The 56452-nt window shown below is 41.8% G+C and carries 67 protein-coding genes and 1 riboswitch (2 of these 68 only partly in view); of the genes, 3 read left to right on the top strand and 64 right to left on the bottom strand.

What is annotated here, in order from left to right:
- The 30 genes from ypjB to prsW form a co-directional block, all read right to left on the bottom strand.
- Positions 1 to 282 carry the beginning of a sporulation protein YpjB gene (gene ypjB / locus ACFSCZ_RS10415; protein WP_380773858.1) on the bottom strand. 504 nt of this gene lie to the left of the window's left edge, so 282 of the gene's 786 nt are visible here — the first part of the coding sequence; its start codon is at positions 280 to 282; its stop codon lies beyond the left edge, outside the window.
- Between the two features lie 70 nt (positions 283 to 352).
- Positions 353 to 937 (bottom strand): lipoprotein heptaprenylglyceryl N-acetyltransferase LhaT, encoded by a 585-nt coding sequence (lhaT, locus tag ACFSCZ_RS10410; RefSeq protein ID WP_380773857.1) that lies wholly within the window; start codon positions 935 to 937, stop codon positions 353 to 355.
- 110 nt (positions 938 to 1047) lie between these two features.
- Entirely contained in the window at positions 1048 to 1824 is a 777-nt protein-coding gene (locus ACFSCZ_RS10405) for a menaquinol-cytochrome c reductase cytochrome b/c subunit (protein ID WP_380773856.1), read from the bottom strand.
- Positions 1825 to 1872: 48 nt separating this feature from the next.
- Complete coding sequence (qcrB, locus tag ACFSCZ_RS10400; protein WP_380773855.1) at positions 1873 to 2547, bottom strand: menaquinol-cytochrome c reductase cytochrome b subunit; 675 nt, start codon at positions 2545 to 2547, stop codon at positions 1873 to 1875.
- A 14-nt stretch (positions 2548 to 2561) separates the two neighbouring features.
- Positions 2562 to 3074 (bottom strand): QcrA and Rieske domain-containing protein, encoded by a 513-nt coding sequence (locus tag ACFSCZ_RS10395; protein WP_380773854.1) that lies wholly within the window; start codon positions 3072 to 3074, stop codon positions 2562 to 2564.
- A gap of 156 nt (positions 3075 to 3230) precedes the next feature.
- The gene (locus ACFSCZ_RS10390) at positions 3231 to 3680 is read right to left on the bottom strand and encodes a YpiF family protein (RefSeq protein ID WP_380773853.1); all 450 of its coding nucleotides are present in this window, start codon (positions 3678 to 3680) and stop codon (positions 3231 to 3233) included.
- 199 nt (positions 3681 to 3879) lie between these two features.
- A complete protein-coding gene (locus ACFSCZ_RS10385; protein ID WP_380773852.1) occupies positions 3880 to 4428 on the bottom strand; it encodes a ReoY family proteolytic degradation factor in 549 nt (182 codons plus the stop codon).
- Positions 4429 to 4462: 34 nt separating this feature from the next.
- Complete coding sequence (locus ACFSCZ_RS10380) at positions 4463 to 5716, bottom strand: tetratricopeptide repeat protein (protein ID WP_380773851.1); 1254 nt, start codon at positions 5714 to 5716, stop codon at positions 4463 to 4465.
- A 91-nt stretch (positions 5717 to 5807) separates the two neighbouring features.
- Entirely contained in the window at positions 5808 to 6896 is a 1089-nt protein-coding gene (gene aroB / locus ACFSCZ_RS10375; RefSeq protein ID WP_380773850.1) for a 3-dehydroquinate synthase, read from the bottom strand.
- Between the two features lie 184 nt (positions 6897 to 7080).
- Entirely contained in the window at positions 7081 to 7527 is a 447-nt protein-coding gene (gene ndk, locus ACFSCZ_RS10370; protein WP_380773849.1) for a nucleoside-diphosphate kinase, read from the bottom strand.
- Positions 7528 to 7625: 98 nt separating this feature from the next.
- Complete coding sequence (gene hepT / locus ACFSCZ_RS10365; RefSeq protein ID WP_380773848.1) at positions 7626 to 8588, bottom strand: heptaprenyl diphosphate synthase component II; 963 nt, start codon at positions 8586 to 8588, stop codon at positions 7626 to 7628.
- A 15-nt stretch (positions 8589 to 8603) separates the two neighbouring features.
- Positions 8604 to 9341 carry a demethylmenaquinone methyltransferase gene (locus ACFSCZ_RS10360; RefSeq protein ID WP_380773891.1) on the bottom strand — a complete coding sequence of 246 codons (738 nt, stop codon included), beginning with the start codon at positions 9339 to 9341 and terminating at the stop codon, positions 8604 to 8606.
- Positions 9338 to 10144 (bottom strand): heptaprenyl diphosphate synthase component 1, encoded by an 807-nt coding sequence (locus ACFSCZ_RS10355; protein ID WP_380773847.1) that lies wholly within the window; start codon positions 10142 to 10144, stop codon positions 9338 to 9340. Before ACFSCZ_RS10355 ends, ACFSCZ_RS10360 begins: the two co-directional genes overlap by 4 nt.
- A 108-nt stretch (positions 10145 to 10252) precedes the next feature.
- Positions 10253 to 10486: a trp RNA-binding attenuation protein MtrB gene (gene mtrB, locus ACFSCZ_RS10350; protein ID WP_380773846.1), complete on the bottom strand. Its 234-nt coding sequence runs from the start codon at positions 10484 to 10486 to the stop codon at positions 10253 to 10255.
- 12 nt (positions 10487 to 10498) lie between these two features.
- Entirely contained in the window at positions 10499 to 11065 is a 567-nt protein-coding gene (folE, locus tag ACFSCZ_RS10345; protein ID WP_380773845.1) for a GTP cyclohydrolase I FolE, read from the bottom strand.
- A gap of 268 nt (positions 11066 to 11333) precedes the next feature.
- Positions 11334 to 11606, bottom strand: coding sequence for an HU family DNA-binding protein (locus ACFSCZ_RS10340; protein WP_120068060.1), 273 nt, complete (start codon positions 11604 to 11606; stop codon positions 11334 to 11336).
- A 297-nt stretch (positions 11607 to 11903) separates the two neighbouring features.
- Positions 11904 to 13382: a stage IV sporulation protein A gene (spoIVA, locus tag ACFSCZ_RS10335; protein ID WP_380773844.1), complete on the bottom strand. Its 1479-nt coding sequence runs from the start codon at positions 13380 to 13382 to the stop codon at positions 11904 to 11906.
- 154 nt (positions 13383 to 13536) lie between these two features.
- On the bottom strand, positions 13537 to 14244 hold the full coding sequence (locus ACFSCZ_RS10330) for a hypothetical protein (protein ID WP_380773843.1): 708 nt from the start codon (positions 14242 to 14244) through the stop codon (positions 13537 to 13539).
- Positions 14245 to 14279: 35 nt separating this feature from the next.
- Complete coding sequence (locus ACFSCZ_RS10325; protein ID WP_380773842.1) at positions 14280 to 14480, bottom strand: DUF2768 domain-containing protein; 201 nt, start codon at positions 14478 to 14480, stop codon at positions 14280 to 14282.
- Between the two features lie 190 nt (positions 14481 to 14670).
- Entirely contained in the window at positions 14671 to 15726 is a 1056-nt protein-coding gene (locus tag ACFSCZ_RS10320) for an NAD(P)H-dependent glycerol-3-phosphate dehydrogenase (protein WP_380773841.1), read from the bottom strand.
- Between the two features lie 21 nt (positions 15727 to 15747).
- On the bottom strand, positions 15748 to 17058 hold the full coding sequence (gene der / locus ACFSCZ_RS10315) for a ribosome biogenesis GTPase Der (RefSeq protein ID WP_380773890.1): 1311 nt from the start codon (positions 17056 to 17058) through the stop codon (positions 15748 to 15750).
- A gap of 128 nt (positions 17059 to 17186) precedes the next feature.
- Positions 17187 to 17804: a YphA family membrane protein gene (locus tag ACFSCZ_RS10310; protein ID WP_380773840.1), complete on the bottom strand. Its 618-nt coding sequence runs from the start codon at positions 17802 to 17804 to the stop codon at positions 17187 to 17189.
- Positions 17805 to 17966: 162 nt separating this feature from the next.
- Positions 17967 to 19106: a 30S ribosomal protein S1 gene (gene rpsA, locus ACFSCZ_RS10305; protein ID WP_380773839.1), complete on the bottom strand. Its 1140-nt coding sequence runs from the start codon at positions 19104 to 19106 to the stop codon at positions 17967 to 17969.
- Between the two features lie 143 nt (positions 19107 to 19249).
- Positions 19250 to 19834: a lysophospholipid acyltransferase family protein gene (locus ACFSCZ_RS10300; RefSeq protein WP_380773838.1), complete on the bottom strand. Its 585-nt coding sequence runs from the start codon at positions 19832 to 19834 to the stop codon at positions 19250 to 19252.
- Positions 19831 to 20511, bottom strand: a complete 681-nt coding sequence (gene cmk, locus ACFSCZ_RS10295; protein WP_380773837.1) for a (d)CMP kinase — start codon at positions 20509 to 20511, stop codon at positions 19831 to 19833. Before cmk ends, ACFSCZ_RS10300 begins: the two co-directional genes overlap by 4 nt.
- Before the next feature lie 111 nt (positions 20512 to 20622).
- Positions 20623 to 20796 carry a DUF5359 family protein gene (locus ACFSCZ_RS10290; RefSeq protein WP_380773836.1) on the bottom strand — a complete coding sequence of 58 codons (174 nt, stop codon included), beginning with the start codon at positions 20794 to 20796 and terminating at the stop codon, positions 20623 to 20625.
- A gap of 59 nt (positions 20797 to 20855) precedes the next feature.
- Positions 20856 to 21509, bottom strand: coding sequence for a flagellar brake protein (locus tag ACFSCZ_RS10285; protein ID WP_380773835.1), 654 nt, complete (start codon positions 21507 to 21509; stop codon positions 20856 to 20858).
- A 91-nt stretch (positions 21510 to 21600) separates the two neighbouring features.
- Entirely contained in the window at positions 21601 to 22953 is a 1353-nt protein-coding gene (ypeB, locus tag ACFSCZ_RS10280) for a germination protein YpeB (protein WP_380773834.1), read from the bottom strand.
- A 15-nt stretch (positions 22954 to 22968) separates the two neighbouring features.
- Positions 22969 to 23772, bottom strand: coding sequence for a spore cortex-lytic enzyme (gene sleB, locus ACFSCZ_RS10275; protein ID WP_380773833.1), 804 nt, complete (start codon positions 23770 to 23772; stop codon positions 22969 to 22971).
- 103 nt (positions 23773 to 23875) lie between these two features.
- Positions 23876 to 24565, bottom strand: coding sequence for a glutamic-type intramembrane protease PrsW (gene prsW / locus ACFSCZ_RS10270; RefSeq protein WP_380773832.1), 690 nt, complete (start codon positions 24563 to 24565; stop codon positions 23876 to 23878).
- A gap of 95 nt (positions 24566 to 24660) precedes the next feature.
- Between prsW and ACFSCZ_RS10265 the strand changes: the two genes are divergently transcribed.
- Positions 24661 to 25629, top strand: coding sequence for an asparaginase (locus tag ACFSCZ_RS10265; RefSeq protein WP_380773831.1), 969 nt, complete (start codon positions 24661 to 24663; stop codon positions 25627 to 25629).
- Between the two features lie 61 nt (positions 25630 to 25690).
- Here the strand turns inward: ACFSCZ_RS10265 and ACFSCZ_RS10260 are convergent, their stop codons facing one another.
- The 6 genes from ACFSCZ_RS10260 to ACFSCZ_RS10235 form a co-directional block, all read right to left on the bottom strand.
- Positions 25691 to 26677: a YpdA family putative bacillithiol disulfide reductase gene (locus ACFSCZ_RS10260; protein ID WP_380773830.1), complete on the bottom strand. Its 987-nt coding sequence runs from the start codon at positions 26675 to 26677 to the stop codon at positions 25691 to 25693.
- 82 nt (positions 26678 to 26759) lie between these two features.
- A complete protein-coding gene (locus tag ACFSCZ_RS10255; RefSeq protein ID WP_380773829.1) occupies positions 26760 to 27329 on the bottom strand; it encodes an adaptor protein MecA in 570 nt (189 codons plus the stop codon).
- Positions 27330 to 27516: 187 nt separating this feature from the next.
- A complete protein-coding gene (locus ACFSCZ_RS10250) occupies positions 27517 to 28299 on the bottom strand; it encodes a metallophosphoesterase (protein ID WP_380773828.1) in 783 nt (260 codons plus the stop codon).
- Between the two features lie 365 nt (positions 28300 to 28664).
- Complete coding sequence (locus tag ACFSCZ_RS10245) at positions 28665 to 29111, bottom strand: DUF2663 family protein (RefSeq protein ID WP_380773889.1); 447 nt, start codon at positions 29109 to 29111, stop codon at positions 28665 to 28667.
- 79 nt (positions 29112 to 29190) lie between these two features.
- Complete coding sequence (locus ACFSCZ_RS10240; protein ID WP_380773827.1) at positions 29191 to 29811, bottom strand: LysM peptidoglycan-binding domain-containing protein; 621 nt, start codon at positions 29809 to 29811, stop codon at positions 29191 to 29193.
- Positions 29812 to 29842: 31 nt separating this feature from the next.
- Positions 29843 to 30418: a CPBP family intramembrane glutamic endopeptidase gene (locus ACFSCZ_RS10235; RefSeq protein ID WP_380773826.1), complete on the bottom strand. Its 576-nt coding sequence runs from the start codon at positions 30416 to 30418 to the stop codon at positions 29843 to 29845.
- A gap of 340 nt (positions 30419 to 30758) precedes the next feature.
- Between ACFSCZ_RS10235 and ACFSCZ_RS10230 the strand changes: the two genes are divergently transcribed.
- Positions 30759 to 31007, top strand: a complete 249-nt coding sequence (locus ACFSCZ_RS10230) for a ferredoxin (protein WP_380773825.1) — start codon at positions 30759 to 30761, stop codon at positions 31005 to 31007.
- Positions 31008 to 31252: 245 nt separating this feature from the next.
- Here the strand turns inward: ACFSCZ_RS10230 and ACFSCZ_RS10225 are convergent, their stop codons facing one another.
- The 13 genes from ACFSCZ_RS10225 to ACFSCZ_RS10165 form a co-directional block, all read right to left on the bottom strand.
- Complete coding sequence (locus ACFSCZ_RS10225; RefSeq protein ID WP_380773824.1) at positions 31253 to 31828, bottom strand: ECF transporter S component; 576 nt, start codon at positions 31826 to 31828, stop codon at positions 31253 to 31255.
- A gap of 159 nt (positions 31829 to 31987) precedes the next feature.
- Positions 31988 to 32121: riboswitch (FMN riboswitch) on the bottom strand.
- Positions 32122 to 32180: 59 nt separating this feature from the next.
- Positions 32181 to 32891, bottom strand: a complete 711-nt coding sequence (locus ACFSCZ_RS10220) for a peptidoglycan DD-metalloendopeptidase family protein (protein ID WP_380773823.1) — start codon at positions 32889 to 32891, stop codon at positions 32181 to 32183.
- 141 nt (positions 32892 to 33032) lie between these two features.
- The gene (locus tag ACFSCZ_RS10215; RefSeq protein WP_380773822.1) at positions 33033 to 34832 is read right to left on the bottom strand and encodes an ATP-binding protein; all 1800 of its coding nucleotides are present in this window, start codon (positions 34830 to 34832) and stop codon (positions 33033 to 33035) included.
- Positions 34829 to 35545 (bottom strand): response regulator transcription factor, encoded by a 717-nt coding sequence (locus ACFSCZ_RS10210; RefSeq protein WP_380773821.1) that lies wholly within the window; start codon positions 35543 to 35545, stop codon positions 34829 to 34831. The genes ACFSCZ_RS10215 and ACFSCZ_RS10210 overlap by 4 nt, the downstream gene beginning before the upstream one ends.
- A 104-nt stretch (positions 35546 to 35649) precedes the next feature.
- Positions 35650 to 36840 carry a c-type cytochrome biogenesis protein CcsB gene (ccsB, locus tag ACFSCZ_RS10205; RefSeq protein WP_380773820.1) on the bottom strand — a complete coding sequence of 397 codons (1191 nt, stop codon included), beginning with the start codon at positions 36838 to 36840 and terminating at the stop codon, positions 35650 to 35652.
- Entirely contained in the window at positions 36812 to 38482 is a 1671-nt protein-coding gene (gene resB, locus ACFSCZ_RS10200; RefSeq protein ID WP_380773819.1) for a cytochrome c biogenesis protein ResB, read from the bottom strand. The genes ccsB and resB overlap by 29 nt, the downstream gene beginning before the upstream one ends.
- Before the next feature lie 6 nt (positions 38483 to 38488).
- Positions 38489 to 39049 carry a thiol-disulfide oxidoreductase ResA gene (gene resA, locus ACFSCZ_RS10195; RefSeq protein WP_380773818.1) on the bottom strand — a complete coding sequence of 187 codons (561 nt, stop codon included), beginning with the start codon at positions 39047 to 39049 and terminating at the stop codon, positions 38489 to 38491.
- A gap of 111 nt (positions 39050 to 39160) precedes the next feature.
- A complete protein-coding gene (locus tag ACFSCZ_RS10190) occupies positions 39161 to 39886 on the bottom strand; it encodes a pseudouridine synthase (RefSeq protein WP_380773817.1) in 726 nt (241 codons plus the stop codon).
- A gap of 377 nt (positions 39887 to 40263) precedes the next feature.
- On the bottom strand, positions 40264 to 40797 hold the full coding sequence (locus ACFSCZ_RS10185; RefSeq protein WP_380773816.1) for a spore maturation protein: 534 nt from the start codon (positions 40795 to 40797) through the stop codon (positions 40264 to 40266).
- A gap of 3 nt (positions 40798 to 40800) precedes the next feature.
- Positions 40801 to 41394 carry a nucleoside recognition domain-containing protein gene (locus tag ACFSCZ_RS10180; protein WP_380773815.1) on the bottom strand — a complete coding sequence of 198 codons (594 nt, stop codon included), beginning with the start codon at positions 41392 to 41394 and terminating at the stop codon, positions 40801 to 40803.
- Positions 41391 to 42524, bottom strand: coding sequence for a D-alanyl-D-alanine carboxypeptidase family protein (locus ACFSCZ_RS10175; protein ID WP_380773814.1), 1134 nt, complete (start codon positions 42522 to 42524; stop codon positions 41391 to 41393). Before ACFSCZ_RS10175 ends, ACFSCZ_RS10180 begins: the two co-directional genes overlap by 4 nt.
- Positions 42525 to 42702: 178 nt before the next feature.
- Positions 42703 to 43272 (bottom strand): SMC-Scp complex subunit ScpB, encoded by a 570-nt coding sequence (gene scpB, locus ACFSCZ_RS10170; protein WP_380773813.1) that lies wholly within the window; start codon positions 43270 to 43272, stop codon positions 42703 to 42705.
- Positions 43259 to 44017, bottom strand: a complete 759-nt coding sequence (locus tag ACFSCZ_RS10165) for a segregation/condensation protein A (RefSeq protein ID WP_380773812.1) — start codon at positions 44015 to 44017, stop codon at positions 43259 to 43261. The genes scpB and ACFSCZ_RS10165 overlap by 14 nt, the downstream gene beginning before the upstream one ends.
- A gap of 150 nt (positions 44018 to 44167) precedes the next feature.
- On the opposite strand from ACFSCZ_RS10165, the gene ACFSCZ_RS10160 reads away from it, so the two are divergent.
- The gene (locus tag ACFSCZ_RS10160) at positions 44168 to 44674 is read left to right on the top strand and encodes a DUF309 domain-containing protein (protein ID WP_380773811.1); all 507 of its coding nucleotides are present in this window, start codon (positions 44168 to 44170) and stop codon (positions 44672 to 44674) included.
- A gap of 2 nt (positions 44675 to 44676) precedes the next feature.
- Here ACFSCZ_RS10160 and ACFSCZ_RS10155 read toward each other — a convergent pair whose 3' ends face one another.
- The 15 genes from ACFSCZ_RS10155 to ACFSCZ_RS10085 form a co-directional block, all read right to left on the bottom strand.
- Positions 44677 to 45048 carry a GNAT family N-acetyltransferase gene (locus tag ACFSCZ_RS10155; RefSeq protein WP_380773810.1) on the bottom strand — a complete coding sequence of 124 codons (372 nt, stop codon included), beginning with the start codon at positions 45046 to 45048 and terminating at the stop codon, positions 44677 to 44679.
- 241 nt (positions 45049 to 45289) lie between these two features.
- The gene (gene lysA, locus ACFSCZ_RS10150) at positions 45290 to 46609 is read right to left on the bottom strand and encodes a diaminopimelate decarboxylase (protein WP_380773809.1); all 1320 of its coding nucleotides are present in this window, start codon (positions 46607 to 46609) and stop codon (positions 45290 to 45292) included.
- A gap of 126 nt (positions 46610 to 46735) precedes the next feature.
- Positions 46736 to 48223, bottom strand: coding sequence for a spore germination protein (locus tag ACFSCZ_RS10145; RefSeq protein ID WP_380773808.1), 1488 nt, complete (start codon positions 48221 to 48223; stop codon positions 46736 to 46738).
- 26 nt (positions 48224 to 48249) lie between these two features.
- The gene (locus ACFSCZ_RS10140; RefSeq protein WP_380773807.1) at positions 48250 to 48675 is read right to left on the bottom strand and encodes a stage V sporulation protein AB; all 426 of its coding nucleotides are present in this window, start codon (positions 48673 to 48675) and stop codon (positions 48250 to 48252) included.
- A complete protein-coding gene (locus ACFSCZ_RS10135; RefSeq protein ID WP_380773806.1) occupies positions 48662 to 49285 on the bottom strand; it encodes a stage V sporulation protein AA in 624 nt (207 codons plus the stop codon). Before ACFSCZ_RS10135 ends, ACFSCZ_RS10140 begins: the two co-directional genes overlap by 14 nt.
- 93 nt (positions 49286 to 49378) lie before the next feature.
- Positions 49379 to 50140 (bottom strand): RNA polymerase sporulation sigma factor SigF, encoded by a 762-nt coding sequence (gene sigF / locus ACFSCZ_RS10130; protein WP_380773805.1) that lies wholly within the window; start codon positions 50138 to 50140, stop codon positions 49379 to 49381.
- Between the two features lie 12 nt (positions 50141 to 50152).
- Entirely contained in the window at positions 50153 to 50593 is a 441-nt protein-coding gene (gene spoIIAB / locus ACFSCZ_RS10125) for an anti-sigma F factor (RefSeq protein ID WP_380773804.1), read from the bottom strand.
- Between the two features lies 1 nt (position 50594).
- The gene (gene spoIIAA / locus ACFSCZ_RS10120; protein WP_380773803.1) at positions 50595 to 50945 is read right to left on the bottom strand and encodes an anti-sigma F factor antagonist; all 351 of its coding nucleotides are present in this window, start codon (positions 50943 to 50945) and stop codon (positions 50595 to 50597) included.
- A 108-nt stretch (positions 50946 to 51053) separates the two neighbouring features.
- On the bottom strand, positions 51054 to 52217 hold the full coding sequence (locus ACFSCZ_RS10115; RefSeq protein WP_380773802.1) for a D-alanyl-D-alanine carboxypeptidase family protein: 1164 nt from the start codon (positions 52215 to 52217) through the stop codon (positions 51054 to 51056).
- Between the two features lie 148 nt (positions 52218 to 52365).
- Entirely contained in the window at positions 52366 to 53559 is a 1194-nt protein-coding gene (gene deoB / locus ACFSCZ_RS10110) for a phosphopentomutase (protein ID WP_380773801.1), read from the bottom strand.
- 86 nt (positions 53560 to 53645) lie between these two features.
- Positions 53646 to 54539: a site-specific tyrosine recombinase XerD gene (gene xerD / locus ACFSCZ_RS10105; protein ID WP_380773800.1), complete on the bottom strand. Its 894-nt coding sequence runs from the start codon at positions 54537 to 54539 to the stop codon at positions 53646 to 53648.
- A 6-nt stretch (positions 54540 to 54545) separates the two neighbouring features.
- Positions 54546 to 54764 (bottom strand): YqzK family protein, encoded by a 219-nt coding sequence (locus ACFSCZ_RS10100; protein WP_380773888.1) that lies wholly within the window; start codon positions 54762 to 54764, stop codon positions 54546 to 54548.
- 319 nt (positions 54765 to 55083) lie between these two features.
- Positions 55084 to 55563 (bottom strand): ferric iron uptake transcriptional regulator, encoded by a 480-nt coding sequence (fur, locus tag ACFSCZ_RS10095; RefSeq protein ID WP_380773799.1) that lies wholly within the window; start codon positions 55561 to 55563, stop codon positions 55084 to 55086.
- A 104-nt stretch (positions 55564 to 55667) separates the two neighbouring features.
- Positions 55668 to 56315, bottom strand: a complete 648-nt coding sequence (gene spoIIM / locus ACFSCZ_RS10090) for a stage II sporulation protein M (protein ID WP_380773798.1) — start codon at positions 56313 to 56315, stop codon at positions 55668 to 55670.
- A gap of 107 nt (positions 56316 to 56422) precedes the next feature.
- Positions 56423 to 56452, bottom strand: the 3' end of a protein-coding gene (locus tag ACFSCZ_RS10085) for an endonuclease Q family protein (RefSeq protein ID WP_380773797.1). It continues 1140 nt past the right edge of the window; the window shows 30 of its 1170 coding nt (coding positions 1141-1170); its start codon lies beyond the right edge, outside the window — the gene reads right to left on this strand; it ends in the stop codon at positions 56423 to 56425.

Here is a 56452-nt window from a genome sequence, read left to right as displayed (position 1 = left end):
ATGGATATTTGTCAATGCCCTTAATGCTTCATGATGGGAAGCGGTAAGCACCCGTAACTCATCCATAGTCAATCGGCCATCCTTGACCCCTTCTTCAGAAAATTGCATGGCAAACTTTTCCAATAAAGACTTGGCTTCTTCGTACCGCGAAAATTTGGTGAGCTGCAAAGCTTCATCGGCCATTCGATCCAATTCTTTAAGTGGCGAGCCGGCCGAAGCAAAAACGGTTAACCCTTGAAAGATCAGGCAAACGCTTAGAAAGGTTGCGGCAAATATTCTCATAAAGGTCACCCTCTCCTCATACTCCTGTTATTTAAAGTATGAGAAAGTGGACAAGAATAGACCTGTCCCCTTATGTTTGCAGGCTGGACCTTCTTTTATAAACAAAAAGGGCTATACCAATCGAACATATACTGAGCCAAAAGGTAAAGTAGCCAATTTCTTTTACGAACATCTCCAAGCCCGGATATTTGGGGTACTGCAAAAACACATAGTCAATGACATCATTATGAAGCGTCCAGATTGCAGCAGCCAACACATGCCACAATTTCATTTGATACCTTTTGGCATATAGCACCCCCTGCAGAGCCATGGCTCCATGCGATGCGATTAACATATATCCCTGCCAGGATAAGTAGCCGGTTACTTGAAGTGTGAGAATGTTCATGACCACCGCCCAAATCCCGTATTTCACCAAAGTAATCAATGCAAGCGCTTCAATTAGCGGGTAATGTGTATTACGCAAAAATGCTACTAATACAATGACAAAAAACAGACTGGCAGTTGGACTATCGGGTACGAACAGCAGAAAATGGGGAGGGGTTACTTCCAGCTGGGGGATATACCAATAGTAGCCGTAAACCGTTCCAACCACATTCACTGCAAGTAATAACCACAAAAAGCGGCGGTCCATGAGAACCATGGTTAAAAAATTCATATTCGGCCTCCCGAACAATGATAAAAGCCGGCATCAAGCCGGCTTTTATCCATCATTATTTTCTGGACATCGTCCAGCATATCAAACATCACCAAAAACCCTTGTCTTTTTTATTCTTCACTTTGTAGAGAAGCAATAAATTCAGCCAGCTTGTCTAAATCTTCTTCTGAACCATTATATTGATCCGCTGGCATGGCCCCTATACCATTTACGGAGATATCCTTAATTTCTTCAGGTGTGTATTCCAGGTTTGTAAGTGGAGGTGCTGCAGGTCCGCCTTCGAGGTTTTCCCCGTGGCAGTTAATACAGCTTTGCCCTGCATATACCTGATAACCTTCAGATTCTTGGTCAATCTCAACATCAGATTCTTCTGCGATCTTACCTTGTTGCTCAGCTGCTGCCCAGTCGTGATTTACAACGGATTCCCATGTCAGGTAGAATGTAGCTGCAATCCCCAGCAGCATAAAACCTGTTGCAAATGGCCGTTTGGAAGCACGGCGTTCCGGACCTCGGTCCAAAAATGGTGCAAGCAGTAAAGCGCCGAAGGCAAGACCAGGAATAACCAAAACTCCAATAATATTATATGGCCCTGAGGCGTAAGTGTATTTCAATAATTGATAAAGAAACAGAAAATACCAGTCAGGCAGTGGAATATATCCAGTATCCGTCGGGTCAGCAATCCGTTCAAGCGGCGCCGGATGGGCAGCTGTCAAACAGAGAAAGCCGATCAGGAATACAGCTCCAACCAACCATTCCTTTAACAGGAAGTCTGGCCAAAACGCTTCTGTTTTCCCTGGATATTCAGAATAATCCTTAGGAATATTCGGCTTACGCACCGCAGAAATCCGGGAGTCGCCGACAAACTTCATCCCTTTTCCTCGTTTCACATTGTCCCCTCCTTAATCTGTCAGTCATAGTCATTAATAGGCTCCATTTTATAGAGGACCGGAAATTCCTTGTCTTCTGATCAATACAAAGTGAATGCCCATTAAAGCAAGTAGTGCAGCAGGAAGGAAGAAAACATGAATCGCAAAGAAACGAGTCAATGTTTGAGCACCAACAATTGTTGGATCTCCTGCTATTAGTGTTTTTAAGGTCAATCCTATGAAAGGTATTGATTCAACAATATCCAAAGTAACCTTTGTTGCGAATAAGGCTTTCATATCCCAAGGCAGCAAATAGCCGGTTAATCCCAAAGCCAGCATAACAAAGAAAATTAAAACTCCAACAATCCAGTTTAGCTCACGGGGCTTTTTATAGGCACCTTGGAAGAACACGCGCAGCGTATGTAGAAACATCATAACGATCACCACACTGGCACCCCAGTGGTGCATACCGCGAACGATTTGGCCGAACGCCACTTCGTTTTGAAGATAGTATACGGATTCCCAAGCGTTTTTAATATCTGGAACGTAATACATCGTTAAAAACATTCCGGATAAGATTTGGATAACTGTTACAAAAAATGTTAAGCCGCCAAAACAGTAAACAAAAGCAGAAAAGTGATGTGCCGGGTTCACGTGCTCAGGCACTTCATGGTCTGCAATGTCTCTCCATATCGGCGTAATATCCAATCGCTCGTCAATCCAGTCGTACATTCTGTTCAGCAATGATTACGCCTCCTTTACTTCTTGTTTACAAATGGATTCTCTTCAGGGTTACCCAGCATAAGAAATCCATCTTTTTCTCTTACTGGATAAGCATCCAACGGTCCTCGCGGCGGAGTTCCCGGAACGTTGTTGCCATCCTTTGTGTAAAGACCGTTATGGCACGGGCAAAAGAATTGGTCAGGGTGATTTTCGTTCCCCCAGTTAACAGTACAGCCCAAATGCTTACAAATCGGAGAAAGTGCAACAATCTCTCCTTTTTCATTTTTATAAACCCAAGCTGTCTGTGTAACGTCGGAAGTGTACCATCCATCCTTTTGCTCATATTGGAAGTCTACTCGGACAGGTTCTTCCGTAATGTCGGCAACTTTCATATCCGTCATTTTGAAATCACCTGAAGCTTCCGCTTTTAATGCAGGATCCACTGCAAATCTCACCATTGGCATCAACATGCCGGCAGCCATAAATCCGCCTACTCCAGTAAGTGTATAGCTAAGAAATTGGCGTCTTGTTACAGGATTTTTGCTCATCCTTTTCCCCCCTCTGTCAGTAAGGTTGAGTCCTTCGGACATACATATGCACATTTTTACAAACTGGGACATAATCATGATATATCAATAAATCAGGAAGGTCAATAATATACCTTGCGAATCCGTGTCAACTCTGTGGCATTTCGGTGTACGGATCTACTGCCATCCTTTGACAATCTCTTTCATCAGCTGTTTTACCTGGTCTTCCATAATAGATTGCTTATATTGGTTATCCATATGTTCAAGCGGGACCGATGGGACAAAAAGCAGTGTTTTGGGATCTATTTCCTTTACCTCTCTCCATGCCGGATCAGAAGTAAGGAAGAAGACATATGTAAATCCGCTATCTCTTAATTTCCTTTCCCATTCCTGGAGCCTTAATGATGCTTCCTCATCCCCCATAAGGTAGGTAAAGTTCGGGATGAAAAGCATTCTGCCTTTGAATTGTCTTTCGAGCTGTAAAGACAATAAATGGGCAAATTCCCCTTTTTCAACCGTCTGTTTTATATCCGGGCCGAAGGCAAGCGGAATCAGCGGGATAACAACTGTGTCAATGTATTCTTTCTCCTGCAAATAAACTTCAATATCTTCTGCCTTCCATTGCATGTTCTCCACTCCTAGTATGCACGTTACTACTGCCTAACATTCTAACAGAAATGAAACTCCGAAACAAAGAAAAGTACTGTCTATCAACTGTTTGGCTGCCCGTGTGGATGTCATCAGATGAAAACACTATTCCGAGCGTACTCCTTCCAAAAAGCCTCTCCATGAAACGCAATAAACCCTCCAGACATGTCTGGAGGGTTTATTGTTGTTCCCTTAATTCTTTTAATTTTAATGAAAGTTCCTCAAACTTTTTTCGGTCATAATGATCAAGTGCTTGATCAATGGCCTGAAGCAGTTTATTTTCCTGGTACTTAATTAAACTTTCTTTTAAGAATTGTTCAGCGATGTTTTTGTCTTTCTCACTGATCAAAACCGTTTTCTTTACAAATGGATTTTCTTCCAATACAGCGGCATATTGATGGCAGGCATTGGATGCCCGAAAGTTAATTTGTATATAGATATCTTCATCCCGATTCAGGCGGATATCATGGAACGATTTTTCCGCATCCGTTGTCATAATGTTATCTTTATAAAATCGAAACGGTACTTCCTTCGTGCAGTGAGTTGACATGATTAATCCCCGCGGACAAAATTGGGCCTCTTCCACAAAATGTACTTTCTCCATCAGCTGATCATGGCTCATCAAATAATTCAGGATCCAAACTGACTCTCTTCTTTTCAATTGGTACCTATTTAAAAACCAGCGAATAAAATCCTTTTTCTCATTGACAGATACAGGGGTAGTCATCATAATCCCTCCTCTGCGATATTTTATTCCATGGCTACTCCTCAAGCCGGGCGATCATCTCAATCCATTCTTCATTCAAAGGATCCAATACTCTCAGTCGTTTGAAAACGGCAGCTCCTTCATCGTTCCTACCTTCTTCAAGCAGGAAATACCCATAATCTTTTAAAAAATCGGGGTTGTTATTAAACTCATTATATGCAAGCTTGTACTCGTTTAATGCCTCTGAATATTGTTCCGTTTGCTGGTAACTGAATGCAGCATCCCAATGCAGGTGAGGATCTTCTGTATCTTTCATGTTTTTGAAAATTTCCAATACATCTTCATATCTTTCCTGCTGCAATAATATTTTGTTTAACAGGCTTGCAGCTTCAACTGATTCCGGGTCTAGGGCCAGTGCCTGGCGAAGATTTTCTTCAGCTTCATCAGGACGCCCTGCTTTCATTAAAAGCCCCGCAGTATAAACATATAATTCCATTTGATATTCATCAAGCGAGAGTCCTTCTTTTGCTGTTTCAATAGCTTTATTTAGATCATTCAGATGGTCGTAACATTTGGCCAAATATAAATAGAGTGAATGGTACTCATGATCCATTGATTTTAATTCTTCAAAAGCTTTCGCTGCCTTTTCATATAGACTTGCTTGAAAAGCGGTTAACCCGTATCCAAACAAGACATCTATATCTTTATATTTATCCAGTGTCTTTTCGTAATGGGGAATCGATTCCTCAAATGCGCCGCCTGCGCTTAGAGCTTCTGCCAGCCTTGCGTGAAGATCCTGGCCGGCAATGGAGTCCACTCCCTCCTTAAGCAATGATTGATAGGAAGCCGTTGCCTCCAAAAAACGGCCAAGAGACATATTTAATTCAGCTAGCGCAAAGTCAACAACCGGCTCCTCTTTATACATTTCTTTTGCTTCAAGCAGTTTTTGTTCACTTACTTCATATAACCCTTGCATCTGGTACAAATCTGCTTCAAGCAGCAGGGCAGATGCATAATTCGGATCTGAGGTGTCCACAGACTCCAAATAGGATACTGCTTTATCCTCCTGGCCCAATTCAATCAAAATTTCCGCCAGCATGATGGTCAGTTCGCTTTCACCGGGAAATTGATTCAGTAATGTTTCAATCAGTTCCTTCGCTTCTTCCATAAATCCATACTGGGACATTTGCTCGGCTAGTGTATATATTTCTTCAGGAGAGCCCGATTGTTTGACTTTGTTAAAGGCTTCCTTTGCTTTTTGCAAGTTTTGATTTTCAATATGGTGGATCACCAAATCGGTTTCATTCATCTACCTAATCCTTTCAGTAAATCAATGTTTAATAATATTTCTACAGCGAGGGCAAAATATCCTCTTTTATGGTAAAAAAAAGTACCGGCAACTACACAGTCTTTTTATTCTGCTGCTTCAGCTGCTGAAATACTTCTTCTAAAATCGTCTTATCTACTTCTTTTACTACGGGTTTACCCGGAGCTTCCAGCAAAACAAAACGCGGTTGTTTAGCAACGGTTTTTTTATCCCTTTGCATACCCGCATATGCTTCAGCGAATGTCAATTCTTTTGGAATCTCCATTGTATAACCCAATTGAATGGCCCAATTGGTAAACTTCCCGACCGGAAACGACAAGTTCAAAACTGCTCTGCTAAGATGGAGGGCGTACACAAGTCCCACCATAACCGCTTCCCCGTGTGTTGTTTTCCCATAGCCCAATGACGCTTCAATCACATGACCCAGGGTATGTCCCAAGTTTAGAATGGCACGCAGACCGCTTTCTTTTTCGTCTATTGAGACAACATTCGCTTTAATCTCCATGCCCCTTTGCAATATTTGTACGAGCTGTTCATCTGTCAAATCCCCCAGGCTATCTATCGAACTCATCATCATGTTCAATAGTTTCGGATCAGCGATCAGGGCATGTTTAACAGCTTCGGCAAATCCTGACCGGATTTCATGCTCAGGGAGAGTCTTGATAAAGCCTGTATAATACATAACGGCATCCGGCTGGTGAAAGGCTCCAATCATATTTTTTCCCAGCGGATGATTAATTGCAGTTTTGCCTCCTACTGCACTGTCATGAGCCAGAATGGTTGTTGGCACCTGTAAGAATGAGATACCCCTCATATAAGTAGCAGCAACAAAACCGGCCAAATCTCCAACTGCACCGCCACCAAAGGCAATCACACATGACTTTCGGTCCAACCCTTCCTGAAGAGCAAAAGTCAGGCACGATTCGTACACCGCCATTTGTTTTGCTTTTTCACCGGAAGGCACTGTGTACACCGAATAATCCGCTTCTTTCGGCAAGGCCGAGAGCAAAGTATCCAGATGCAGTGGTCCAACCGTTTCATCCGTAATGACCAGGAGTTTTGTATATTCATTTTGTTGTATCAAATTTGTCAATTTTTCCAAGCCCTCAGGCGAAATATATATGGGATAATGCTTTGTTTTTGTTTGAACAATGATTTCCATTAGGGTCACCTCAGTTATACTTCTATTTTACGACAAAAATAAAATCAAGAAAAGCGCTGGCGCCTTGACCCTCTTATCATTCCAGAGGAGGATGTCTTCCGTCTGCAGGACAGCAGACCCAACCCGGTCGGTTATCTGTTTATATAAATAAAAAACACCTGCCAATCAGCAGGCGTTTTCGGGATTAATACACCCATTTATTGATCAGTTTGGAGTAATCAACAAGTTCATTTTCGTTAAAGAATAAACCAATTTCTCTTTCCGCACTTTCAGGAGAATCTGAACCGTGGATAATATTTTTGCCGACTGTGACACCGTAATCGCCACGGATTGTTCCAGGTGCTGCATCGGAAGGATTTGTGGCACCCATCATTTGGCGTGCAGTGGCAATGACATTTTCCCCCTGCCAAACCATCGCAAAAACCGGCCCGGATGTAATAAATTCCACCAATTCACCAAAAAACGGGCGTTCTTTATGTTCTCCGTAATGTTGTTCAGCCAATTCGTTAGAAACGTTCATTAATTTAGCACCGACCAGCTGAAATCCTTTTTTCTCAAAACGGGAAACGATTTCCCCGATGAGCTCTCTTTGTACTCCATCTGGTTTTACCATCAAAAATGTTTTTTCCATATGAATGTCACTCCTGCCCTATTTCAAGATATATTTCGTCAAAACACAAGAAAAATCATATCATTTTTTTCTAACACAGGCAAATATTGAAAGAAGGCTTAATATTTTCTCTTGCCTATATAATTGGCAATTTCTTTTAATGGCTTTTTGGCCCTGCTGTCCGGAAGTTCCTCCAAAACGGCCAGGGCCTTGTCCAAATAACGTCTGCTCAACTGATGAGATTGTTCAATAGCACCTGTTTCTATAATCTGTTGAATAATTTTGCTCATTACATCTTTTCCCGTATCACGGTTCACTTTTTCTATTTCGGCTTTCACAAGGGGATATCGCATGGCGTATAAAGCAGGCAGGGTAATGTTTCCCTGTCTGAGGTCATCTCCTGCAGGCTTGCCCAACTCTTCCTCCGTAGAGACAAAATCCAAAATATCATCGGTTATTTGATAAGACATGCCAATGAAGTAACCAAATTTATATAAACGCTTATAAATATCAGGAGGAGTTTGGCCGGCTATAGCTCCAAGTTCACAGCTGACTGCAATTAAAAGCGCTGTTTTCCGCTTGATTCTCCTTAAATAATCTCTCAATGTCTGGTCAAATCGATACTTGTCCTTAATCTGGTCTATTTCACCTGTTACAAGTTCCACAATTGCTCTGGAAAGCACTTTATGAGCAAGGGGATCCGTAATGTTCGTCATATATTCCAACGATCTTGCCAATATATAATCCCCTGTATACATGGCAACGCGGTCATCCCATAAATAATTGATGGTGGGAAGTCCTCTTCTCATGTCGGCTTCATCAATGACATCGTCATGGACAAGAGAAGCTGTATGTATTAATTCAAGGGCCAATGCGATATTTTTGATTCTGTCTATACGGTACTCGCCGAATTTGGCTGACAACAAAACAAAGACGGGGCGTATTCGTTTGCCGCCAGCTTTTAAAAGCTGGTGCGAAGCATTATTCACCAATTCTGAATTAGAAGAAACTGCCCGTTCCAACTCTTGTTCAATTAAGTCCAGATCCGTTTTAAAACTTCTGTAGAGCCAAGTCAATTTCATAAGTTTTCCACCCGGTTATCCTAATTTCTGCTTCATTCCTATATGCGAAGCGGCTGCACCACCGCTGAACGGCTTATAGATGACATCGACAAAACCTGCTTGCCAAAACATTTGCGCGAGCTCTTCCATACCTGGGAAATCCCGGGCTGACTCCTGCAGCCATGAGTATTCTTCATAGCTTTTTGCAAATACTTTTCCGAACACCGGCATCAAATAGCGAAAATAGGCATTAAAAACTTGGCGAAATACCGGAAGCGTTGGTTGAGATGTTTCAAGGCAAACCGCCATCCCACCAGGTTTTGTCACTCGGTGCATTTCCTTGAGAACCTGCATATAGTCAGGGACATTACGAAGGCCGAAACCAATCGTGACATAGTCAAAGCTATGATCTTCAAAAGGGAGTTCCATCGCATTGCCCTGTATTAACGTTACATGATTCAGGCCTTTTTCCTTCATTTTTTCTTCAGCTACAGCCAGCATATTTTTACTGAAGTCAAGCCCGATCACACGGCCGGTTTCACCGGTCTTTTCAGCCAATGAGATGGTCCAGTCACCGGTACCGCAGCATAGATCGAGCGCGCTGCTCCCTTTTTGGACATTCATCTTTTCCATCGTCACTCTCCGCCACTTGCTATGCTGCTTAAAGCTGATAATTGAATTCATTTTGTCGTAATTTTTATGAATTTTTTCGAATACATGATGAACTCTTTCTTCTTTTGACTGCATGTTAGCAACCTTCTTCCGACTGTTTATGTAGCTATGTGCTTATATTGATTGGATAGCTGTTCAACCCGTTCCAAAAATATATCCGGCAGTCCCGAAATACGGGCAGATTCTTCTTTTAGATTTTTTTTGCATTGATCAATATAGTTGGTGCATACCTCTTTCAAGAAATGCTGATCACGCCGGGACAAATGAGACAGGGGAGTTGTTGAATACATTTGGGGCAAATAGAATTTTTTCAAGCCTTCAAACAGGATAGAAAAGCGGCCTTCCTGAAACTTGTCCATTTCCGCCAACAATTTTTTCAAAAATAAAAACTCCATAAACAAAGGATTGTAGCGTTCAGCCTGAAAATGTCTGCAAAAGTCCTTTATAACGGTAGTTCCGATCCCCTTAAAAGACGCCATAAATGTATCTGGATCCTGGCCGGCCAACTGATACACAGTCGTTTTGTATTCATTAATCTTTTTAATGGCATTCGCCAATGTCCTAATTAATTGGATATCTTCTATTTCAGCAAGTAAAAGATAATATAAACCACTGAAAAAATCTCCCGCCAAAACAGATAATTGTCTCTCAGTCAAGGATTTCTGCTCTTTAGAAACTTGGTCATGAATATCAAGAGCAATTTGTACAAGCATGGCAGAAGCAGCAGAGGATTCTGCTTTTTTGTCGGATACATCCGCCTCTTCCATCACTATTAACAGCATAAGGATACGGTCTTCATCTATAATTGGCGATTCGATATGTTCAAACAAAAAATGGTGGTACATTTTCTTTTGGATTAATTCTTTTATCGAATCTGCCTTTTGATCATATATCCTTCGAGCCATATCCGTAATCCTCATTTCTTTACTTTATAATTCGATCCATTAATTTCAACATTATATCATAAATAAGGCGGCAGTTTGCATAAGGGTTATTTTGGGACAATCTGGGAATCAGCTGTTGCGTTCACTTTCAACATCGCCGAATGGCGTGTAAACTTTTGCGTTTCCACGAATTTTTATTGCAGACGTATGTTCAGTAAACTGAGCGATTAGCACTTCTCCTTGATCAAGTTTCTCTGCATGATGGAAACGAGTATCCGTCCCTCTGGTTAACCCCATCACATTTACTCCGTTCTCAAGTGCTTTAATCACCACATAGTCATTTTGGCTGTTTGGCCGGTACATCATTTCACCCCATTATTCCTTAATCAAAGATAATACTTCATTCCTGGCCTGATGGTCTTTCAGAAAGATTCCTCTTACGGCAGAGGTTACTGTTCGGGAGCCAGGTTTTTTTACACCGCGCATGGTCATGCACATATGTTCAGCTTCGATAATAACCATGACACCGTGCGGTTCGAGTTTCGTCATAATGGTATCCGCCACCGTCGAAGTAATGCGTTCCTGAAGCTGCGGGCGCCTTGCCACCGCTTCAACTGCTCGGGCAAGCTTGCTTAAACCGGTCACACGTCCATTTTTAGGGATGTAGGCTACATGCGCCTTCCCGAAAAAGGGTACCAGATGGTGCTCGCATAAAGAATAAAAAGGTATGTCTTTCACCAGTACCAATTCCTCGTGGTCTTCGCCAAAGACAGTTTCAAAATATTCCTCAGGGTCTGTTCCTATGCCCGCAAAAACTTCTTCATACATGCGGGCCACCCGCTTGGGGGTATCAAGTAAACCCTCCCTGTCCGGATCTTCACCGATTGCTTCCAAAATCATACGTACGGCTTTTTCAATTTGCTGCAGATCAAATTTTCCCATGCCTAGCCTCCTGGTTTATAAAAAACACTAATAGAGCCATATTAACACACCGGCAGATAATAAGAAAAGTACAAGGTCCAAAGACGGAACAGCCACAAACTGGGCTTCCCCTACAAACACATTAAAGCTTCATACAATTGAAGCTTCAGCTAACTCACCTTCATAGAAAGGTTGTTTCCAATGAATCATTGTTGTACAGAAACTTGATGCATAATAAAAAGGAATCGCCCGATGGCAATTCCTTTCAAACGCTCAAACATGTATGTAATTATTTTACAGCGTCCTTAAGAGCTTTACCTGGTTTGAAAGCAGGCACTTTGCTTGCTGCAATATCAATTTCTTCACCTGTTTGAGGATTACGTCCTTTACGGGCAGCACGCTCACGTACTTCGAAGTTACCAAATCCGATCAAAGACACTTTGTCCCCATTAGACAATGAATCCTGGATGGATTGAAATACAGCTTCTACAGCTTTTGTCGCATCTTTCTTCGACAGTTCTGCTGCTTCTGCTACGGAATTAATTAAATCTGTTTTATTCATCCTATTCACCTCCTCCAAAATTAGCCTATTTCATACATCCTACTATTACATTTGTAATCAAATGAATGGATTTCTAAACATTTTCCATGTAAGAAATCAGCCAAAATGCTTTTGAATCAACGTTCAAGGAGCATTTCTGCTTAAAAGATTATCATAATCAAATAGTGATAGCAAGAATAAACAGCATAATAATTAAAAAGACGCCCAAATATATAGCATTTTGGCGTCTTTTCCATTCCTTTTTCTGTATTTCAGCCATAAATAAGGCTGTTTTTATAACATTGAAACACGTATTTCTTATAAAATAATAGCGATTAAACCGCCCGACCCTTCATTAATAATCCGCTCAAGTGTTTCTTTTAGTTTGTAGCGGGCATTTTCCGGCATCATGGCAAGCTTTCCTTGAATCCCTTCTCTTACCAGCGAACTTAAGCTCCTTCCGAATATATCAGAATTCCAGATAGAAAGTGGATCATCCTCAAAATCCTGCATGAGATAACGCACCAGCTCTTCACTTTGTTTTTCTGTTCCGATTATAGGAGCAAATTCAGATTCTACATCTACTTTTATCATGTGGATAGATGGTGCTACAGCTTTCAGCCTGACGCCAAACCTGGCTCCCTGCCTGATAATCTCAGGCTCATCAAGGCTCATATCTTCCAGCGATGGTGCAGCAATGCCGTAACCTGTCTGTTTCACCATGACGAGGGCATCTGAAATTTGGTCATATTCTCTTTTGGCATCGGCAAAATCCTGCATGAGCTCAAGCAAATGATCTCTGCCCCTTACTTCTGTTCCCACAATTTCAGTCAAGACCTGATCATAGAGTTCATCCGGTGCGAATAAATCAATTTCCGCAATACCCTGACCCATATCCACTCCTGCCAAACCGGCATTTTCTATATTTTCAAACTCATTGAAGTTTTGGACAACCCGATCGACATCCCGGAGCCTTTTAATATCTTTTACCGTTTCTTTCACTGCTTCCTGATAATCTGTCCGCAGCCAGTGGTTTTCTTTTAACGCCATGACCCAGCTGGGCAGATTGACATTAACCTCCAATACAGGAAACTCGTAAAGTGCTTCTCTTAATACATTCAAAACATCCTGCTCTCTCATATTTTCCACCGACATACTCAGTACAGGTATGTCATACTTTTCCGAAAGCTGCTTTCGCAATACATCTGTTTCGGGATGATGCGGCCTTGAAGAATTGAGAACCATAATATAAGGTTTTCCTACTTCATCCAACTCGGCAACAACGCGTTCTTCCGCTTCTACATAGTCTTCCCTTGGTATTTCACCAATCGTTCCATCCGTTGTAATGACTACTCCCAATACAGAATGTTCCTGAATGACTTTTCGCGTTCCGATTTCTGCCGCTTCATGAAAGGAGATTGGCTCTTCATACCACGGTGTATGAATCATGCGCGGGCCATTTTCATCCTCATATCCCTTTGCGCCAGGTACAGTATAGCCGACACAATCCACTAACCGGACATTCACTTCCAACCCACTGTCAACTTGAACAGCTACCGCCTGGTTGGGAACAAACTTAGGTTCCGTTGTCATAATGGTTCTTCCTGCTGCGCTTTGCGGTAATTCATCCTGTGCCCTGGCCCTGTCTGATTCGCTGGCAATATTAGGTAAAACGGCTAGTTCCATAAACTTTTTAATAAACGTGGATTTACCGGTCCGGACGGCTCCTACAATCCCCAGATATATATCTCCGCCCGTTCTTTCAGCGATATCTTTAAAAATATCCACCTTTTCCAAGAGATTCCCTCCTAACTTTAAGTTCAAGGGACAACATGATCCATGCCCGTATATATTTATGTCAATATATTTGTATGATGTTGTCCTAATCAAATATAACTTCATAAATAAAAAACCTTCTTCCACAGTATATTTTGCAGAAGAAGGTTTATGACTATTTTGCCATATAAACAGGTTCATTGTTTTCATCGACAGTATACGGCAGCGAATACGCAGGCACAAACGGAGAATCTTCATAGAGTACCGTTCGAATGTCATCACCGGGGGAAAATCCGTTTTCTTGATCTTTAACGGCCTGATAGAGATCTGAAATATAGTCCACGTATATGTTGCCTTTTCCATTAATAATAAATGGCAAGTTATTGTTTGTATAGGGAGAAACATAATATTGTTCCTCCTTAAAGCCTAATTGTTCCTGATCAAGGATATATACGTTATCGGCAATTTGCTCTTTAAAAGGAGGATACCCTTGTGCTTGAATCCGTAAATAAAACTCATTAACTTTCTCCGCCAGACGAACATCAAAAATTTTAACTGTGGGATTAGTTTCTACATCAACTAAAACATATTGAAAGACACCGCCGCTTTCATAGGCATTACCAGGCGGAGCTTCTAAAAATTGCGGTGACAGCTTGTTAAAATCAATCAGGTATTTTTGAAAAATTGGTGTATCGGCCTCTTTTGTTTTAATCGGAAGCATCCCTCCGCTTTTTTCCTGAAACTTGTTGACCGCTTCCTGAACACTTGCAATTTGATCCTCATAAGGAATCTGATTTTCCACTTTCCGTTCCTGGGGATATAAACACCCGCTCAACAGCATGATCATACACATGATACAAAGCCCTGACAGACACCTTTTCATTCACTGGTTCACTCCTTATCCGTTGGTTTAGGTATTTAGCCTGTCGGCCCTGTCAACACGACCAGCAGCATCAGGAGTCCGCCTGCGATCATGAGTGCCCAGGCAGTAAAGGCTGTAATGATCTTTAGGAATCCTTTTTTTAATTTGAACCGGCTTATGTAAATAGTCAGCATGGCCAGCGCCAGCAGTATCATTGCCACAATAGATATCCACATTTTTTGCATTGAAAGAGACATATTTTCTTTCCCTCCATGTAAAGAGTCGTCCATATTATAGCATATTCTTTCATTTTCATTGCCAAAAAAAAATGAAGCAATTTCTTGCTTCAAAAAATGACAGTGAATGCCCTGTCCCCCGGTTATGCGAATGTTCTCTCTAACAGCATATGATGTTTTAAAATGAACGCATCATCGTATGCCTATATGATTATTTTTGTTCCATCTGTTCGCTTAAAATATCCACCAAATCTTCCATTTCATTTTTTCTTAATCGCATCATTAACTGATCGACAGCCTGTTTAGGCTCCATTCCATTAAATAAAACATGATACAAAGCTTCGGTAAGCGGCATATTAATCTGGTATTTTTGAGCAAGTTGATAGGCAGCCTTAGTCGTACGAACGCCTTCAACAACCATTCCCATATTGTCTAATACCTCTTCCAGCTTACAGCCCTTTCCAAGCATATTGCCTGCTTTCCAATTTCGGGAGTGTACGCTTGTACAGGTAACGATCAAATCGCCAATACCGGCCAATCCGGAAAAAGTGAGTGGATTTGCCCCCATTTTTGTTCCGAGTCTGGTGATTTCCGCCAACCCCCTTGTGATCAAGGCGGCTTTGGCATTGTCACCGTACCCGAGTCCATCTGAAATTCCTGCAGCCAGTGCAATGACATTTTTTAACGCTCCGCCTATTTCGACTCCGACCAAGTCAGGATTTGTATAAACCCGAAAATGCTGATTCATAAATAAATCCTGTACTTGTTCGGCTGCCTTCATATGTTTGGAAGACACCGTGACCGTCGTCGGGTGTCGCAGGCTTACTTCCTCGGCGTGACTGGGGCCCGACAGGACAACAACTGCGTTCAAAAGATGATCGGGAACCTCTTCTTCAATCATTTCCGATATTCGTTTCAGTGTGTCCGGTTCCACTCCTTTACTTACATGAACAAATGTAAATGGAATATGAATGATCTTGATGATCTGACGAAGCGTCTCTCTGATCGCCTTTGTCGGTACCGCAATGATTGCTGTATCTGTACCTTTTAAAGATTCTTCCAGAGAAACAAATCCTTTAATATTTTCAGGAAGCTTAATATCCGGCAAATATTTATGATTTGTCTGCTGCTCATTGATCTCCTTCAACTGTTTTTTATTTCTCATCCACAACTGTACTTGGTGGCCATTATCCGCCAGCACCAAGGCTAATGCCGTTCCCCAGCTCCCTGCGCCAATGACAGCTATATTTTCTTTCTGTTCTGTCATGTCAATCACCTGCTTCATTCCTTATTTTCTTTTTCGCGCAATAATTTTTAACGGTGTTCCTTCAAAACGGAAAGCCTCTCTAATCGTATTTTGCAAAAATCTTTCGTATGAGAAATGCATGAGTTCCGGTTCATTCACAAACACCACAAATGTCGGCGGCTTCACAGCCACTTGAGTTACATAATACACTTTTAGTTTTTTTCCTTTATCTGATGGTGCAGGATTCCTTGATACTGCATCTAAAATAACTTCATTTAAAATGCTGGACTGTACCCTCATCGCATGATTTTCACTTACTGTCTGAATAGTCGGGAGCAGCGTTCCCAAACGCCGCCGTGTTTTTGCTGACAAAAAAACTATCGGAGCATACTCCAGAAACTGGAAGTGATCTCGGATCTCCTGCTCAAAATTTTTCATCGTCCTATCGTCTTTTTCTACAGCATCCCACTTGTTCACAACGATAATTACAGCCCTTCCGGCATCGTGGGCATATCCGGCAATTCTCTTGTCCTGTTCGCGAATCCCTTCCTCACCATCAAGAACAACAAGGACAACGTCTGAGCGGTCAATCGCTTTTAAAGCTCGTAACACACTATATTTTTCTGTGTTTTCGTATACTTTTCCTTTTTTACGCATTCCGGCTGTGTCAATAATGACAAAATCTTGTCCATTATAACGGTATGCTGAATCAATGGCGTCACGGGTTGTCCCTGCAATGGAGCTAACAATGACTCGTTCTTCACCAAGAAGAGCGTTAACCAACGATGATTTGCCGACGTTGGGTCTCCCTATCAGACAAAATTTAATGACATCGTCATCGTATGGATCGCCTTTTGGATCTGGAAATGACTTCAACACTTCATCCAGTACATCGCCAAGGCCTAAGCCATGTGAACCAGAAATCGGAAAAGGTTCCCCAAAACCAAGAGAGTAAAATTCATAAATATCAGCCCTCATCTCAGGATTATCCACCTTGTTCACGGCGAGGACTACAGGCTTTTTGGACCTGAATAAGATTTTTGCCACTTCCTCATCTGCAGATGTCACTCCCTCTCGCCCGTTTACGATAAAAAGAATGACATCTGCTTCTTCAATGGCAATTTCGGCCTGTTGGCGTATTTCGTCCAAAAATGGTGCGTCACCAATATCAATTCCACCTGTATCAATGACATGAAATTGATGGGTCAGCCATTCACCAGTCCCGTAAATCCGGTCTCTTGTTACTCCAGGTTCGTCTTCAACAATTGAAACTCTTTCTCCAACAATCCGGTTGAAGATCGTTGATTTGCCAACATTTGGTCTGCCGACAATTGCTACAGTAGGCAATGCCATAGTCATCACTCGCTTTAATCTTTTTATCTATTCATATACCAAGCGTCCGCCCGGCTTACATTTCTCTATTTTTTCTTTTCCCATCGTATCACAGAGCCAGCTGGCCCGCCAATAAGAGTCATCTTGTCCTAATCATGTAACATTGTTTTTTTCTCTTTCGTTTTCATATCTATCAGCAGTTTCATGCTCCATAACAGACGTTCTCCCATAAAAGTGAGAACCAGTGCAGAAACAATCACAGCATATACATCCAAATATTCCATGGAGCCGATGATATATGGTATTTTCCATTTAGATAAAAATATTGCCAAAAAGACTTCACCTTGAAGAGAGCCAATCACAATCGCTGCATAACGGCACGTTAAACAACCGGGCAACAGAATCCACCCTGTTACAATGAGGGCTGCTGCCAATAACACCTTCCGGTCAATCAAAACCCAAACCGGATCATATAACTCGATAAGATAAAACCCTGCATATCCAAAAGTAATTATTAATACACAAAGAAGTAAATATGCTTTCCTAAACCATGATTCATGAACGATAAACCTATATGCCGATAGGAGCAGCAGTATGGAGGCGGCACTAAAATGAAATCCAAACAAGGTAAAGGAAACAGAATGCAAAATAACGGCCATTAAGGATAATATGGCAGCCGGATAACGGAAAGGGTTATTTTTATCCAATAAAAAAAAACTAATAATCCAGATACCCCACATGACAAAAATAAACAAAAAACCTGACATGGCACACCCACCTCCATCTCTCCATTATGGGAAAGAAAAAGGTGGTTTAATCACACACAGGTGAAAATAGACAGAGGGCCTCGAGTTTTTCAATCATTTGAAAGTTCATCTTAGTCTTAAAGCAAAAAACAACCTTCCGTCAGCAACGGAAGGCCGTTTCTTTTACTCTCTATTGAAATCTTTCAATTTATCCCCAATCATATCACTGAGCTGGAATCCCTTTGATTCTTCAGGTGTCTCGTATTCCTGTTGAGAACCGGTATTTTCTTCGAGCTCCTTCATGCTCAATGACATACGCTGATCTTCCTCATTCGTATCCAGAACTTTTACTTTTACTGTCTGGCCCTCTTGGAGGACTTCATGAGGGGTCCCGATATGCCTATGGGAAATCTGAGAGATATGAACAAGCCCTTCTACTCCCGGGAAGACTTCAACAAATGCACCAAAGGAAACAAGCCTTTTCACTGTACCTTCCAGCACTGCTCCGCGGGGTGCTTTCTCAGCGATATCCGTCCACGGCCCAGGGAGTGTTTCTTTAATAGATAATGAAATTCTTTCATTTTCCTTATCAACTGAAAGGACTTTTACTTCTACTTCGTCACCTTCACTGACTACATCTGACGGTACTTCGACATGATGGTGAGCGAGCTGGGAGATGTGCACCAGTCCATCTACACCTCCAATGTCAACAAAAGCACCAAAATCTGTGATTCTTTGAACAGTACCTTTCATGGTTTGTCCCGCTTCCAATTTGTCCAGTAGCTCTTTCTTTTCTTGTTCTTTTTCTTCTTCAACAACAGCACGGTGGGACAGGATCAGGCGATTTTTTTCCTTATCAAGCTCAACAATCTTAAAAGAAAGTGTTTTACCTTGATAATCGCTGAAATCCTCTACATAATAATCTTCCACCAAAGATGCCGGAACAAATCCCCGAACACCTAAATCCACTACCAGTCCGCCTTTAACGACTTCATTTACTTCCGCATCAAAAACTTCATTATTTTCAAACCGTTTTTCAAGTGTTTCCCATGCATTTTCTGCATCCACTTTTCTCTTGGAAAGAACCAACAGATCTTCTTCGACTTTTATAACGATGAGCTCCAGTTCGTCTCCTTCGGAAACTACATCAGATGCTTTTTCCACATGAAGGCTGGAAAGCTCGCTTATAGGAATAATTCCATTAACTTTGCTGTTTTCAATATCCACCAACACTTGCTTTTCTTCGATTTTTGTAACAGTTCCTTTTACTTTGTCATCTACGATGAAATTTTCCACCTCAATATTATTCATATCCTCTGACAATGTTTACTCCTCCTATCCGACTATTAAGATCGTGCAAGAATTCATATCCCTCTCAAAAGGAAATGATAAACCCTCACATAGTTAAATAAATTTATCTTGTTATTAACTTCTTACAAATAATTCCCTTTGTCAAGCAATACACGTCAGCGCTGATGTGTCTCAATTAATTTCCTTATCTCATCCATGATTTTTTCTGTTGCCTCTTCAGCTGAAACCTTTTCTTCTTTTAATTTGGTAAAATCTATCGGTTTGCCATACACCACCTTGGTTTTTCTCAAGGGTATATAAGATCCGATTACAGCACAGGGCACGACAGCAGCTTCGGACCTTAAAGCGAAAAATCCTGCACCGGCCATTCCTTTGCCGAGCTGCCCTGTTTTGCTGCGGGTCCCTTCCGGGAATAATCCAAGAACCTCACCGTCTTTCAACAAAGCCAGACCTGTTCTGAGTGCTCCTCTGTCACTCATCCCGCGTTTCACCGGAAAAGCCTTTAATCCCGGCAGTAGGGATTTTAGTATGGGCGCATTGAACAGCTCTTCTTTTGCCATAAAACACACTGGCCTGGGGCAAGTAATTCCTACAACCGGAGGATCCAAATTGGAAATATGGTTTGAACATAAAAGGACGCCGCCCGTGGAAGGGAAGTTTTCTCTTCCAATGACTTCAATTCTGTACAGTGGTTTAAAAATGCTTTTTACCACTGTTTTTGCAAAAGAATAGAGCATCACGGCTGTTCGATCCTTTCTTTAGCCATGGCAGTAATGCGCTCGACCACTTCTTCTACGGAAAGGGCGGATGTATCAATTTCAATGGCATCCTCCGCTTTTTTCAAAGGAGATACTTCCCTCTCAGTATCACTCTGATCCCGGAGCATGATTTCTTTTTTCAACTGTTCCAAATCGGATGGATATCCCTTTTCCAGGTTTTCTTTATGCCTTCGCCGGGCACGAATATCCACGCTTGCCAAAAGAAATATTTTTAATTCGGCTTGCGGCAAAACCTTTGTACCAATATCTCTGCCATCCATGACTACTCCGCCTTGTTTACCCAATTCTTGCTGCCGGCAAACTAATTCTTCACGAACTGTTCTGTGTGCAGCAACAACTGAAACTGAATTTGTAACTTCGGAAGCCCGTATCTCCATTGTTACGTTTTCCCCATCCACAAGAACGGCCTGCCTGCCGTTTTCCTGTTTTAACTCGATTTGTATATTTTTAAGTAAATGGCACAGTTGTTCCTCATCATGAATATCTGTTCCTGACTCCAAAGCTGTATAAGTCAGCGCTCTGTACATAGCCCCTGTGTCAATGTATATGTATGAGAGTTGGTCTGCGACAATCCTCGCTACAGTACTTTTTCCGGCAGCCGCCGGACCATCAATGGCAATGCTGATTTTCTTTGTCAAACTTTTCACCTGCTTGTATGTATATGTACCCCTTCATTTTACCATAACAGTAAACAGACGATAGCCTCAAATTGTCTTTTTCAAAATAAAAAAGAAGACAGATAATTGCCTTCATCGCCGCTTAAGCACATCCAGTTTATTTTCATGATGATCCGAAAAAACACCTTCATACAAGTAAATTTTATTTAAGCTTTTCATCACCGGTGTTGTAATAAAAAAGCCTTGTACGAGGATGAGGATTATGAAATGGATGACAATGAGCTTATGTAAAATTCTTTCAAACATTTTTTGGCTCCCCGTTTTTTCTTATTATGTGAAAAAAGAGAAGTTTTATACAGGACAGCTTATGGATAGAGCCCTTTTTTGCGGTCGGATAGCTGTCTTTCAAAACAAAAACGGGTCAACAGCTTCTGGTTATCCGGAGAGGGCTCTATATATTTTATGGACACCAGCTTTATGTTGTTCCTCTCAAAACTCCTTATGGCCTCGCATTTCAGACTCATGGTGTGCAGTTCTCCTGTACTCATCCGGATCGCAATGGAAACAGTCCCTTGAGCTCCGGGCTTTAGGTCTGTACCCGGCGGAAGAATCGCGGCACATCCCCCTGCACTTATATCACTTGTAACCGTGTTAAAAAATTGGCCGGTTTCAGCAAAATCAAATTCAGCCTCCAATGAGGCTGAGACCCTTACATGCTCCCTCCGCTGAATCTTGATAAAATGTTCTTCCTCGGGCAAAGTGAGCTCTACCAGAGGAACAGCCTTTTTATGCACCCTTATGACTTTAGCCTCAAAAGAATAGGCATTGAAATCATTATTGACAAATTGAACAATGACCTTTGAACCAGCCGGTAAAAATGCCGGCTTTTTATCAGTCACACTCAGCGGATAATAAATGAAGCATTTATACTCCTGCAGGTCAGCCACTTTACTTTTATATGTTTTAGTGCTGCCATTGCGATTCGCTTCAATCGTTACGTCCATCCCTATAGCCAACATAACAGACACTTCCTGTTTTGAATTCCTTATAAGACTATTATACATGATCTGGCAGCGTTTACCATATTAAAAAGCAGCCCTCAGGCTGCTTTTATAACACTTCTTCATATATAGGCTCCGCATTTTTCATCTTTTCAACTTTCTCTTCCGTACCATTATCCGCATTGATATACATACGATAAGTGTCGCCCTTGTTCATTGTTCCCAAAAATTCGTAACTTAGGACTTCTTCACCAAGGTCATTCACGATCACAGCTAATCTGTTATCAACGACTTCCAACTCCGAATTCAAATAGCCGCGTGCCTCTTCCAAGGAAAGTGCAGGCTCCGGCAAATCTCTTTCCTTTCTTCCTTTTAAGTAATCATCAGCTGCAAATCCAATGATTTGCCCATTGTCAAGAGCTACTTTTACCCGGATGGATTCAGGATAAATCCTTACCCCGTCCTGGTTGGTTACATACGTAAACATTCCAACAGAATCATACTGCATGCTTTCTGCCATTTCCAGCTGGTCATAATTATGTCTTTTTAAGAATTCATCCGCTCTGTTCATAGCTTCATTTAAACTGATTTTTTGATCTTTTACTTCTCTCGAGTCAATAAACCAGATCGGATATCCGCCTTTTTTAGTTACATCCATTGTGGCTTCATGGCCTTTGCCATTTGTCAGCACGACATTATAAAAGCCGTAGGCCGCCCCTTTTTTATTTTCGGTCACTTCAATATTTTTAGGCTCGTTGATCCCGCTGTACTTTTTAGCCAGCGTAATGGCGTCATTTTTTGAGATTTTTTCTCCTTCCAGGTGTTTAAAGTTTTCCTCACGTTCCTGGAAACTGATTATGGACGGATCCTGTAAATTCTTTTCATCATATCCCGTTGCCCGTTTTTCAACCGTTTTAAAACCGTCAATAATTGTGTTGTCGGCGTTTTCTTTGCCTGACGCCAATGCCAGCTCTACATCCATCCAACGTAAATTGTTTTTCAATGCAAGATGTTGTACCTGACGCAGTTCATTTCTGAGTTCACCACTTTGCTGATATAAATTGTTTAATGTTTTCTGTTCTGCCTCTGAAAGCGGCTCGTCATCCAAATTTCGGACTGCTGTCTTATAGCTGAACGTCCCGATATTGGACAAAAATTCTTCCGTTTTATTAAATGGCAGGAGAGTCAAAGGCAGCTGGCCCACCTGGCTTCTGGCATCGGAAGTGATCCTCCAGACATCAGCCAATGCAGGGGACAGAGATTTGTTGGAGTTCATGGCAAGAGTTGCCCCTAATTTTTCATGCAGCATATCCATTTGATAGCTTAAATCGTGGAACGCCCGCTGGTAATTGTTTTCCGCATGAATCAAAATGGTATTTTTCTCCTGATGTTCCTGATATCCCCATGCTCCGGCACCAATAGCTACGACTGCCAACACAGCGATAAGTACGTTACGAAACAATTGTATTCACCTCCGTCAGTTACAGAATATATGCTTTCCTATTTTCTTAATTTGCGGTCTTGTCCAAATCCACGCACTTGTCGCTGTATCAGGATTAAAATAATAGAGTGCGTTTCCTGAAGGATCCCATCCATTGATGGCATCTAATACAGCTTGCCGGGCTGTTTCATTGGGTGTAAGCCAAATTTGCCCATCTGCAACTGCTGTAAATGCACCCGGTTCAAAAATAACTCCTGATACAGTATTTGGAAAAGACGGGCTGTTTACCCGGTTCAATATGACAGCTGCTACAGCCACCTGTCCTTCATATGGCTCGCCTCTTGCTTCACCATAAACAGCATTGGCCATTAATTGTATATCATTTTGTGAAAACCCTGCAGGCGTATTCACGGCTGTAGGCTTAGAAGCGCTGCCGGCATGATTCGTTTGCCCGCCGCCCTTGCTGCCTCCACTTCCGTAGTATCGGAAATTTTTGTCCTTATACATCTGTTCTTTTACATACTGTTTATTAAATTGAGATGCTTTCACTAACTTTTCTTTCGTATCTGCTCCAGCCAGGCCATCGACTTCGAGGCCAAATTTTTCTTGAAAGTTACGGAGTGCCCAATAGGTCCCCCATCCGAATACACCATCAATTCTTCCTTGATAGTATCCGAGGTACTGAAGCCTTGCCTGAAGTTCAATGACATCGTCCCCAACCGCCCCTCTTTGTATCACTTGGTTTGAAAAAGCGCTTGTTTGCTTTTCGGGAGAGGCTGTTATTCCAACGGCACATAAAAGAAAAATAATGAGAATTTTACCAAGTGTGCCTATCTTCATGCTGCTATCCACCCTCCATCTAATCGTTTTATGCGGTTAGTATTTGGATTCACAGCCTTTTTATTCAACCTGCCCGAAGAATGAGAAAATGCACCAATCTTTGTCAGATTGATGCATTTTTATCTTGAATATTGTTTTTGTAAAGCCCTTGGGTCAACATGTGTGCGTGTTTAACTTTCCGTAGACCGAGCCACCAGAGAAATAGCATGAACGGAAGGATATAGTAAATCCAATTTTTCTCTGAGACCAGGATAAAATCATACAAACCATGAAGAATAAAAGGCACTAAAAAAGAGTAAAACAACCACCTTTTTTGGGACTTTTTATTTTGAAATTTGGCTTTACCCAAATAATACCCCATAATGACACCAAAAAGGGCATGGCTGGATACCGGCAAAAGGGCACGCCCCAACGCGAAACCCACTCCGTTGACAGCCAAGTACAAAATATTTTCCACTGTGGCAAAACCTAAAGATATACTTGCACCATATACGATTCCATCAAAAGGTTCATCAAACTCAGCGTGTTTGTATATAGCCAAAAAAAGAACAAACCATTTAAAAAATTCTTCCAACAGGGCAGCTGACACAAACGCGTTCAGAAACCCGCCTTGTATGATCCCTTCAGTTGACATCACATATTGAAGAAACATAATAGGAAAGGTGATGAGTACGCCCATCAAAAATGTTTTACAGACCGTAATAATTGGTTCTTGTTCGAATTGATCCCGTAAATAAAAATAACTGAGAAGAGCTAATCCCGGGGCAACACCAGCTGAAAAAACCACCAGCATACACAGCCCTCTTTCTTTTTCATTTTCTTCATCGTATCATGGATTAGAGCATTTGAACATGTAGTTTTTACCTTAAAAGATCTTGGGGTGAGTTTATGAAACATATTTTGGCCATTCATACAGGCGGCACGATTTCGATGGAAACCGATACAGGAACGAACACGGTTAACATGGGTGACACCCATCCGCTGGTCCAGACTGCCAACCATTTACATCTCCCGGTTCACCTGACAGAAAAGCAACCCTTTCACAAACCATCGCCTCATATTACGGTGAACGATATGCTGGTTCTAAAAAATTTGATCGAAACGGAATACAGGCGGAGTAAAGTGGACGGGATCGTGATTACCCATGGTACTGATACAATGGAAGAGACAGCCTTTTTCTTGGACCTGACTCTGGAAATCGATATCCCGATCATCATGACGGGTGCCATGCGCTCAAGCAACGACATAGGTTCCGATGGGATTTACAACTTTATGGGAGCAATCCGGACTGCTGCCCATGACCAGGCCAAAGGAAAAGGAGTTCTTGTAGTATTTAATGATGAAATTCATACAGCCAAAGAAGTAACAAAAGTCCACACAACCAACGCTGCTGCTTTTCAAAGCGTGAACTCAGGACCTGCGGGGGCTATTTCCGGCGATTCCATCCATTTTCATTATGAACCTGTTAAACAAAAACTAATAAAAATTCATGAAATCAATAAAAAAGTCGCGTTATTGAAAGCCTATGCAGGTATGGATTCTTCTATTTTACATGCTGTACGAGACCTTCCATATGATGGGCTCGTCATAGAGGCACTTGGACTTGGCAACCTCCCCCCGGAAACCGCAGAAGGAATCGAAAGTCTGATTGCCAACGATATCCCGGTCGTTCTAGTTTCCCGCTGCATAAAGGGAATGGCAGGCGCTGCGTATAATTATCCCGGGGGGGGAAGAAAATTAAAAGAGCTCGGCGTTATATTTTCTCAAGGCCTCAACGGCCCAAAAGCCAGGTTAAAGCTGCTGGCCGCATTAATGCATACCAATCGCGTTCAGGATATAAAAGATACATACTTTTAAAGTGCTTATCCATTTGACGCAAGAATAATCCCAACGATTTGCAATAAAAAATCCCGGTCCTTTAAGGCCGGGATATATAATGGGTCTCCTTTTTTTGGACGGCTGCAGCAATTTGGCCGCCATGAAATCGCCCGTTTTCAATAAAGATTTCATTTGCATTATTCCCCGCAGCAATCACGCCTGCAATAAATAAGTTTGAAACATTTGTCTCCATCGTCTCCGGGTCGTAATGAGGCCTCCCGGTCCTTTCATCTATTCGTACACCCATGGATGTGATAAACGAATGATCCGGATGATATCCGGTCATGGCAAATACAAAATCATTGGGAATTTCCACTTCTTTTTGGCGGGTCACATACACTAGGCTGGTTTCGGTAATTTCCTTTACTACTGAATGAAACTGCATGGAAATTTCTCCGTCTCGTACCAAAGCTTCAAAATCAGGAAGCACCCAAGGCTTAATACTGGGCGAATAATCGCTGCCCCGGTACAATACAGTCACCCGTGCCCCTGCCTTTTGAAGCTCTAAAGCTGCATCAATGGCAGAGTTTTTTCCGCCAATGACTACCACGTCGGTATCAAAATAAGGGTGTGCCTCTTTAAAATAATGAAAAACTTTTGGAAGGTCCTCCCCCTTAATTCCCAGCATATTCGGGCTGTCGTAATAACCGGTGGCAATAATGACATATCGTGACTCGTATTTGGCTTTATCTGTCTGTATACTAAACATCCCATTGTTTTTCTTTTGAACAGTTCGAACGGTTTCAAATCGGTTGATCCTCAAGCTTTTTCTTTTTACAACTTCCCTATAGTATGTTAAAGCTTCGTTCCGTTTGGGCTTCCGATGAATGGTCAGGAAGGGGATATCCCCTATTTCCAGTTTCTCACTCGTGCTGAAAAAAGTCTGGTGAGTCGGATACCGATAAATGGCATTCACAATATTTCCTTTTTCTATAACCAAAGGGTTTTTTCCCATTTGCTTTAATTCAATGGCAGCGGATAAACCACAAGGTCCCGCCCCCACAATAATACATTCTTCCTGCTGCATGAGCCGACTCTCTCCTATCTGACACATCATAAAAAAATCTCCATATCTCATGATAGGAGATTTTTATGATTCGCGCAAAAAATTAGTTTGAAAAGTGGTAGTAAATGAACGGAAATACCCCTTCATCAATAATCCGTGCCCCGTATTCATTTAAATAGGCTTCGGATACTTCAGAGTATTCCCCGTATTCACTGCAAAGGCACTCAATAGGATCGCGGAAGCCGGCTTCTGTTGCAATCTTTACATAATAACAGTCATCCAAAGCGTATAGAGAGCTTTCCCCATATGGTATATTTAATGTTTGAAACCTTTTGGCCAGCCATATGATATACTCGAAGTCCTCGAACTTATATAATATATCTTCATGTAATTCGATTTCAGGATCTTGCACATGTTCCTCATACAGATTCTCTTCTTCTAAAGTTAAGATGAGAACGAGCTCCTTTGAAGTTAATGAAAAAATCTCGATGGAGACGGCCCCGATGTCATTAAATTCGTAAATCCGGCTGGCTTCATCCAGCATTTCATCAAATAAAACATCCCAAATAAAAGAATCTTTTAAAATTTCCTCCTGCAAAAACCCCTTTTTTGTTAATTCATCAAAAGTGATGGAGTATTTGATCTTATTGGATGAGATTCTCTCCAGCTTCATTTGCTCCGCCTCCCGAGGAATACTGTTATCCTCATATTATGATGAAGCCGGAGGATGGTTCATGTCAGACAATGAAGAATCTCTCCATCCCGTTTTTTACAGGCATTCCAAAGCAGCACTGTTTTTTGCTTAAGAAACCCATGGAGTGATCGTTTCTGTCTTGGACGGAGTATACCCGATAAGCATACTAGTTATTTTGCCTGCATACTTTTATCAAATGGGTCTCGGCAGGAGCGCCAAGCCTGAGCGGGACAAGTGATGTTCCATACCCATTGCTGAGAAACAAAGTGGTCCCGGGGTATTTTTTTATTCCTCCTTTTTCATAAGGGCTGAGTCCAATGATTCTGATTTGGCCGCCATGTGTATGGCCGCTGAGCATAAGATGGCACTGATCCTCTTCAGACAATTGTTCGGCAAGGGCCGGGTTATGACTTAGTACGATCCGGAAAACTGGGCGTTTAATGGAATGGAGAATTGCCTTTAAATGATTACTTGTATCGGTGTAATCCACTCCGATTAATGCAATTTGATCATGAAACGGTTTTAAATAAACAGAATGATTTTTTAATGCCGTTACAGAGCATTCCTGGAATAACCCCTTGAGTTTGCCGGCGTCAATTTCGTAATCATTATTCCCCCAAATAAAATAGACAGGTGCGATTTCGCTGAGGTTTTTTACATTCTGCCGCACCTTTGAAAAGGAAACACCCTGTTCCGCAAGATCTCCACCGATGACAACAATATCCGCTTCTCCTTTCACTTGACGGATGATATTTTCATGGACCGTTCTGCGATGTATATCAGAAATAAAAAAAATGGATAGTTCATCCAGGCCTTCGGGATATTGCTTAAATGATAAGCTATCCGTGCGAACGGTATTTGCAAAGGCTGAACGCACCATGGTTATGAATAAACTTAGGATTCCGATTACTGAGGCTAAGATTACAATACTGATTCCGGCACTTACCATGCTATCACCCTGTTTTAAGCAAATTTAATAAGCTTCATTCTTTATGAATTGTTAGGAACCCTCGTTATAGATTGGCAAAAACAGACTATATCATATGCACGAGGCATGGCATTCACCCGGAATTTCTTATTTAGGTCCGAGACATGTGATTCCGTTGCTGCCCTTGAATATTCGGCCCCGGCTTTTTTCAAAACACAGATGGAGTCAGCGATCAAACGGATGCAATAACAAAACCCAAGATCCATCCGCGTGTGTTTGACCCTGGGGGCTATATCACCCGGCCAATGAATATCCCATACTAAAGGTGGACAAGAGCTCTATAAAGTTCATTCCCGCTATTATCTTACGAAAGCAGCTATTGCCATTCATTTACTTTCATAGTACATATTAATATCATACTTCTGCTTTAATTGGTCAAATACTTTATGCCTGTTCCCCCATTGTTCCTTTCTCCACATTTCCTGGCTTTTTTCAATTAATTCACACCTTAAATCATGAAATTCTGCTTCTGCTTTTTCTTTTTTATCAAAGTAATACTTTAGGACACCAAACAAGAAAACTCCTGCCAGAAATAAAAAAATCAAATACCTGGAGCCGAGCAACTGGGTTAAACTATTGATCATGGAAAAGTTATTCGGGATTATTACCAATGTATAACATAAAAACAACATCGTCACTGTATATAAAATAAAGATAGACAAGAGAAAAAAATGTGTGCTTTTATAATGATCATATTTTAACTTTTTATCAATTAAATGACAGATCATGGTTTTCATCGCTTCGTCTACCTGCTCTTCCAAAACGGCCATCATTTTATCCACATTTAATCCCCCCAAAAAACAACCCCTCTTACCTAATCGTATGAGGGGTTGTTTCTTCGTATGTGACAATTTAAGGCTGGGGAATTTTTAAAGTTTGGCCTACACTAATCTCGTTGCCCGCCAAACCATTTGCCTGCCTGATCTTTTCAACTCCGTCCTGGGTTTGATAATATTTCAGGGCAATACGAAAAAGGTTTTCTCCCGGCTGAACAGTATGATAGACGACATTTCCCGCTTCTTGATCATCTGATTGGCCGCTTTCTTTCTTTCCCTGATGATCCGCTTTTTGTTTTTCTGCTGGAGTTGGCTGCGGCTCATCAGATTTTGGCTCCTCTTTTTCTTCCTTTTCTTTTTCTTCAGCTTTCTTATCAGCAGCCGGTTTCTCTTCTTCTTGTTCCGCAACGACAGGTTCCGATTCATGATCTTCTATAGAATCAACCGTTTCAAAAGATACTTCCTCACCGGAACTTTTAACAAGATTGGCCTTTGAACGATCTCCCCCGTCGATAATAGATAAAATGCCGATCGGAAGCATTAACAAAACAAGCAAAAGAACAAGTGGTACAGACACCTTAGATCTCCGTTTGTTTGTTTGAGCTTTTTTTCTTTTTTTACCATGGTATTCTGCCCTCGATGGAAGGTAGCTATCCTTCTTTTCGGGTAGTTGTCCATTATGCCTGCTTTGATTCATCTCATGTTACCCCCTTATAAAGAATCCCCTCTCAGGAAGAACCAAATTTAATATACATTCCCAACAAAAAATCAATTGTAAAATGCATGGCGATAACCGGCCAAAGCTGTTGATCGGCAAATTCATAAACAATCCCTATCCAAACACTCAATAAAAGTACATTCAAAGCCAAATACCAATGTGACCAGTAACGTACATGTATAACGGCAAATATGAGGCTTGCTGCTATAAGCCCAAATGCAGTCTGGAGCAACCCCCGAAACAAAAGTTCCTCGGAAAAAGCCACAACGAAGGAAACAATGGGTATGTGCCATGTTGGCATTGTCTTAAATATTTTATGATTGATGCCGCCGTCATCGTAGTATTTCTCCGGTAATACCTTTATCAGCAAGATATCAATGAGGACAACTGCCATCCCATTGATAACTCCCCAAAAAATCCACTGAAGGGATACTTGAAACCTATTCATAATATCCGACGGTTGGCCCAAAAGAAACAGTCCCAGAATCAGAGAAATCAGGAGTAATATGAACTGTGTAAGATAAAGATTCCATGTCAATTGTCTGGGTGTCAGTTGTTGAATGAGCTCAGCCTGTCTTTTATGCATGATCTTGCACCACTTTTCATAACCGCTCATGTTCATTCTATGTATGTATATTTTCGGCAGTTTAGGACTATGGGCTTTTGCGTCCAGAAGACTGTGTTAGACAGAAAGCCGGACGGAAAATCACCTGTTAACGAGCTAATTTAATTTTATCACGAAATGAATTTTTCGACTATGTTCTCTATAATGTTCTGTTAGATAAAATAGTTCGACATGAATATTGAAAGCTGATTTAAGTTGAAATGTTGTGTAGGGAGGATTAAGATATGGTTAGATAACAACTTTTTGCCGATCGCTATTTTGAACAGCGTTGAGATAGTTGGAATGTATAGGAGGTAGACACATGGCCAAATTTACAATTGTGGATCAGGATACATGCATTGCCTGTGGTGCTTGCGGAGCAGCAGCTCCTGACATATATGATTATGATGATGAAGGGTTGTCGTATGTTGTCCTGGATGACAATAAAGGGATTGCAGAGGTCCCAGCTATTCTAGAAGATGATATGTTGGACGCCTTTGAAGGATGTCCAACTGAATCTATAAAAATTGCCGATGAGCCATTTGACGGCGATCCTTTAAAATTTGAATAAACCAAAGTATTTCGGAGAGTGCCTGCTGCTCTCCCTTTTTATTTTTCAGGAAAAACTACAGCTCAGTTTAAAATGGTAGCATCAGCTCATGGTCCGGAAATGGCTACCCACTACACTGGACGGGTTAAACGAAATTTCCGGATAAGATGAAACTCGGCTGTTTGAAGCTGCACTCCTGTTGGTGTTCTCAGTAAAAAATCAGGCGAGGAATCCCCATTCCTGCGCCTGATCTTAAAGAGAGTGTGTTATACATTAACCGTCTGCTTATTCATCCAGTGTCTCATACGGCTATATATCAGTAAAAAGATCACCGTAACCAGCAATCCCTTTACGAGATTAAACGGAAGTATGGCTGCTACAACGAGCTGGCGCAGCTCGGATGTGGTCATTGGATCCCATCCAAGCAATAGAATATATGCCGGAAGAATGGCTATATAGTTTAGAACGCTCATGAGGACCGCCATAAATATTGTTCCAAAGATCAGCGAAACGGCCAAACCCCACTTGATTCTCAACTTTTTAAAAACATAGTATGCCGGCAAAACAAATGCGATTCCTGCCATGAAATTTGCCAAATTTCCGATTGGAATTCCCGCTTCGCTTCCCACCATCATATAATCAATAATATTCTTAATTAATTCCACAATAATAGCTGCAAGCGGTCCGAACATAAGAGCAGCGATTAATGCCGGGATATCACTGAAATCAACTGTCAAATAGGCTGGGAACGGCGGGATCGGAAACTTGATTAACATTAGGACAAATGATAAACTGCTCAGCATTCCAATTGCAACAAACGTCTTCGTATTATACTTTTTCAAAATCCTCTCTCCTTTGAGATTCATCTCATGTCGAAGAAAGGTAAGCCATACATGTTTGCCCGAAAAATAAAAACTCCCTCAAAGTTTCATTTTGAGGGAGAATTTAGGCGTCGTCAAATAAACATTCGTATTCTTACATTTTGAATGTATGCAGGCTACCTTCATCTTCTCCCATCCAGACTATACTGTCGGCTTTGGAATCTCACCAAATCCTGCCTTTTCAGGCTCGCGGGCTTAGAGGCTCTCGCCTCATTACCGCCGGTCGGGAATTTCACCACGCCCCGAAGATGAATCATTATGTTATTTGACCCCATTATACAATATACTTTTCAATATGTGAAGTTATTTGTCATTATTCTTTTAATATTAGTGTTTGGTTGACCACAATTATGTTATCTTCATTCAGGCCGTTTAGTTCAGCCAGCTTTTCAACGGTCGTACCATGCTTTCTTGAAATACTCCATACCGTGTCACCTTTTTGTACTATATATTTATCAAGCTGCCGGGGAGATGCAACTGCCTCGGCTGTTTGATTCAAGGAAGGCTGTAATGCATATACTTGCTCTCCGATCAAAGCATTGCCGAATATCGCAAACGGATCTACCGCATTTTCCTTTGTTACAGTCCAGTCACCAAAATGGACTTCAAAATGAAGGTGGCTGCCGGTAGAGTTCCCGGTGCTCCCCATGCTTCCAATCACTTCGCCCTTTTTTACGGTTGCCCCCTGTAAAACGTCCCTTTTCTGCAAATGGGCATAAACCGTCACGAATCCATAGGAATGTTTCAGAAATACGACATGACCGTATGTATCGGAATAATACGACTTAATGACCTTTCCTTCTTCAACCGCATATACGGGTGAATGTAAAGCCCCTGCAATATCCATGCCCTTGTGCGTACCGCCTCTGGAAGAAAAGACGTCACTGACCACTCCATCCGCGGGAACTACCCAGCTTCCTGTTGCCGTCTGTATACGATCTTCGAGCCCTGCGGCAATAGATATCTCTTCCACATAAAACCATATGATACTGACCAATAGTCCGGCCATGATCCACCTGTTCATCCATAATCCCCCTGATCATACATTTTTGCTACGGTTGTATTTGTTTGCAAAATAGTCTCCCTTTATGCAAAAAAGCCGCACTTTACAATAGAAAGTGCGGCTCAATCAAATCAAGTGTTACGCGTGAAACAAGATTAAGCGTCAAACTTCAACAGATTGATTCAATTTTTTGTAAGGCAAAAATAGTGTAAACGTTGTCCCTGCTCTCAATCTGCTCGAAACGGATAACTGGCCATGGTGTGCCTCGGCAATATTTTTGGCAATAGCCAGTCCAAGTCCTGTACCGGCTCTTCCTCTTGTTCTGGCTTTATCCGCTTTGTAAAAGCGTTCAAAGATAAATGGCAGATCTTCTTCAGGAATACCTGTCCCGTCATCCTCTACCGAAATGGTGATGCCGTTTTTCACCCGCGCAAGTTTTACATATATATGCCCATGTTCATGAGTATACCTCATCGCATTATCAATTAAATTGGTGAGCACTTGTTCAATTCTATCCGGGTCTATAGAAATCATGATTCCTTCCTGCTCTATATGGCTGGCAAGTTCCACCTTGTTATCGCGGGCCAGGGCTTGAAATTTTGATGTTATTCGCCGAACAAATTCCCCGGCATCCACGTCTTGGAAATTTAATGTGATATGGCCGGCTTCCATTCGTGCCATATCCAGAAGCTCATTCACAAGGCGCCCAATCCGCAAAGATTCATCATAGATGATCTTAATAATTTCCTGTCTCTCTTCTTCAGAACCGGCGATATCATCAATAATGGCTTCACTATACCCCTGAAGCATGGCTATCGGAGTCCGAAGTTCATGGGAAACATTCGCAACAAAATCAATTCTCAGCTTGTCTAGGCGCCTCTCTTCCGTCATATCCCTGATTACAGCAACCGCGCCGCGAACGTTCTTTTGATCATGCGTGTAAAGCGGGCTAACGATAACCACATAATACCGGCCCTTCACCGCCAATTCTCCCGTATGCTCTTTTTCGTCTGCTACCGCCTGCTGTAAGAGATCGGCCATTTCAGGAGGGACCGGGCTATGAGCTTTCTGGGTGTCCACAGGCCATTGCTGTAAAAATTTCTCGGCAGGAGGATTGGTTATTAGAATCGTGCCATCACGGCTGAAAGTCATGACTCCATCTGCCATACTGCTTAAAATATTGGTCAGCTGTTCCTTTTCCTGACGCAGGACATTCATGTTAAACTTCAAACGTTTTCCCATTTGGTTGAAGGCAATTGCTAATTCACCGATTTCATCATGGCTGAGAAAAGGGACCCTTGTATCAAAGTTTCCTTTTGACAATTCAAATGCGGCTTCTTTCATCTTTCTAAGCGGCTCGGTAATTCGAGTTGACAAAAAGAATGCAAATATCGTGGTCAGAATAATAGCAATGCCTGCAGCCAATAAGATTAGATTAGCTGTCTGTTTCGATGTTTCTTTCAAAGCCCCCAGAGACTGAAAAGTAAAAATCGCCCCTGTCTTATCCTCACCTAATCTGAGCGGCACCCCGGACACAATAAAGTTTTGATACCTGTTGTCTGTGCCGTAATGGTTTGTAAGGGACAGCTCCTTCATAACCACAGTCTTTTCCGTAAAAACTTTTCTTAGATCCTCATCATTTAAAAAAACATAGTCCGGAATGATATTAGACCCGCTTATATTCGGTGAATATCGGAACTCATTTTGATTATAAGCAATGGCCACCCCAACAGGGTCATCGACCATTTCAAAGACAATTTCCTCACCCAGCCCGTCGTGGCGATGCGCTTGGATAATCCCCGATATTTTCTGTCCCGTATCTGTCAGGCTCTTTTCAATTTGATCCACATGATAATTTTCAAAAAACTGAATCAGTAAGATGGTCAGGATAATTAATACGAAGGAAACCAGCAGCAGAATGGTACCCCAGAGCTTTCCAACAACGCTGCGCCAAAGCCTCATTCATTACCTGCCTCAAATTTATAGCCGACTCCCCAGACCGTAACAATCATACCTGCTGCTTTTTCAGAGACACGATTCAGTTTCTCGCGCAATCGCTTAATATGGGTGTCCACTGTTCTTAAATCACCAAAAAATTCATACTGCCAAACTTCTTTTAATAAATGTTCCCGGTCAAACACTTTATCGGGTGATTTAGCCAAGAAATGAAGAAGCTCATATTCTTTAGGCGTCAGATTGACTTCTTTTCCGTCTGCGGTTACCCGGTGTGCATCGTGATCAATGGACAAATGCGGGTATACGATAATATCTCGTGCAGTTGGATCCGTATGAAGAAAACTTGTTTGGGAAGATCTTCTTAAAACCGCCTTGACCCGTAATACCACCTCTCTCGGACTGAACGGCTTAACAATATAATCATCAGCCCCCACTTCAAATCCCTGCACTCGGTTAGCTTCTTCACCTTTTGCAGTCAGCATGATAATCGGTGTGGCTTTGGTCTCACGGAGCTCTTTACATACTTCAATACCATCTTTTTCGGGCATCATCAAATCAAGCAAAATACAGTGGTAGTCATTATTCATGGCCAGTTCCAAGGCTTCTTTCCCGTCAGCAGCTTCGTCAATCTGATAGTTCTCACGTTCCAGATACATTTTTAACAGCCGGCGAATACGATCTTCATCATCAACAACCAGTATACTGACATTCTGTTCCATTGTTCTTTCCCCCTCGACATCACAAAGTAGTATTACTATTATTGTATAAGAAAAACCTTGAATTTATAAGAAAAAGCCCTCACCTGAGATGTGAGGGCTTATTTTCATGCATAAGAGTGTAGACCCGCAATGATCAGGTTGACGAATACAAGATTAAACAATATGATTGCAAGTCCAATAACTGCAAGCCATGCAGACTTTTCACCATGCCATCCTCTTGATAAGCGCAGATGGAGAAAAGCTGCATAGAAGAGAAAGGTAATCAACGCCCACACTTCCTTTGGATCCCATCCCCAGAATCTTGTCCAGGCAATTTGAGCCCAAATCATAGCAAAAATTAATCCGCCCAGTGTGAAGACAGGAAAACCAATCAGCACAGACCTATAGCCGATCTCATCCAACAAATCAAGGTTGGCTCTACGGACAAGTGGCTTTAATATGAGGCTGACAGGCTTTCGTGCGATTAACCTGATCAACAGATACAATATCGTGCCGGTTATGATTGTCCAAATCACTGTGTTTAAGCGGCTTGCATTGATGATGGCCGGTACATGAACAACCGGATTCATTTTGCCCTCGGTGAGCAATTCCCCTTCATTCGGACCAACCAGAGCCGGCATGTGATAAGTGGTTTCTGCAGGCTGTCCATTTTTATCGACCCATGCAAAGTCGGCTTGATAATTTGCCATATTAAATGAGATGGACATGATAATAAATGCTATTACAGCTACGACACTGTACATAATGGCTTCAAGCCAAAAAGCTCTTTTATCCTTCGCCAAGGGATCAACCACTTTTAATAAATAAATGATTCCCGCTACAAAACTAATGGCTAAAATTGCCTGTCCTGCTGCCGTTGTAGTTACGTGTATATGGAGCCAATGGCTTTGAAGAGACGGAATAAGCGGACTGACTTCTCTGGGAAACATGCTGGCATAAGCAATTAAAAGTGCAGCAACAGGAAGTGCAAACAATCCCAGCACATTGAGCTTATAGATAAAATAGAGAAGAATGAACGCTCCGACGATCATCATTCCGAAAAAAGTTGTAAACTCAAACAGATTACTTACAGGCGCATGGCCGGCAGCAATCCAGCGGGTGATAAAGTACCCCAGTTGTGATAGAAAGCCAATCACTGTAACAATGATTGCAAGCCTTGCCCAGCGATTGACACCCGTCATCTTTTCCCTTCCCTTTTTGTCCCGGATAGCACCGCTGAAAAGGAAGGTGGCGACAAGATATAAAATAAAAGCAGTATAGAGAAGGTTACTGCTTATTTGAACTAGTCCTGTCATTATGAATTCCTACTTTCTTTCCCTTATTTTCATCTGTCTGGTCTATTACATCAGGTATGGATGTACCCGAAATAATATGGGTGATGTCCTGTTTTAATCCATACCAGTTTTTATTCGTATGGCCTGCGATTAAAATTTCGCCGTCTTTCCTCTGCAGCCAGATCCGGCGATGCATCCAAAATGAACCCTGGATTACACCCAGGAGGAAAATCGCCCCTCCTACAGCCAGAATCCATAGTGTCATATCTTTTCTGACAGTAAGAGCTGTTGCATTTCTGGTATCAATTCCTTTAAATGCCATCTTATACTCAGTTTCCCCTAGGGGTTCCACCGTTTGTCTTATCGCCGTAAAGCTCACTTCGCCGTCAGGGTGTTCAGGTGAAATCATTTTAAACAAAAAAGCAGGATTATTGGGATTGGGGGAATCTGTCTGCGGCTCCCCGTTTTCGGCAAAACCTGAAAAATCCGGATAATACCCGATCAGCTCTACTTTATATCCATTGCCCAAATCATAGCTGTCCTGCGGGTCAAACAAATCAATAGTTACTTCCCCTATTTCCTTTTCTTCTTCTTTGTCCGTAAGTGCAAAGGTCATGGACTGAAATTCATCCTGTTTAAAATCTACCTGATAAATTGCGTAATCATCAAATTTGAGAGGTTCATTTAAACGAATTTTGTGTTCTTTCACTTTAACAAGATCATCACCGGTCCCCAGTGTAGCATCGGGGTCCCGCTGGTAAAGCACAACATCCGATTGGAATTCTTTCACTACAGGACCGGCCTTATCCAAAGCAGGCTGAAACACCTCACCATCTTTTTCCGCATCATAAAACTCAACCGTGAATTTTTTGTTTTCCAGAACATATTCATTATTTGTTCCGGGTATAGTCCTCGTTTCTCCATCCCGAAGCCATAAAACTTCGTCAACATACATCCCGGGAACAAAACGCAGCATTCCCCCGATAAGGAAGATGATCAGACCAATATGGTTTACATACGGGCCCCATCTAGAAAACCTTGCCTTTTCTGCAAGAATGCTACCGTCTTTGACTCTGATCTTATATCTCTTGTCTTTCAGCCCTTTTTTGAATTTCTCTATATCCGCATCCGTCACTTGGATGTCTTTGCGGTTGAATAGTCGTTGACGTTTCAAAAATCCCTCGTGGCGGTCCACACGCTGGTTTTTTAATGCCCTGTATAAAGGGATTACTCTGTCCAGGCTGCATATGACAAGTGAAACACCTATTGAAGCAATCAGAAGCAAATACCACCAGGAGCTGTATAAATTATGAAAACCGAGCAAATAATACACTTGGCCAAAAATTCCGTAATGTTCGCCATAATATTCGGACGGGTCAGCCGTGGGAGGTATGTACATGGCCTGCGGTAAAATGGTCCCTAACGCTGATGCAATGAGGGTAATGACAATCAGCCAGATCCCCACTTTGACCGACGAAAAGAAATTCCAAATTTTATCTATAAATGTTCTATTGTATGTTTGCGACCGGCGTGCGCTTCCTTCATAACGCATATCATGCAGGTTTGCCTGTCTTGCTTCTTCAGTCAGCGCACGCCCGCAAGATTCACAAAGAATGGTACCTTGCGGGTTCACGTGGCCGCAGACACATTTTACTTCATTCATCAATCGTTAGCTCCCCTTAGTAGGTTTAATACTCTCCATCATTTCCTGGATTTTTCTTTCCGTCAACTCGCCTTCCTCCACTTTTATGACCTTTCCTTCAGGATCAACCAAAAGTGTTGCCGGCAAGTTGATCACTCCATACATATTCATAATATCTTTATTCTCATCTTTTAAAACCGGAAAGTCCAGATCATGCTTTTTTATAAATTTATCAATAAGAAATTCCGGCTCGCCGACGTTCACCGCCAATATTTCAACACCTTGATCCTTATATATATGATATTGGTTGTTCATATAAGGCATTTCTCTTTCACACGGCTTGCACCATGTACCCCAAAAATTCAAAAATACCCCTTTTCCCTTATACTCGGACAGCTGGTGATCGACTCCATTCATATCCTCCAAAACAAAGTCCGGAGCCATTGAGCCAGCAGCAACTTTAGATCTATCATCCTTTGTAAAGTTTGCGTATAACGTATAAATAACTGCGGCAGTCATTACTGTTAAAATCGCTGTTCTAATGATAAGCCGCCGCTTCTTTTTCGAAGCTTTGTTATGAGAACTCATGGATGAACCATCCTCCTTCAAGCACAATCATTCGACATATATTATATCATTGTTAAAGATATGCATTGGCGATTCATATGAAGGTTATGTGAAAAATCAGCCTGATACACATCATTGCCCTGTTTGAGCCATAACTTTCAGCTTTTTGACCTCATGTGGCGTTAACTCTCTGAAATCTCCGGCATTTAATCCTTTCAAATCCAGGAAAGCAAGTCTTTCTCTTTTCAGTTTTAAAACAGGATGGCCGACTGCGTCAAACATTCTGCGGACTTGCCGATTTTTTCCTTCGTGAATGGTAATTTCAATAATTGCACTGTTTTTGTTTTTATCACCTGAGAGAAACTTAACCTTCGCGGGAGCTGTTTTGCCGTCCTCCAGCAAGACGCCCCTTTCCAGTTTTTTTAGAGTTTCGCGTGCAGGGATCCCTTTTACTTTGGCAATATAAGTTTTGTTCATTTCATACTTGGGATGCGTCATCAACTGTGTAAATTCACCATCATTGGACAACAACAAAAGACCGGAAGTGTCGTAGTCCAAACGGCCGACAGGGTACACTCTCTCCTCAATGCCGTCAAAAAAATCGGTTACAACCTTTCGGTTTTTATCGTCTTTAACAGCGCTGATCACGCCGCGCGGTTTATAAAACAAAAAGTATTTCTTTTCTTCTTCTACCAAGGGAATCCCGTTTACTTCAACCTTGTCTGCAGCAGACACCTTTGTTCCCAATTCTTTAACGATTTGTCCATTGACTGTTACTTTTCCCTGGACAATTAATTTTTCGGCTTGTCGGCGCGAGGCTATTCCCGCTTGGGCGATCACCTTTTGCAATCTTTCCATATTCTCACCTCTGAGGATGCTTTTCTGTATGAATTATGGCATACCTAAAAGCAAAAACAAAGAATTAATGCTTGAGGAGAATATTTTTCTGTTACAAGGATCTCTGTTCAAAATGGCTGCAGCCGACAGTTACACCTCCTCTTTGAGACACACAAAGTGCAATCATCCTGTTCATCAGTTCACAGCTGAAGGAATCACGATGAGTTAAAGGAATACGACGCTGCAGGCCGGCATTTCGAAAAAGCAGGCATTGATCTTTCATGGGATGTAACACTGCTTTCCTTGTCCTGTGACATTGTTGGGGACTGAGACATTCTGTCCGCCGGGGCTAAGCTGCACCCAATCCTCCAACATGTTTCCAATAAAAAAAGTCCGGCTTATGAGCCGAACAAAATAGTCACTATCGTTATAGCGGCAGCGATGCCGATTACATCTGCAATAAGGCCGACTTTGAGAGCATCCCCCATTTTTTTGATGCCCACTGCCCCAAAATAAACAGTTAAAACATAGAAGGTTGTATCAGTACTTCCCTGAATCGTTGAGGCCATTCTTCCTATAAGTGAATCAGGCCCATGGACAGATATAATATCGCTCATCATACCTAGAGCCGCTGTACCTGAGATCGGCCGTACGAGTGCAAGCGGGACAACTTCCGAAGGTACCCCCACCAGATCCAGAACAGGTTTTACAAGGCCTATAAAGAAATCCAATGCTCCCGAGGCTCTAAAGACAGTTATGGCAACCAGCATCCCTACTAAAAAAGGTATAATAGAAACGGCAATTTTAATTCCCTCTTTGCCGCCTTCTACAAATGATTCATAAGTAGGAATCCTCTTCCATGTTCCATACAGCAAAATGACCGCAATCATGACCGGAACAATCCACAATGAGAAGACCGAAATCAATTGCATATTTTACTTATCTCCCTTTTTAGTCCGCCGATGATAGAAGTACCTGTCTACAATTATGGCTCCGGCCGTAGCGCAAACAGTGGCAACCAGCGTTGTTCCAACAATGTCTGTCGGTCCGGCAGAATTGTAATTCATTCGGATGGCGATCACAGTCGTGGGAATCAGTGTGAACCCGGAAGTATTCAGTGCAAGAAACGTTATCATCGAACGACTTGGATAGGGCTTGCCGCCATTTAACTCTTTCAGCTGCTCCATCGCTTTGATCCCAAGGGGAGTGGCTGCATTTCCAAGCCCGAACATATTGGCAATAATATTGGATAAAATATATCCCACAGCCGGGTGGTCACTCGGAACTTCCGGGAAAAGTTTCATAATCATCGGTTTACATATATTGGACAACTTTTGAAGAAGACCCGCATCTTGTGCAATTCTCATCATACCCAGCCAAAACACAAGCACACTGATCAATCCTATACAAAGAGTTACCGCCTCATTGGCTGAGTGAAAAATCGCTTCGTTCACTTCTTTCATTTTTCCGTTTACTGCAGCAAAAAGAAGACCAATCACTGTCATGGTTACCCAGATGATATTGATCATCGAAGCATCACATCCGTACGAAGGAAGAATAAATCCCGCAGCTTTTTTATCCAGGACTTACTTTCCCGGTTATCTTCCTCCGCCAGGTAAACAGGAATAGTGCGCACTTCCTTGTTTTCAAAGTAAATCACGGCCCTCCCGACCATATCATCCTTTACCTTTTTCATTTCCTTTGGCGGAAGCAATGTATATTCAATCCGGATATCAGAATATTCTTCTTTCATTAGTGGAAATCGTACAGGGTGCTTAATATACAGCTCTCTCTTTCCTTCAAAGGGCTGCACATCCTTTATAACTCCATCCGGCAAAACTTCTACCATGCTAAACTCATCAAAACCATATTCATACATGGCAATATGATCATTCCAGTCATCTGAAGCATGTAACGTCACAGCAATTAAATTTTCATGGCTTCTGGAAGCTGTTGTCACCAGCGTTCTCCCGGCCCTCTTCGTATACCCTGTTTTTCCGCCGGTAGCATACTTATATTTTTCAGTCAGCAGCCTGTTCTTATTTCTCCAGTAGCGAGCGCCCTCTTCATGTTTCTGAGTATAAAACTTAGTCCCTGATATTTCTCTAAAGGTTTCGTTTTGCATCGCATACCGCATAAGAAGAGCCATATCATAGGCGGTTGAATAATGTTTCTCATGACTGTCCAAACCGGAAGGATTTGAAAAGAAGGTATTTGTCATACCGATTTCTTCGGCTTTCGAATTCATCATGAAGGCAAAACCCTCGATGCTCCCGCCTAAATGTTCTGCTATAGCATTTGCTGCATCATTTCCCGAACGAAGCATCAGCCCATATACCAGATCCCTTAGTTTGATTCTTTCCCCGGGTTTAAGATAGATCGATGATCCTTCAGCAAAGGCTGCTGAACGGCTCACTCTGACGGTTTCGTCCATCTTTCCCGATTCAATGGCCAATACTGCCGTCATAATTTTTGTGATCGAAGCGATGCGCCGGACTTCATCAGCTTTTTTTTCATAAAGTACCCGTCCGGAGTCTTGCTCCATTAAAACTGCACTTTCAGCACTGACATCAAAATCCGGGTCACCTTTTTTTGAAAAGGCGGCGAGCATCAATATGATGCTTATAAAAATCAGTGGTATTCCTTTCCATGAAGACATCCTTCCGCCCCTTTCCCTGTTTGTACAAGTCTATGCACCGGACAAGTTGATATGAATAAAAAATAAATTCACCACTTGATGAGATTTGACCGGGGTACATGCAGAAAAATGGCCCTGTCAACACATGGGAAAAAGAAAAAATGATCCCATACAAGGAATCATTTTTTCCACTGTTATGTCATTTGATATCAAAGAGCGGACCTGCACCCTTAAGTGCTGTTTTTTCGGTGACGGGCTCCGGCAATGGAGGAAGTTCTTTTAAATCTGTTAAACCAAAGTGGTCCAGGAATTCCCGGGTAGTGGCATATAAAATAGCTCTGCCAATTCCTTGTCGCCGCCCAGCCTCTCGAATCAGCCCTTTGGATAGCAGTGTTCTGAGAGGGCGATCTGTGTTGACACCCCGGATTTCTTCAATTTCTATTCTGGTGATCGGCTGTTTATAGGCGATGATCGCCAATGTCTCTAATGCTGCCTGAGAAATTGAATGGGCTTGAGGATTCTGAACCATCTTTTTCAGCACATCGGAGCAGTTCCGTTTTGTGACAAGCTGATAAGTTCCTGCTAAGGGTTCGATAGTCAATCCTCTGCTATCATCGGATTCATAATCATTCAGAAGAGCCTCAATGAGCTGTTCCGCCTCTTTTTCTGATACTTCCAGCACCAGCCCTATTTGCTTCAGCGTCAAACCTTCATCTCCAGCAGCAAACAACAGGCTTTCGAGCGCCGCCTTATGATTAACTGCTTTCAAGAATCAATTGCTCCTCTCTCGTAAATAAATAGATGTCTTCAAAATGATGTCTCTGCCATACTTCAATTTTATTTCTCTTCATTAACTCAAGTATAGCCAGGAATGTTATAATGATCATATGCTTGTCTGCAAAAGGAAAAAAAGATGAAAAACAGACTGCCGTTTCACTATGTTCCAGTTTATACAATAACTCTTTCATACGCTGTTCAATTGTGATTTCTGGTCTCGCTACTTTTGCGGTTAATGGCTGGCGGATTCTCTTTCTGCGCAATAGCTTATGATAGGCGCCAATCATATCATAAACCGTTACAGTTCCTGACTGGAGCTTAGTTGTTTCCTCTATAAAACGGGACAGGTCACTTGGCGGCTTTGTGAATATTTCGCTTCTCTCACTTTCTTTTTGCTGGAAAAGGAAAGCAGCTTCTTTAAACCTCTTATATTCTATTAATTGCTCCACAAGCTCCGTTCTGGGATCCTCTTCTTCCTCCGGAAGATCATCACCGGAAACCTCTTCTCTTTGAGGAAGCAGCATCCTGCTTTTGATGGAAAGAAGAGTTGCTGACATGACAAGATATTCACTCGCTTGATCCAGTTCCATCTCCTGCATGGTATGAATATATAAGAGATACTGGTCCGTTATTTCTGCCATTGGAATATCATAAATATCAATTTCCATCCGCTTGATTAGATGCAGGAGAAGATCCAGCGGGCCTTCGAACACTTCAGTTTTTATTTGGTATGACATCCCATATCACCAATTTCGACATAAACATTGATATTTCTACATTATCATCATACAATACTTTCATTATTAAATGGTACTATTTTAGAAATAAACCATTAGATCTATTGGACATACTGATCATTTCATTGTATACGGAAGGAGTTTTCACTGGTGATCTTTCCTTTGCCATATATCGAGTTTCTCACCCATTTTCATGGGGACAGGGATTTTTTTGAATGCCACGAAATATTGGAGGAACATTGGAAGCGAAGTGGAACGGAAAAAGGCTCTGTATGGGTTGGCCTCATTCAGGTGGCTGTTGGCTTTTACCATTATCGCCGGGGGAATAAAAAAGGTGCTTATAAAATGATGGATAAGGCTTATAACATCTTCATTCAAAGGAAAGCGGAAGTTCATTCGCTTGGACTGGATCATCGTGAGCTAATCATAATGATTCAGCAAAGTTATATGGAAATCCAGGCGGATCTCCCCTACCAAGCCAAAGACCTGCCCATTATCGATCTGGAATTGCTGACTGTTTGCAAAGAACGTGTTCGTTCTTGTGGGTGGATTTGGGGCAATAAAGATGATTTTCATGAAGAGATCATTCATAAACATGTGTTAAGAAAGAAAATACCCAGTATCTCACAGGACTCCACAATTATTAAACCCGGATAAGATTACTCATCCGGGTTTTCTTCGTCCTTTAGAAATTTGCACTTTTCAAGAAAGGCTACTGTATCTTCATTGGGTTTCAGCTGCTTGTTTGAATGGAGATCTTTTAGTGCCTTTACCATACATTTTCCAATTCCTTCGTGGCGATGGGAAGGAGTGACACAAATATGCTGGATTTCAATGGTGTCATCATCAATATATGCTCCAAGCAGTCCGATGATATCATCATCTGCTTTCCACAGATAAAGCTGCCTGTTGCCATCTTCCTCATATTGCTTCATCGTCTGTTGAAGCTTTTTTAAATCTTTCACATTGGGCATAAAAGACAGGAGGCCCATTGCAATTTTTTCGTAGGCTTTTTTATAGCGAATTAACATGACTAACCCCTCATCAATACGTTTTCTTTCATCGCTTCTTTATTTATTTGGTACAATAAAAAGCCAGTATATAATCCCCCATACAAGCGACATTGCCAACAAAATGATAAACAGCGTGATATTGCTTTTGCGCAAAAACAAACACTTCACTTTCATCATGATCTATTTGCCAGCTTATCATCAACATCGATCATTTTACCGGTATTTGTTGTTTTTCGCAAACTTTTGGCTGATAACAGGGCTATATCGTGGATTTTTCATTAAATGGAACATCCAGCCTGATTAAATCTTCATATGTTTCTCGCTTGACCACAAGCCTGCTTTTTCCATTCTCCACAAAAACAACCGGAGGTCTTGGAATACGGTTATAGTTATTGGCCATCGCATACCCGTAAGCACCTGTACAAAATACGGCTAAAATGTCATTGGATCCCGGTTCCGGAAGAGGTAAATCCCAAATGAGCATATCTCCGGATTCACAGCATTTGCCTGCGATCGAGACGATGTCATCCTGCTTATCATGAACGCGGTTAGCCAAAACGGCTTCATATTTTGCATCATACAAAGCAGGCCTTATATTATCACTCATTCCTCCGTCAACAGCAATATACTTCCGTATATTTGGGACCTCTTTTTTGGAGCCGATCGAATATAAAGTGGTTCCAGCATCCCCCACAAGTGATCTGCCCGGCTCAATCCAAATCTCCGGCATAGGCATGGAAAGGCGTTTTGTTTCCTTTCTGACTTCCGTGATCAGTTCTTCTACATACTGTTCCGGCAGAAGAGGTTTGTCTTCCTCAGTGTAACGGATCCCAAATCCGCCGCCAAGATTTAATACTTTTGGAGTGAACTGATATTCATTTTTCCACTCGCTCAGTTTTTCCAAAACTTTTTTTGCTGCGTGGATAAAACCCGATGTTTCAAAGATCTGTGATCCAATATGGCAATGGGTTCCCAAAACGTTGAGATATCCGCTTTCCAAAGCGACAGCGAGTGCTGTTTCTGCCTGTCCGTTTTCCAGGTCAAAGCCAAATTTGGAATCTTCCTGTCCTGTCAGAATATAATCATGTGTATGAGCTTCAATCCCCGGGGTAACTCGAAGCAGAATATTGACATGTTGGTTTCTTTCCTGGCATAAATGGTGGAGCATATGAAGCTCGTGGAAATTATCTACGACAATACAGCCGATCTGATACTCCAGTGCCATTTCCAGTTCTTCTTCACTCTTGTTATTTCCATGAAAATGCACCTTTTCCAAAGGGAAATTTGCAGCAATTGCCGTATATAATTCTCCGCCGGATACCACATCCAACGACAGTCCTTCTTCATGAACCAGCTGAAGCATGGCAATGGAGGAGAACGCTTTACTTGCGTATGCAACCTGCGATTTAACGCCATGCTTATCAAACATTTTTTTAAAGGATCGTGCCCGGCTTCGGATTAATTCTACATCATATACATATAATGGTGTTCCGTATTTTTCCACTAGTTCTACCGTATCGCATCCGCCAATTTCAAGATGGCCCTCTCCATTCACAGATGCTGTCCCGTGTAAGTACATCTTATTCCCCCTTACTGGCATCTACAATCAACAAAGCAATCGGTTGTACACCGATTGCTTTATAGATATACAAACCCTATTAAGTAAGCATAACTTTATCATAATTGGTGCATTTCTGCAATGGTCTTATGACTTGTTATGCGGCTGGCGAAAACGATTCCGCGGGTGTACTATGCTTGGCCGCAAGATACTTCCAGGCACTGAACGCCTGATCAGAATGTGTAGAAAAGCCTTCGGACTGAACGGAAGCAACGGCCACATATAAGGCGCATTTAAAGGCCGTAAAGACACCAGATATAAGATATAAATTGTGATGCCCACAATAAGCCCCGGTACTTTAAACAAGGCGACCAAGATGAGCAAGCCCATTCGAATCATTTTATTAGCCACACTTAACTCGTAACTTGGGGTGGCAAATGTACCTATGGCCGCAACGGATACATAGAGGATCACTTCAGAGTGGAATAAGCCGACATCTACCGCGATCTGTCCGATTAATACAGCGGCAATTAATCCCATGGCGGTTGAAAGCGGTGTAGGTGTATGAATGGCTGCAATCCTCAGAAATTCAATCCCCAAATCCGCAATCAGCAGCTGGACGATTAAAGGGACATCCGATTCTTTATTGGGACCAATATACGAAAGGTTCTCCGGAAGCAGAGAAGGCTCGATTGAATACAAAAACCACAATGGCAATACAAAGATAGAAGCCCAAATTCCAAGAAATCTTGTCCATCGGACAAATGTCCCAACAGCAGGGGACTGGCGGTATTCTTCGGCATGCTGAACATGGTGAAAATAAGTGGCAGGCGCAATCATGACACTGGGAGATGTATCTATAAAAATTAACACATGGCCTTCGAGCAGATGCATCGCCCCCACATCCGCCCTTTCCGTATACCTGACAAGCGGATAGGGATTGTATCCCTGCTTCATTAAATATTCCTCGACAGTTTTATCGGTCATGGAAATACCATCAATATCTATTTCTTTAATTTCTTTTCTAATCGTTTCGATTAACTGCGGATTGGCAACATCCTCAATATAACCGATGGCAATGTCAGTCTTTGATCTTTCGCCTACCTTGAAAATTTCAAACCGTAAATTTTCATCTCTGATCCGCCGTCTTGTCAGGGCAGTATTCATGATAATATTTTCAACATAGCCATCCCGGGATCCCCTGACAACTTTTTCAGTATCCGGCTCTTCCGGGGTCCTGCCCGGATAACTCCGGACATCTACAATAATTGCGCGCTTTTCACCTTCTACCACAATGGCCAATAAGCCCGACAACACCTGATCAGTCATTTCATCTATTGTTTTTGCTGTTTCCACTGATTCATGAACGAGCCTGTTCTGTACGATATCAAATACATTTTTGGCAGGCTTTTCCCGTTCGTTTAACTCCACAAGCTCTTTGATCAACTCTATGATAAAAGCGGTATCACAAAGCCCGTTGACATAGTAAAAGTGAATGTTTGTTTTCAAAATGACGAGCTTTCGGATACCAATATCAAAGCTGGTTCCCAGCCCCACTCTTTCTTCATAATATTTCTCCAAAACATCAAGATCTTCCGGAATCTCCTTAAAGTTCTTTTCGGCCTGATTTTTCATTCAAGCAACTCCTTTCCAGAGGCTCTTTAATAATTGGCGAAAAAAAGCCATTGAAACAACGAACCCACCAGTTTGCCGAGTACCAGTCCCATTAATAAAGTAATTAACATACCGTCCATTCCTATTCTTTTCGACATAATGGGCAGTACATTCAAAACCTCTGTAAGAGCAGCAGCAAGCATACCTATAAACATCCCGCTGGCAAATCCGACAGGAATCAAAAATGCAGCTCCAACCGGAACGGATATATTATTTAGATCAGCAAAACTTGCCAAAACGACGCTGAATATAACCGCCCATTCATAAACATGAATATACTCACCCGTTTTTGTGAGCTGCGTCAGGCGCGGGATGATACCAAGAACAGTTAAAAAGGCGACAAAGCCAATTCCTACAGCAATCCCGCCGGAAAGCCCGACGAAGATCACCGCAATCGATTTAAGGATCGTCATGATATTTCGCGCTTTCTTTATGCTTATTCAAAACTACATATTGATCCAAATCTTGCTGGTAATTAAACATCTCAATTTCCAGCGGACTGGGCTCTTCGTTGATTCTTTTTTTGAAAACATGGTTAAAAAATAAAACCATCCCAACTCCAAGTCCCAACGAATAAGGAATTTGAACAATATAGGGAGTCGAGTTCATCTTTCCGGTCATCATCCAATAAATCTTTTGATGCATGGCCTGCATGCTTGTTTCCTCATGAAAGTTTATAATTGCAAGTCCTGATCCGATAAACAGCAAAAGCCAGACAAGGGCAAATAACAGCGGCGAAGCTTTTTTTCTTTGCTCTTCCATTTCAAAAATCGTTTCAGTCGGTCCAATAATTTGAATGTCTGCATCAGGATAACGCCGCTTTATTTTACGGACAACTGAAATGACATCCAGTACAAAAAATTTTTTTTCAATGTTAGATGTATTTTTCAGTACCGTGATTTCATGCAGGTCCTTCAACCCTTCAGGAACAATGATATGAGCTATGTCCTGGAGCTTTAATATATCGCCCCTTTTTATTTTCAATCGGTGTTTCATTTGAAGATAGATTGAGTTCTCCATCATTCCACTTCCTGCATCATTTGTGTATGAGATAGTATGCTACATTGTTGTTCCGGCCATGCATGTAAACATAAAAAATCGCATGGATCTTCCCGTTCAGGAAGTATCCATGCGATCTTTCATTTGTTCCAATATCTTTTTTTCAAGACGGGAAACTTGCACTTGTGAAATTTCCAGTCTCTTAGCTACCTCAGACTGCGTTTGGTCTTTATAATATCTCAGATAAACAATGAGGCGCTCACGCTCATCCAGATCTCTGATAGCCTCCTCCAAAGCGATTTTATCAAACCACTTATGTTCATTATGATCCGACAGCTGATCCATTAAGGTAATTGGATCGCCGTCATTTTCATACACAGTTTCATGGATCGATGCCGGCGTGCGCCCTGCATCTTGTGCCAAAATAACATCTTCCACCGGGACTTCCAAATACTCCGCAATCTCCGATACGGTTGGTACCCTGCCATGGTTTTTTGCCAATTCATCTTTTGACCTTCTAATTTTATTGCTTAGTTCTTTTAAGGAACGGCTTACCTTCACCGTACCATCATCCCGGATAAACCGCTGGATTTCTCCAATAATCATAGGAACAGCATAAGTGGAGAATTTCACATCATAGGAGAGGTCAAACTTATCAACAGATTTTAACAGTCCAATGCTTCCAATCTGGAATAGATCATCCGGTTCGTAACCCCTGTTTAAGAAGCGCTGAACGACAGACCAAACGAGTCTCATGTTTTTTTCCACGAGAAGATCCCGCGCTTCCTGATCTCCATCCTGGCTTCTTCTGATATACTCTTTCACCTCTTCATCCGTTAAAAACGATTTGCTTGAGTCTTTCTTAAGTTCCACATCCATAGGCGCGGCTCCTTAATTGCACAACGCTTTATTTTTCGTTACATACTTAATTAAACGTATCGTTGTGCCTGTCCCTGGCTCGGATTGGATTTCCAGGTGATCCGTAAAGTTTTCCATAATGGTAAACCCCATTCCTGACCGTTCCATTTCCGGCTTTGTGGTAAATAACGGCTGCCTGGCTTCATCAATGTCTGAAATACCGACACCCGTATCTTTAATCACCAAGTCGATTTTTCCATCTTCGATTACAGCTGAAATAGTAACAATTCCGGCAGGATTCTGCTCATACCCGTGTATAATGGCATTGGTAACAGCTTCTGATACGACGGTCTTGATCTCAGTCATTTCATCGAGAGTTGGATCCAGCTGTGCAATAAACGCGGCAACTGTAACCCTTGCAAAGGATTCATTTTGGCTGAGTGCACTAAATTGAATTTGCATCTCGTTTCTCATATCAGGCAACCCCCAATCTTTCAAGTGCAAATTTTTCTGAAGACTCCAAACGGATGATTTTGAATAGACCGGACATTTCAAATAACCGTTTGACTGGGGGAGAAATGGAACACACAACCATCTCTCCCTGTCTCATTTTAATTTGCTTGTATCTTCCAAGGATCACACCGAGTCCTGAACTGTCCATAAAGGTCAGCTTCTCCAGATTTAAGACGAGATGCATAATATCATGTTTTTCAATTGCTTCCGTAATTCTGCTGCGTAAATCTTCAGATGTATGATGATCCAATTCTCCGGAAAGACGGATACATAAAACGTCCTCCATCACTTCTATGTCAATACTTAACCCCACATGCATGGCCTCCTTATGAATCGTATAGGGAGTGATTCTACACCCATGCACTCGAATCCTTCTTCATGACAAAACTAGAAGTGATTCGCTAATCTTATGGAATTTTCATCATTTCGCTTGAGTAAACAGACCAAACGATCTTTTGTACAGCTGCCACCAAGATGCCTTTTTGACGTTTTTTCCAGCAATTAATTCGGATTCAGCCAGCTGCTTTCCATCTTTTTGAATGATGATTTTGCCGACAGTATCCCCCTTCTTAACAGGTGCTTTAATATTTTTATTCAGTTTTACTTCAGTAGAATAGTCTGTGATTTTTTCGCCTTTTTTTGTCAAAATAGAGATCGGTTCACTGGTCTGCGCGTGGATCTCTTTTACATGTCCTTTGCTTACTTTCACTTTTCCAAGGTTCTCTCCTTTTTTATACAATGAATGAGAGGAATATTGGGAAAATGCATAATCCAGCATTTTAGTAATCTGCGCATTTCGGCTTTTCGATGTGGGTGCTCCGAATACGACAGCAATCACGCGCATCCCGTCTTTTTTGGCCGTTGCAGTCAGACAATATTTTGCTTCGCTCGTAAATCCTGTTTTCAGGCCGTCTACTCCTGGATAGAAGCGGACAAGCTTGTTTGTATTGACAAGCCAAAACTTCTTATCCGAATCCTCCCTTAAATAAGATTCGTATTGCTTTGTGAAATCAGTAATTCCCTCATATTTAAGGAGCTCTTTTGCCATAATCGCCATATCATGTGCCGTACTGTAATGGTCTTTGGCTGACAAACCTGTCGGGTTTTGAAATTTTGTGTTTTTAAGCCCTAGCTCCTTTGCCCGCTCATTCATTCTGGCGACAAAAGCTTCCTCTGTCCCGGCAATCTTTTCGGCCATTGCTACGGAAGCATCATTGGCAGATGCAATAGCAATGCCCAGCAGCATTTCCTCTACCGTCATTTCTTCCCCGGGCTCCAGAAAAATTTGTGACCCGCCCATGGAAGCAGCATACTCACTTGTACGAACTTTTTCATCCATCGAAATCTGTCCGCTATCCAGCGCTTCCATAATCAGCAGCATCGTCATCACTTTTGTCATGGATGCAGGAGGAAGCTTTTCATGGCTGTTCTTATCGTACAAAATGGTCCCTGTATCCCTTTCTATTAAAATGGCTGACTTTGAATCATCCGCCAGTTCCTTTTCCTTCTCTTCAGCTAAAGCGGGCTGTGTTATTAGAGAAAATATGAGCAAAAAAGAACATAAGAAAACAGCTGGCCTTTTCATCCTAACCCCTCCATATTTTTAGTAAAAACGGTAATGATTACCAACTATCACCATTCTGTCCCGGAAGGGTTTTTTTATACTTTAAAATAAAAAAAAGACCCGGGCCTGACACCCTGGTCTTCAGATATAGTCATGAATTCTTTCCTTCTTAGCTATCAGTGGTCAATAAGGGGAGAAAGCTGTCCCCTGCCCCATTCCATCGAATGCCAAAGTTATCAGCAATCGTTGCACCGACATCGGCAAATGTTTTTCGGACCGGAAGCTCTTTCCCTTTGTTAAACCGCTTAGAGTACACAAGTAAAGGCACGTATTCTCTTGTATGGTCCGTTCCATGATGAGTTGGATCATTTCCATGGTCCGCTGTAATGATCAATAAATCATCAGTGCGCATCCTGTCTAAAATCTCCGGAATCCGAGCATCAAATTGTTCCAATGCCTCCGCATATCCCTCCGGATTTCTGCGATGGCCGAATTTCGCATCAAAATCCACCAGGTTTGTAAAACTAAGTCCTATGAAATCTTCATCCATCACTCGGACAAGCTGATCCATTCCTTCCATATTTGATGTTGTTCTCATCGATTGTGTAATACCTTCACCATCATAAATATCATAAATTTTCCCGATCGCTATCACATCAAAATTCCGATCTTTCAGCTCGTTCATAACAGTGCGGTCAAATGGCTTCAATGCATAATCCCTGCGATTTCCGGTCCGGTGGAAATGACCCGGAGTTCCTGCGAATGGCCGGGCAATCACCCGCCCAACCTTAAACTCCTCGTTCCTTGTCAGCTCTCTGGCCTGTTCGCAGATGTGGTACAGCTCATTAAGAGGAATGATATCCTCGTGGGCAGCAATCTGCAAAACGGAATCCGCAGAAGTATAAACAATTAAACTTCCGGTTTTCATATGCTCGGGACCCAGTCTCTCAATAATTTCCGTACCGCTTGCCGGTACGTTGCCAATCACTGTTCTTCCAGAAGCTTCTTCCAGCCTTGTAACCAATAATTCAGGAAAGCCATTGGGAAATACTTTAAACGGATGACTTGTAATGAGACCCATAATTTCCCAATGACCTGTCAGCGTATCTTTGCCCCGGGAAGCCTCTTGCATTTTTGTATAAAAAGCAAGGGGGATTTCCGCTTTTTTAATCCCTTTGATTTCCTTTATGTTTGACAATCCAAGTCTCCCGATATTCGGCATTTTCAGTCCATTGACCTTCTCTGCAATATTTCCGAGGGTATCTGCACCCAGATCATTAAAATCTTTTGCGTCAGGTGCTTCACCTATTCCGACAGAATCAAGCACAATAACATGGACTCTCTTATATTGTGAACTCTCCATTATCATCCCTCCATACACAACCTTATATTTCCCTAAAGGTATCATACCCTTTTAAAGACGGTAAAAAAACCGCTTTTATGAAGCGGCTAAGCACGAGGGTGATATTGCTTATAAACATCTTTTAATCGTGATTTGGACACATGGGTATAAATTTGAGTAGTTGAAATATCTGCATGCCCCAACATTTCTTGAACAGCACGCAGATCTGCACCATTCTCGAGAAGGTGAGTGGCAAACGAATGCCTGAAGGTATGAGGTGTTAACTTTTTTTGAATATTAGCCTTTGCAGTCAGTTTTTTTAAATTTTTCCAGAATCCTTGTCTTGTCAGCCTGTTTCCATGATGATTCAAAAACAATGCATCTGTCGGGTTTTTATCTTTCCGCAGCTTTGGCCTTGATTCTTGAAGATATACCTCCATTGCTTGAATAGCTTCTGAGCCAATCGGGATAATACGTTCTTTATTTCCTTTTCCCCTGCATCTGATAAAGCCGATGCCCAAATGAAGATCATCCAAGTTTAAGTCCAGCAGCTCACTGATCCGGGTTCCTGTTCCATATAAAAGTTCCAGCATAGCCTTATCCCTCTTCCCCAATACGGAAGTCAGATCAGGTGCCTCCAAGAGAGACTGCACCTCAGCAAGCGAAAGCACTTTTGGCAGGTTTTTCTCCTGCTGCGGTGTTTCAATATGAAGGGTAGGATCCTGCTTTGCTGCTTTTTCACGTAAAAGAAACTGGTGAAATGACCGAATGGAAGCTATGTGCCGGGCAAGAGTTCTGCTGGATTTTCCTTCTGATTTAAGCTGCGCCAGAAATTGGATGATGTGCATACGCGTAATATTATCAAATTGATGAATGTCCAACATGTTTTGTATGTATTCCAAGTAGTTTGCCAGATCTCTTTCGTATGCTTTGACAGTGTTTTGAGATAATCCTTTTTCAATCACCATAAAATGAATAAAATCTTGCAGACGATCTTTCATTTTTCTCTACTCCCCATTTAAATAAAACAACAACAGGCGCGAAACCCAATCGTTCCCCTCATCATGGTCCTGCTGCATCACTTTGACTGCCGTTCCTTTTGGCTCATCGTATTTTCGGTAGTTCTCGTACTCTTGGCTAACCCATATCATACCATAGTAGAACATGATTGTGCATATCGCAAAAAGAATAAATACTCTCAGCACCTGAAACACCATACTTGCCATGTTTCTCAAAGTTATCAAACCCTTTTCATATAGTCGGACAATTTTGTACCAGTAATACATGATATGCAAAAGTTGTCCAACTTTATACATGAATTAAACCGCAGTGTCATGTTTTAGGGGCATGATGTTTTGAGAGCCACCGAACATGATTGTTAAGTATCATAGAATATGAACAGCCAAAAGCAGTACTATAGGGGGTAAACATTTCATTCATGATTGCAGCCCCGGGATGCTGTTCGAACATGTTCGGTTAACATTTCTCAAACCAATCTTAATAACAAACAAAAAACCCATCCTTTACAGTGAGGATGAGTGTCGTTTATTCCTGGCTGGAAGCCATTTCTTTTTGTTCATTTTCCACTTTATCGTGGCACCGCCAGCAGATTCCATGAAACGTAAGCCTGTGGTCCTTGATTTTAAAATTAAAATCATGTTCAACAATCTTTTCAACATCTCCGAGCAGATCTTCCTGTATTTCATCCACTGTTCCGCATTCAATGCAAATTAAGTGATGATGAAAGTGATCCGCACCTTCCTGCCTCAAGTCATATCTTGAAACCCCGTCACCAAAATTAATTTTGTCAACCACTTTTAATTCAGTCAACAGTTCAAGGGTTCTATAGACGGTTGCGAGACCAATGTCCGGAGATTTGTCTTTCACAAGCAGGTAGACATCTTCTGCACTTAAATGATCGTCTTCATGTTCAAGCAGCACCCTAACCGTGGCTTCACGCTGGGGAGTGAGCTTATAGCTTGCGGAATGCAATTGTTTTTTTATCCGATTAATCCGACTTTCCATCAAACGTTCCTCCCTCGCCACCATGCATTTTATTATAGCAGATTTCGAATAATAATCAAATTAAAATGATTATAATTACAGGGAGACGAACGCACCCAAAAATATTAAGAAGATATGGAAACGATAATGGACTTCATCAGTACAGGAGCAACGAACGCTTCAATGCTTGCAGCCAGTGTTATCACAGCCATAGCTGCAATAAAGGATAAAGAGTAGCGTGCAAATTCAGGTACAAAATAAAAGGAGAACCCCTGCCTGATAAAAATTTTTCTCATCAGTTTAATTGAGAATGCGGTTGAAATGACCGCTATAAATATATAAACAGGGATAAACAACAAATTTTGGGGCAATAGTGTCACGAAAGCGAGCAATAACCCGTGCCAGCCCATTTGGTTTACTAAAAAACCTACGGAAAAGCCGACAACTACCCCTTTCAGGAAAAGAAGAATCAAAATCAAGGGAAACCCGATAATGGAAATGCCCAATATCCACATTAACCCTGTAAATTTGACATTATGAAAGAAACTGAGCTTTAATAATTCTTCTGCCGATCCAGTTTTGCCATCCGCAACTTGTCCAAAGAAATGCGTTAAATAATAGAATAGATCTTCCTTTTGAACCACGGATAGACTATTAACGATCACTGCCCCGAAAATAATGCCCATGACAAACAATACCATAATAAATGAGTAGATGGGAGAATAGGATTGAATGTGCTTTGCAATATAATTGGTATACACTCTTTTCCGCATATGCTGTTTCCTCCTGTCCTGCGATTGTTACATCATATGAGGAAAAGAAATGGTGTATGACTGAAAGCTTGATTTACTCTATCATTTTATTTGGAAGGACACTTCTATCATTTTGCAACTTTTCCATATCGCCCTCC

It is taken from the genome of Siminovitchia sediminis, assembly GCF_042680885.1.
In the GTDB taxonomy this organism is placed as follows: domain Bacteria; phylum Bacillota; class Bacilli; order Bacillales; family Bacillaceae_C; genus Siminovitchia; species Siminovitchia sediminis.
The sequence above is the reverse complement of the archived record's forward strand: the minus strand, read 5'-3'. Positions and strand labels throughout refer to the sequence as shown.

Coding starts and splice junctions, on each gene's coding strand:
- lhaT (WP_380773857.1), bottom strand. CDS start 937: ATGAATTTTTTAACCATGGTTCTCATGGACCGCCGCTTTTTGTGGTTA.
- ACFSCZ_RS10395 (WP_380773854.1), bottom strand. CDS start 3,074: ATGAGCAAAAATCCTGTAACAAGACGCCAATTTCTTAGCTATACACTT.
- ACFSCZ_RS10390 (WP_380773853.1), bottom strand. CDS start 3,680: ATGCAATGGAAGGCAGAAGATATTGAAGTTTATTTGCAGGAGAAAGAA.
- ACFSCZ_RS10385 (WP_380773852.1), bottom strand. CDS start 4,428: ATGACTACCCCTGTATCTGTCAATGAGAAAAAGGATTTTATTCGCTGG.
- ACFSCZ_RS10380 (WP_380773851.1), bottom strand. CDS start 5,716: ATGAATGAAACCGATTTGGTGATCCACCATATTGAAAATCAAAACTTG.
- aroB (WP_380773850.1), bottom strand. CDS start 6,896: ATGGAAATCATTGTTCAAACAAAAACAAAGCATTATCCCATATATATT.
- ndk (WP_380773849.1), bottom strand. CDS start 7,527: ATGGAAAAAACATTTTTGATGGTAAAACCAGATGGAGTACAAAGAGAG.
- hepT (WP_380773848.1), bottom strand. CDS start 8,588: ATGAAATTGACTTGGCTCTACAGAAGTTTTAAAACGGATCTGGACTTA.
- ACFSCZ_RS10355 (WP_380773847.1), bottom strand. CDS start 10,144: ATGGCTCGAAGGATATATGATCAAAAGGCAGATTCGATAAAAGAATTA.
- mtrB (WP_380773846.1), bottom strand. CDS start 10,486: ATGTACCGGCCAAACAGCCAAAATGACTATGTGGTGATTAAAGCACTT.
- folE (WP_380773845.1), bottom strand. CDS start 11,065: ATGGGAAAATTTGATCTGCAGCAAATTGAAAAAGCCGTACGTATGATT.
- ACFSCZ_RS10340 (WP_120068060.1), bottom strand. CDS start 11,606: ATGAATAAAACAGATTTAATTAATTCCGTAGCAGAAGCAGCAGAACTG.
- ACFSCZ_RS10330 (WP_380773843.1), bottom strand. CDS start 14,244: ATGAAAAGGTGTCTGTCAGGGCTTTGTATCATGTGTATGATCATGCTG.
- ACFSCZ_RS10325 (WP_380773842.1), bottom strand. CDS start 14,480: ATGTCTCTTTCAATGCAAAAAATGTGGATATCTATTGTGGCAATGATA.
- ACFSCZ_RS10320 (WP_380773841.1), bottom strand. CDS start 15,726: ATGACAGAACAGAAAGAAAATATAGCTGTCATTGGCGCAGGGAGCTGG.
- der (WP_380773890.1), bottom strand. CDS start 17,058: ATGGCATTGCCTACTGTAGCAATTGTCGGCAGACCAAATGTTGGCAAA.
- ACFSCZ_RS10310 (WP_380773840.1), bottom strand. CDS start 17,804: ATGTCAGGTTTTTTGTTTATTTTTGTCATGTGGGGTATCTGGATTATT.
- ACFSCZ_RS10290 (WP_380773836.1), bottom strand. CDS start 20,796: ATGTTTGAAAGAATTTTACATAAGCTCATTGTCATCCATTTCATAATC.
- ACFSCZ_RS10285 (WP_380773835.1), bottom strand. CDS start 21,509: ATGTTGGCTATAGGGATGGACGTAACGATTGAAGCGAATCGCAATGGC.
- sleB (WP_380773833.1), bottom strand. CDS start 23,772: ATGAAGATAGGCACACTTGGTAAAATTCTCATTATTTTTCTTTTATGT.
- prsW (WP_380773832.1), bottom strand. CDS start 24,565: ATGCTGGTGGTTTTTTCAGCTGGTGTTGCCCCGGGATTAGCTCTTCTC.
- ACFSCZ_RS10265 (WP_380773831.1), top strand. CDS start 24,661: ATGAAACATATTTTGGCCATTCATACAGGCGGCACGATTTCGATGGAA.
- ACFSCZ_RS10260 (WP_380773830.1), bottom strand. CDS start 26,677: ATGCAGCAGGAAGAATGTATTATTGTGGGGGCGGGACCTTGTGGTTTA.
- ACFSCZ_RS10255 (WP_380773829.1), bottom strand. CDS start 27,329: ATGAAGCTGGAGAGAATCTCATCCAATAAGATCAAATACTCCATCACT.
- ACFSCZ_RS10250 (WP_380773828.1), bottom strand. CDS start 28,299: ATGGTAAGTGCCGGAATCAGTATTGTAATCTTAGCCTCAGTAATCGGA.
- ACFSCZ_RS10245 (WP_380773889.1), bottom strand. CDS start 29,111: ATGATGGCCGTTTTGGAAGAGCAGGTAGACGAAGCGATGAAAACCATG.
- ACFSCZ_RS10240 (WP_380773827.1), bottom strand. CDS start 29,811: ATGAATCAAAGCAGGCATAATGGACAACTACCCGAAAAGAAGGATAGC.
- ACFSCZ_RS10235 (WP_380773826.1), bottom strand. CDS start 30,418: ATGCATAAAAGACAGGCTGAGCTCATTCAACAACTGACACCCAGACAA.
- ACFSCZ_RS10230 (WP_380773825.1), top strand. CDS start 30,759: ATGGCCAAATTTACAATTGTGGATCAGGATACATGCATTGCCTGTGGT.
- ACFSCZ_RS10220 (WP_380773823.1), bottom strand. CDS start 32,891: ATGAACAGGTGGATCATGGCCGGACTATTGGTCAGTATCATATGGTTT.
- ACFSCZ_RS10215 (WP_380773822.1), bottom strand. CDS start 34,832: ATGAGGCTTTGGCGCAGCGTTGTTGGAAAGCTCTGGGGTACCATTCTG.
- ACFSCZ_RS10210 (WP_380773821.1), bottom strand. CDS start 35,545: ATGGAACAGAATGTCAGTATACTGGTTGTTGATGATGAAGATCGTATT.
- ccsB (WP_380773820.1), bottom strand. CDS start 36,840: ATGACAGGACTAGTTCAAATAAGCAGTAACCTTCTCTATACTGCTTTT.
- resB (WP_380773819.1), bottom strand. CDS start 38,482: ATGAATGAAGTAAAATGTGTCTGCGGCCACGTGAACCCGCAAGGTACC.
- resA (WP_380773818.1), bottom strand. CDS start 39,049: ATGAGTTCTCATAACAAAGCTTCGAAAAAGAAGCGGCGGCTTATCATT.
- ACFSCZ_RS10190 (WP_380773817.1), bottom strand. CDS start 39,886: ATGGAAAGATTGCAAAAGGTGATCGCCCAAGCGGGAATAGCCTCGCGC.
- ACFSCZ_RS10185 (WP_380773816.1), bottom strand. CDS start 40,797: ATGCAATTGATTTCGGTCTTCTCATTGTGGATTGTTCCGGTCATGATT.
- ACFSCZ_RS10180 (WP_380773815.1), bottom strand. CDS start 41,394: ATGATCAATATCATCTGGGTAACCATGACAGTGATTGGTCTTCTTTTT.
- ACFSCZ_RS10175 (WP_380773814.1), bottom strand. CDS start 42,524: ATGTCTTCATGGAAAGGAATACCACTGATTTTTATAAGCATCATATTG.
- ACFSCZ_RS10165 (WP_380773812.1), bottom strand. CDS start 44,017: ATGTCATACCAAATAAAAACTGAAGTGTTCGAAGGCCCGCTGGATCTT.
- ACFSCZ_RS10155 (WP_380773810.1), bottom strand. CDS start 45,048: ATGTTAATTCGCTATAAAAAAGCCTACGAAAAAATTGCAATGGGCCTC.
- lysA (WP_380773809.1), bottom strand. CDS start 46,609: ATGTACTTACACGGGACAGCATCTGTGAATGGAGAGGGCCATCTTGAA.
- ACFSCZ_RS10145 (WP_380773808.1), bottom strand. CDS start 48,223: ATGAAAAATCAGGCCGAAAAGAACTTTAAGGAGATTCCGGAAGATCTT.
- ACFSCZ_RS10140 (WP_380773807.1), bottom strand. CDS start 48,675: ATGACGATCCTTAAATCGATTGCGGTGATCTTCGTCGGGCTTTCCGGC.
- ACFSCZ_RS10135 (WP_380773806.1), bottom strand. CDS start 49,285: ATGATGGAGAACTCAATCTATCTTCAAATGAAACACCGATTGAAAATA.
- sigF (WP_380773805.1), bottom strand. CDS start 50,140: ATGGATGTGGAACTTAAGAAAGACTCAAGCAAATCGTTTTTAACGGAT.
- spoIIAB (WP_380773804.1), bottom strand. CDS start 50,593: ATGAGAAACGAGATGCAAATTCAATTTAGTGCACTCAGCCAAAATGAA.
- ACFSCZ_RS10115 (WP_380773802.1), bottom strand. CDS start 52,217: ATGAAAAGGCCAGCTGTTTTCTTATGTTCTTTTTTGCTCATATTTTCT.
- deoB (WP_380773801.1), bottom strand. CDS start 53,559: ATGGAGAGTTCACAATATAAGAGAGTCCATGTTATTGTGCTTGATTCT.
- xerD (WP_380773800.1), bottom strand. CDS start 54,539: ATGAAAGATCGTCTGCAAGATTTTATTCATTTTATGGTGATTGAAAAA.
- ACFSCZ_RS10100 (WP_380773888.1), bottom strand. CDS start 54,764: ATGGCAAGTATGGTGTTTCAGGTGCTGAGAGTATTTATTCTTTTTGCG.
- fur (WP_380773799.1), bottom strand. CDS start 55,563: ATGGAAAGTCGGATTAATCGGATAAAAAAACAATTGCATTCCGCAAGC.
- spoIIM (WP_380773798.1), bottom strand. CDS start 56,315: ATGCGGAAAAGAGTGTATACCAATTATATTGCAAAGCACATTCAATCC.